Raw genomic sequence first — 54,643 nt, 5'->3', positions numbered from 1 at the left:
CTTCGCATCAATAATGGGCCTATTTTTAAAGCCCTGGCGAGGGAAGCTTTCGACGTCGCTCAGAAACTCTACCCAAAGGACTCGGCCAATGATTTGGCTAAGTACGTGATCACCAATATATCGCGCTCCCGGCTTTTTGTCCTTAATAGCACGCGAGATAGAAATGCCCTGACTGGTAGCGCCACAAAACCCAGTTCGCCCTTTACATTCTATGTGGGTGGAAACGTTGTTTCGCGGGGCGTGACATTTGACAATCTGCTGGCGATGTTCTTCACACGTGACGTTGCCCATAGGCTTCAGCAGGATACCTATATCCAGCGGGCAAGAATGTTCGGCGCCCGAAATAAATACCTCGAGCATTTTGAACTTTCCATCCCCCAAAATCTCTACAATGATTGGCAGCGTTGTTTCGTGTTCCACCGACTCTCGTTGAAGTCGATTGAGAATAAGTTGGAGGCGCCGGCGTGGGTCGGCGACAAGCGTATCGCGGTAGCAGCACCCTCTAGCATCGACCAAACCACAGTACAGGTCGACAAGGGCGAAATGTCTTTTGCTATGTTTGACTGGGATGTCGCGCTCGACTCAGTGGCCAGCACGGCGCCTCACTCGGTCGCGACGTTGACTGCCATTCAAAAGGTCGTTGGCGAAACTGCCCTGCCGACCTACCTGATCGAATATCTCGCCCGGTACAACGGCAAAGAAACTATGGTCGTTCATGAATCGATGCTTATCACGAGATATCAGCAGGACATCCTTGACAAGATCGAGCGCCGGCAGGGCTTTCTCGGCAACAATCAGTTGGAGCCCAAGCTTTTTCCGGATGGACAGCACCACGTGCGTATAATTCGAAATCCGAACAACAAGGCGCGTGTCTTTTTCAAGATCAAGGACTCTACCTTCACCCGTCATACGCCCTGACGATCTATGAAATTACTGATATCTCTGGATACAAACCCACCTTTTATTTCAACTGTGTCGCCAAGATAGCTTCGCGATTGCGAACGTCTGCTTTGAGAGCCTATCGAGGGTGTCGTGCTGCCTGACATGGAGCGCAAAGCTGCCACCACAAGACACAGTGCCCAGCTTGGTCTGAAATGGACCATCGACACTTGGCGCACCCGACAGGATTCGAACCTGTGACCTCTGCCTTCGGAGGGCAGCGCTCTATCCAGCTGAGCTACGGGTGCTTCCCGGTGATCCGGAAAACGAACCAGCCGGTGGAACCGGCAAGTCACGGCTTCTTAGCGGAAGCAGGCGCAGGCTTCAACGGGCAATTGGAGATTGGCGCAGCGACTTGGCTCGGTGCGCCCTGGCTACGGCCTATGAGGGTCCCGCTTCGCCCTTCGCAGGCTCAGGGCGTTCGTCATTCGGAAAGCCAAGCAATTGGCTTTCCGTCCGCTGCGCGGACCACTCCTCACCCCGCCTCACTCTTCACCGCCCGCCGCCCTCTTACCGCCCGTTTCGGCTTCTTCGCACCCGCCAGTTCGTGCATCGCATCCAGCTGCATCTGCTGCATTTCGGCCAGGCGGGTCCATTGGCGCGAGATGAGGTAGTCGAGCTTTTCGTGCAGATGGCGCACTTCCAGCTCGGCCTTGAGGTTGACGCGGTAGTCGTTGAAGGAGCGCAGGCGGTCCTTGGACTCCTGCCGCCGCTGGCTCATCATGATGATCGGCGCCTGGATGGCGGCGATGCAGGAGAGCAGCAGGTTGAGCAGGATGAAGGGGTAGGGGTCGAAGGCGGCGCTCATGCCGGCGATCAGGTTGATGCCGATCCAGACCAGCAGCACGCTGCCGAACGAGATCAGGAACCACCAGCTGCCGCCGAAGGAAGCCATGTTGTCGGAGACGCGGTCCGCGAACGTCCGGTGCTCCTCGAATTCCTCTTCCGAGTTTTCGGAAATGGTGTCTTGTCTCGCAATCGATTCGACCACCTGGCGGTCGAGCTCGGAGAATTCGCCGTGCTCCTGCTGGAGAAGCTCCTCCATGTAGCGCATGCGGTAGCGGCCGAGCTCGGCGCGGCTGATGCGGGCGCCGGCCGGCAGGTCGGGATGGTCCGACCGGATGCGGTCGGCGAGGCTCGGGCGCAGCGTGTCGATGCGCACCAGATCGCGCTTGCGGAATTTGCGGCCCGATATGGCCGACGGCTTTTTCTTCGGTTTGCCGCGTTGGGCGCCTGGGCCTGCGGGTTCGGAGTCCGGCACTTCGGGCGTCTCGAAGTGCTCGTCCGACACCGGATCGGCCTCAAGCTCACCGATGATCGGCGCCTCGAAATATTCGCCGCCACTGTCGTTCTGATTGTCGGCCGGTTGCTCGGGCGTTTTGGGGACGGTGCTCATGGTGGGCTCCTGATGCTGGGCGACGATAGACAGAGGTGGCGGCGCATAGCCAGCGCCGGGCACGGATTTCGCAGGCCGGACAAGTGGTTTTGATCGGAGAAGGCGATGCGGCTGCTGGCGGCTCGCCCTTCAGGGCGGGTGGAGACGTTTCGAAATTAGCCGAAGCCTCAACTACGTCATCCACGGGCGGAGCAGGAAGAACTTGCCCGATGTTTGCGCCAATCACCCCCTCTGTCCTGCCGGACATCTCCCCCGCAAGGAGGGAGATTGGCTGTCATCCCGGCTTTCGCCAATTTCCACCGTCACATGAGTGAGCGTAGCGCCGAAGCCGCTGATCTCCCCCCTTGCGGGGGTTGAGGAGCGGTCCGCGCAGCGGGCGGAAAGCCAATTGCTTGGCTTTCCGAGCGACGAACATCCGGCAGGACAGAGGGGGTGCTGTCCCGCCAACGTGCACAAGGTTCTGCACGGCGGCGGGCAACAAAAAACCCGCCTTGCGGGCGGGTCACGTTTCCAGTGGGTCAATTGGCGCGACTCAGCACCATACCCAAAATAGTAGCGTAGCTGCCCTCATCGAGTCAAGAAAAAATTCCTATACGCCACCGGGCGCCCCGGCGCGAATCGCGCCGCGGCCTACTACTGCTCGGCGAACATCAGCCTGGTCTTGGCGCCGTCCATGGTCGGCGACAGGCTCCGCTGGATCAGCGCTTCGACATGGTCGTTGCGCTGGCGGGCTGAGTCGGCGCCCATCACCACGACGATCAGATTGCGGCCGTCGGCATTGTAGGAGGTGACGATGTTGAAGCCCGAGGCCCTGATGTAGCCGGTCTTGATGCCGTCGACGCCGCGCACGCGGCCGAGCATGTCGTTGTGGCCGCGCACCAGCCGGCCGCGGAACATGAAGTCGCTTTCGGAGAAATAGTGGAACTGCTGGGGAAAGCGCTGACGCAGCGCCATGCCGAGCACCGCCATGTCGCGCGCGGTCGTCATCTGGCTGTCGTCGGGCAGGCCCGACGCATTGCGGAAGGTGGTGCTGGTCATGCCGAGCTGGCGCGCCCTGGATGTCATCGTGGCGGCGAACTGGACCTCCGAGCCGCCGAGATATTCGCCGACCGCCACGGCCACGTCGTTGGCGGATTTGACGACGATGGCGCGGATCGCCGAATCGACGTCGATACTCTCGCCGCGCCGGAAGCGCAGCTTGGTTGGCGGCTGCGAGGCGGCGTTGTCCGACACCGGGATCTGCGTCTGCTTGCTGACGCGGCCGGACTCCAGCGCCTCGAACAAAAGATACAGCGTCATCATCTTGGTCAGCGAGGCCGGGTAGCGCTGCGCCGTCGAGCTGACCTCGAACAGCTGCTTGCCGGTCCTGGCGTCGACGACGATGGCCGCATATTTCTGCGCTGGCGCCGGCACGGCCAGCACGCTGTCGGGCGGCGTCGTGGTCGAGCAGCCGGCCAGCAGCACCAGCAGGGCCAGTGCCGCAAAAACTCTCGGGATGAGCGGAAGGGTATTGGACAAGGGCTGGACTGTTCTGGGGTCGGCTGTTGCGGAGATGAGACGAAGCTAACGTAACGCAAGTGATGCGTCCATTTGGTTAATGTCTGACAGTCCCCGGATTGTCGAGCCTCGCAAGCTTGCCGGCCGCCCCGAAAACGCCGGTTTTCCCGTGTCTTTCCTTGCCAGGGCCGCGTTTCCCGTGGGAAGGGGCGTGGTATCTCAGGGCTTGGGGGCTTGGCATGACGAATATCGGGGCCGGGGGCGCTGCGCCCTCGCTTATCAGGGCATCGCTCAGCCGCACCGGCAAATGGGCCGGCAGCGTCGCCTTTATCGGGGGTGCGGTATCCGACATCCTCAATCCGCTGGCGCCGTTCGCCGCCTATATCGCGCTGATCGCCGCGGTGGCCGCAATTATCATCGCCATTGCCATCGTGCTCAGGCTGGTGCTGGCGGCCAGAGCACTGCCGGCCTTGATCTTCGCCACAACAGCGGCGGCCGTCGCTGGCGGCGTCTACGGCCTGCAGCAGCAGACCAACGCCCAGAACGGGGTGATCGCAAGCCTGGTGCCGGCCATTGCCGGGCTGCAGCAGTCGATAGGAATCGTGTCCGAAAAAGTGGCCAAGATCGAGCAGACCGTCACGCAGACGCAGAAGACGGTCGAACAGGTCAAGCAGTCGACCGCCACGGTGGCCAAGAAGACCGATGAGATCGCTAACGCCCAGCAGCAGCAGACGCAGCAGACGGCGGAAGTGCAAAAGACCACCGAAGAGGTGAAGAAGCAGACCGAGACGCTGGCCGCCGGCCAGGCGCAGCAGCAGGCCCAGACCGAGAAGCTGCAGGCGACGACGCAGCAAATCGCGGCCTCGATCGACACCATTGCCAAGGGCTTTGCCGCCTTGGCCGTACAAGGCGGGGCGATCGCCGAGCCGAAGCGGCCGGACGAGTTCTACCACAATGCCCGCGTATACGAGCTTTCCGGCGACATGCTCAATGCACGGCGCTCCTACCTCGCCTTTGCCGGTTTCGACGTCGACGCCATCGACCCCTACACGCGCTTTGCCACGCTGCTTCGGGTGCAGGACGGCAAGGCCGGCGCCCGCGAAGTGTTCGGCGCGCTTGCCGACAAGGGCAAGGCGCTGTCGATCAAGCTGGTGCATGTCCAGCAGTTCGACGACGCCCAGCGCGTCGACAAGCTCAACGCCTTCATATCAGCCAATCCAGATTTCGCGCCGGCCTATTTCCTGTTGGCGCAGGAGTTTTCCGAAGACCGGCTCGGCGCCCAGACGCTGGCCGACAAGCGCAACGAGGCCAAGGCGCTGACCAAGTTCACGTCCTACGAGAAGGATGGCGGGCTGCTCACATATTTCGTCGACCAGACGCAGCTGGCCGACTGGCTGGACCGCAGCCGCAGCCGGCTGGCAGCGCTTGCCGACGTGCTCGATCCCGCCCGCTTCGTGCCTTCGCTGACGCCGATGCGCTCCAACCAGGGCTGGTCGATGACCATCTCGCTGCCGGAGCCGGCGACCGCCATCTCGTGGCGCATGGGCGACAGCGGTCCGTTCACCGACACCGGTTTCCTGGCCATGAACGACCAGACCACCGGCAAGCCGATGGCCAATCCGAGCTTCGAGATGCCCGACAGCACCGTGGCCGGCATCATCGCGATCAAATATCTCGACATCAGGGGCCGCGAGACCGGCCCGTTCGACATCCGCTTCGACCCGGAGGCGGCACTCCAGCAGGGCAACAAGCAGATCCTCGACCAGTTCTGGACCTCGTGGATCGCCTTCGATGCCAGCGGCAATCACGGGCTGGTCTATTTCACCCAGATGCTGTCCTACCGCTGCGCCATCAAACAGGTGCACTACAGCCTGAACGGCGCGGCGCTCGACAAGGAGATCAAGATGCCGCGTTGCGACAAGAAGGACCCTTACGCCATCCCCTACGACTACCAGCCCTATTTCAAGGTCGCCGACAGCGTGAAATCGATGTCGGTGCAGGTCACCTACACCGACGGCACCAAGTCACCGGTGCGGGAATACAAGCGGCAGTAGCTGCGCTCACCCTCCCCCTTGTGGGGAGGGCTATCGCACGTGGAATTCTTGAGATGTCTGCCCGGCACGGACCCCCACCCCTAACCCCTCCCCACAAGGGGGAGGGAGACTTCCGTTGGCGCCGACCCAGGCTAGTCGCCTGTCTTTTCGGCGCCAAAGAAAGAACAATTCAGGCACGCGACAGCGTTCCCTCCCCCTTGTGGGGAGGGTTAGGGTGGGGGTCCTCTTCGAAAGAATCCATATGCGATGTGGGAGGGTGAGAACTGATGCAAAATGCCTGTCGCGGTGCTTGCGCAAGTGCCGCCGAACAGGCCAGTTTGCGCCTGCAGAATCGGTGAGAGCGCGATGACCATCCAGACCATCAAGGCCCGAGGAATTTCGGTTTCGCTCGACCTCACGGTCGGCCACATCGCCGACATGGTCGTCGAGGGTGGTGGGCGGCAGCTGAAGCCGCTGCACCGCGCGCCCTGGGTCGATGCGAATGAGACGCTGCCGGACAATTTGCCGGAAGGTACGGTTCGGCTGTCCGGCGATTTTCTCTGCGCGCCGTTTTCGCGCAGCGATGTCGAGGAAGCGCCGCTGCATGGCTGGCCGGCCAACAGCGCCTGGGACATCGCCGAAAGTGCCGCGACGGATGATGGCTGGCGCGCGGTCTACCGCCTGCGGCACAAGGTGATGGGTGCCAGCGTCGACAAGATCCTGACGCTGCGCGACGGCCATCCCTTCCTCTACCAGGAGCATGCGTTTTCCGGCGGCCATGGTGCCATCTCGGTCGCGCATCACCCGATGACGGCGATGACGGGCGGCGGCAGGCTGGCCTTTTCGCCGAAGCGGTTTGCGGCGACGCTGGACGACCCGCTGGAGCCGGATCCCGCGCGCGGCCGCTTCCTGCTGGCCTATCCGGCACGATCCGCCGATCTCAGCCAATTCCCCGCCGCCGGCGGCGGTACGCTCGACCTGACGGAATACCGCATGGACGACCGCCGCGAGGATTTCCTCACGCTGGTCGAGGCGGATCATGGCGGGCCGGGCTGGACCGCGCTTGCACGAGAGGCCGAAGACGATCTGGTGCTGGTGCTGAAGAACCCGGCCGAACTGCCGATCACCATGCTGTGGCTCAGTAATGGCGGGCGCGACTACGCGCCCTGGAGCGGTCGCCACCTGGGCGTGCTCGGCATCGAGGATGGCCGCGCCGCCGTCGGCCATGCCGCCTCGATCGGCGACAACTGGCTGAAGCGCGAAGGGGTCGCGACCGCCTTTGCACTGGGCGAAGGCCAAAGCGTGTCCTTTCGCCATGTCATCGGCGCCATTCCGCTGGCCGGCGGCGAGCCGCCACAGGCGATCACGACGGCGGATGGCCGCATACGACTGGTGACGGGTGGCGCGACGCGGGAGGTTCCCTTCGACAGCGATTTCCTGCGCATTGGCCAGCCTGCGCCCGCTTGATGGGATTGCGCGGCCGCAGGGTTTGAAATTTCCGTGAACTGCCGCCAAGATGTGGCCGAAATCATCATGCGGAACATGGTGGATTTGAAGCTCCTGCCAGAGAGGCTCTCATGTCCGAAATCGCCCATCTCGCCGCCACCATCTTCAAGCGTGCCGGCAAGGCAAACCGCTTCATCGTGGCCATTGCCGGGCCACCAGGCTCCGGCAAGTCGACGCTGTCGGCGCGGCTGCATGAACTGCTGCCCGAAGGTGCTTCGGAAGTCGTGCCGATGGATGGCTTCCACTATGACGACGCCGTGCTCGAGCGGCGCGGCTTGCGCACCCTAAAGGGTGCGCCGGAAACCTTTGACTTTGCCGGTTTCGAAACCTTGCTGAAGCGTATCCGGGCCGGCGAAGCCGATATCGCCATCCCGGTCTTCGACCGCAGCATGGAGCTGTCGCGCGCCGCCGCCTCGATCGTCGCCACGGAAACCAAGTTCATCCTGGTCGAGGGCAATTACCTGCTGCTCGACGAAGAGCCGTGGTCGCGGCTGGCGCCGCTGTTCGATTTCTCGATCTTCGTCGACGTGCCGCGCAACGAACTCGAGCGCCGCCTGATGGAGCGCTGGCACGGACATGGCCGCTCCGACGAAGATGCGCGCGCCTGGATCGCGTCCAACGACCTGCCCAACATCGAACGCGTGCTCGCGCGGCGCCGGGCTGCCGATCTGGTGATCGGCCTTTCCGCTTGATTCGACGGATTGCGCAAGGGGAACCTTAAGACTTTCAGGCCGTTATCCCGACACGGCAATTATGCCAAAAGAGGGATTCGGTCCAATGGCAATCAAGGCAAGAAAGCCCGCGCCCGCCAAGGGCAAGGCGACCCAATCCAAGGCCGGCGCCGGCCCGGCGATGACAGCCCGTTCGAAGGACGCCAAGCCGGCCTTCGGCAAGGCAGCGCCGAAGAAAGTGGTGCCGACCGCAGCGAAAGCCGCGCCGAAAGCCGCAAAGCCGAAGAAGCCCGCAAGCTCCAGCGACTCCGTGAGCGGCAGCGCGATGCGCACGGCCAAGGCGACGGCCAACGTCGCTGCCGGCGCGGTCATGGTCGCCGCCCGAGGTGCTGCGTCGCTCGCTGCTTCCGTCATGGGCAAAGGCGGTTCGAAAGCCAAAGCGAAGGCAAAATAGCCGCGCTTCGGAGGCTGGTTCGGCTATCCCTTGGCGGGGATGGTCAGGCCTTTCTGCACCGCCGGCCGCGCCAGGCCGCGCTCCAGCCATGGCGAGACATTGACGAAATCGTCAAAGCCGACGAGTTCGCGGGCTTCGTAGAAGCCGATCAGGTTGCGCACCCAGCCGAGCAGCGAGATGTCGGCGATGGTGTAGTCATTGCCCATGATCCACTTGCGCCCCTTCAGCCGGCCGTCGAGCACGCCGAGCAGTCGCTTTGACTCGTCACGATAGCGCTCCAGAGGGCGTTTGTCGGCGATCTCGCGACCGGCGAATTTGTGGAAGAAGCCGACCTGGCCGAACATCGGCCCGACCGAGGCCATCTGGAAGAACACCCACTGGATGGTCTCGTAGCGGCGCGCAGCATCGATGGGCATGAGCAGGCCGGTCTTTTCAGCGAGGTAGAGCAGGATGGCGCCGGATTCGAACAGGCCGATCGGCTTGCCGTCCGGACCGTTCGGATCGATGATCGCCGGTATCTTGCCGTTGGGGTTGAGCGACAGGAATTCCGGTGTCCAGCTTTCGTTCTGGCCGATGTTGACCCAATGCGGCTCGTAAGGCAGGCCGAGTTCCTCCAGGGCGATCGAAATCTTCACGCCGTTCGGCGTTGTCGCCGAATAGAGCTGGAGCTGATCCGGACGCTTGGCCGGCCAACGCGTTGCGATCGGAAAGGCGGACAGGTCGGCCATGGAAACTCCTGAATGAGGATTCGCGCCGAGCGGCGCGGTTTTGGCGGGTCGGCCAAGGATTAGACGCGGCGCACGGCACGATCAATGGCGTGCAAGGGTTTCGTTGCGCGCGAACAGTCAACGGAACGGCCTGCTTGGGGCAGATCGCGCGCCCGGCCTTTGCGTTCAGACGGCCTTGAAGGCCAGCACGGCATTGGTGCCGCCGAACGCGAAGCCGTTGCTGATCGCGGCGCGCACCTTGCGCTCGCGCGGCACATTCGGCGTGACGTCGAGGTCGCAATCGGGATCGGCCTCACGAAAATTGGCCGTCGGCGGCACGATGCCTTCGCGGATCGCCATCACGCAGGCGATCATCTCCAGCGCACCCGATGCGCCCAGGCAATGGGCGTGCATCGACTTGGTCGACGACACCGAAAGCTTGTAGGCATGGTCGCCGAAGACGCGCTTGATCGCTGCCGTCTCGATCTGGTCGTTGGCCTTGGTGCCGGTGCCATGGGCATTGAGGTAGTCGACATCCTCGGGATTGAAGCCGGCATCGGCCAGGCAGGCGCGCATGGCCGCCGTCGGCCCTTCGACGGTCGGAGCGACAATGTCGGAGGCGTCGGCGGAGAGGCCGGCGCCGGCGACCTCGGCAAGGATGGTGGCGCCGCGCGCCATGGCATGCTCATACGTCTCCAGGACCGCCATGCCGGCGCCCTCGCCGAGCGACAGTCCCTGGCGGTCGGCCGAGAATGGCCGGCAGGTGTCGGGCGCCAGCACGCGCAATGCTTCCCAGCCCTTCAGGATGCCCCAGACCAGCGGCGCATCGGTGCCGCCGGCGACCATCACGTCGGCGCGGCCAAGCCTGATCTGGTCGACGGCCGAGGCGATGGCGTGGTTGGATGAGGAGCAGGCCGAGGTGACACCGAAGACCGGGCCGCGCAGGCCCAGACTCATGCTGACGTGGCCGGAGGCCGCGCTTGGCATAACCTTTGGCACGGTGAAGATACCGGCGCGGTTCTTGCCCTCGACCAGGATGGCACGATAGCTCTCTTCGATCGCCTCCCAGCCGCAGACGCCGACGCCGACGACGGTGCCCATCCGATAGGTGGTGGCTTCATTCGAAGTCAGGCCGGCCTGCTGCATGGCTTCCCTGGCTGCGATCGTCGCCAGCAGGCTGAAGCGGTCCATCGACACGGTCTGCTTGCGGTCGATGCCGTGATCGGGAAGCGCCTTGATTTCGCAGCCGACCTTGACCTTCAAATCATGCAGTTGGGGACTTGTGATCTGGCCGATGGCCGAGCGGCCGGCGCGCATCTCGTTCCAGATCGCGGGCGCGCTGGTGCCGAGCCCGCAAATGCCGCCCATGCCGGTGATGACAACGCGCTGCCGCATTCAGTTCAGGCTTTTTTCGCGATCAGCGCGCGCACAGCTTCGACCATGTCGCCGACATTCTTCAGATTGCTCCAGGCGTCGACCGTGTTCATCTCGATCTCGATGCCATACTCTTCCTCAAGATCGAAGATAATCTCCGTCAGCTCGAGCGAATGGATGCCAAGCGAGGTCAATTCGGTGGTGGTGGTGATTTCTTCGCCGCCCGGCTCGGCATGAGCCTTGATCTTCGCGATGATATCCGTTGCCAGCTGGTCGGCCATTCGGTTCCTTCCCCACTATCTCGACGTTTCCCGACGCCAACTGAGCAGCGCCCCTTTTTCTCCTGGTATCAAGCCGCCGTCGTCGTTTAATACCCCCGCCAAGCGCAGCATGACCGTACCAAGGTGGTTCCCTCTATAGAAACCGAAACGTTGTCAAGCAACAAGCTATATCGAACTCCATATCGACAAAGCCGCCGGAGTGCTTAACGTGCAGGCATGGATATGGGCGAACATGGCGGGATTTCGACGCAGCGCGTTGCGGGCGTCGCGCGGCTTTCCTGCGCGCTCCGTGAGGGCCGCACGCGCCTGCGGCGCCTCTATCAGGACGGCGCCGCCAAGATAAGAATGCCGGCCGTCTCGGCCGATCCGCTCGAAGCGGTGCTGATCAACACCGCCGGCGGGATGACCGGCGGCGACCGTATCGCCTGGGACGTGGATGTCGGCGCGGCCGCTTCGGCATCGATCACCACGCAGGCCTGCGAGAAGATCTACCGGGCGGCATCCGACCGTGCCGAAGTGCGGGTCAATTTGTCGGTCGGGGAAAACGGCCGCATCGCCTGGCTGCCGCAGGAAACCATCGTCTTCGACCGGGCGGCCTTTGCCCGCACGCTCGACGTCGAGCTTGCCGTCGGCGCCGAGGCGCTGGTGCTGGAAGCCGCCGTCTTCGGTCGCCTGGCTATGGGCGAGCGCGCCACGCAGGGCAACTTCCATGACCGCTGGCGCGTGCGCCAGGATGGCGCCCTCATTCATGCCGAGGATTTCCGCATCGGACCCGATATCGCCGCCAGGCTCGACCGCCCGGCCGTTGCCGGCGGCGCGATCGCGGTGGCGACGCTGCTTCTGGTGTCGCCGCGCGCCGAGGCCCTGCTCGACCAGGTTCTGGAGATCGTCGGCGACCAAGGCAGCGCCAGCGCCTGGTGCGTGAAGAAATCTGGCAAGCTTCTTGCGAGGCTCTACGCCGGGGACGGCTACCGGCTGCGCCAGCGGCTGGTTCCACTCGTCGAATTGCTCAACGGAAGGGCGGGGCTGCCCAAATTATGGTCACTATAGGCCTGTCTCTACCAATCCAGGGAAACGCATGAACCTGACGCCGAGGGAAAAGGACAAGCTGCTGATCGCCATGGCGGCGATCGTGGCGCGCAAGCGGCTCGAACGCGGCGTCAAGCTCAACCATCCGGAAGCGATCGCGCTGATCACCGACTTCGTCGTCGAAGGCGCCCGCGACGGCCGTCCGGTCGCCGAACTGATGGAAGCCGGCGCTCATGTCGTCAGCCGCGCGCAAGTCATGGAAGGCATCGCCGAGATGATCCATGACGTGCAGGTCGAGGCGACTTTTCCCGACGGCACCAAGCTGGTGACCGTGCACGAACCGATCCGTTGAGGAGGACAGGATGCTGGAGCTGCGTCCCAACTGCGAATGCTGCGACAAGGACCTGCCGCCCGAGGCGACGGATGCGCTGATCTGCACCTTCGAGTGCACCTTTTGCGCCGGATGCGTGGAACAGGTGTTGGGCGGCATCTGCCCCAATTGCGGCGGCGGTTTTTCGGCGCGGCCGATCCGCCCGGCAGCGATGCTGAAGAAATACCCGGCGTCGAGTAAACGCGTTCTCAAGGCCGAAGGCTGCGGCCCCCGCAAGGCGGCGTAAACACCAGACCGAGCAAAACGAAAGGCAATAGAATGATCCCTGCCAAACGCCTCTCCCTGTCGGCGATCCTGCTGCTGGCCGCTGCCATGCCGGCCTATGCCCATGTCGGCATCGGCACGGCCTCCTCCTTCACGGCCGGCTTCATGCACCCGCTTTCCGGGCTCGATCACATGACGGTGATGATCGCGGTCGGACTGTGGGCAGCGATCAAGGGCGGCAAGGCGGTTCTTGCCTGGCCGGCGGCCTTTGTCGGTGTCATGCTGGTCGGCGGCGCGCTGGGCATTTTGCATATGCCGCTGCCCTTCGTCGAACCCGGCATACTGGCCTCAATCGTGGCGCTCGGGCTGCTGGTGGCGCTGGCGGTCGATCTGCCGGTCTCGGCCGGCGTCGCCATCATCGGCCTGTTCGCGCTGTTCCACGGCCACGCGCATGGCACCGAGGTGCCGGAGAATGCCGGCGGGCTTGAATACATGGCCGGCTTTGCCATCGCCACGCTGTTGCTGCATGCCACCGGCATCGCCGCCGGTCTCGGTCTCGGCATCCGGTTCCGCGGCTTGGCCCGTACTGCCGGTGCCGCCTGCGCGGCGATCGGCATCGGCCTCGCCTTCGGCATCGTGTGAGGGTGACCATGATCCCCGGTGAGATCATCACGGTGGACGGCGACATCGAGCTCAACAAGGGCCTGCCGACCGTCACCCTGAAAGTCGCCAACAGCGGCGACCGGCCGATCCAGGTCGGCAGCCACTACCATTTCTTCGAGACCAATGAGGGGCTGAAATTCGACCGCGAGCGTGCCAGGGGCATGCGTCTCGACATTGCCGCGGGCACGGCCATGCGTTTCGAGCCGGGCCAGGAGCGCGACGTCACGCTGGTGCCGCTCGGCGGCAAGCGCGAGGTCTACGGATTTCAGCAGAAGGTGATGGGCAAGCTGTGAGATCTCCCGGCGCGCTCAGCTCAGTTCGATGGCTTGGCCGCGGCGTAGATGACGATCTTTCCGGGATTGTCGAATTCGACGGCGAGGACATCCTGCGCCTGCACGCGCCGCGATTCGATGGCGTTGAACAGCAGCGCGTTGGCCTCGATCTCCTTGCGCAGCTCCGTGATGTCGTCTTGATGCTGCTTGACCTTGCTTTCGATCTCCGGCGGCGGGCCGCCTTCGCTGCGCGCGGCGTCGGTGAGGAACACGATGTCGACCTTGTCGAGCTTGGACGTCTTGCGCACCGTACCGATGTTTTCACGCGTGCGGTCGATCGCCGTGTTGACGCTGCGGGCTTCGGCGGTGGCCTTGGCCTCTTCCTGCTTGACCTGCGAGCCGACGATGCGGTTGACGGTCTCCGTGCTTTCCAGCCCTTGCGCTTTCAATCCGGCAACAGACCCTGCCGCCGCCAAGAACGCCGTGGCGGCGACTGCCTGCATTCTGGTCAAGAAAGAAGTGATCGCCATCGCTCGCTCCTGAGAGAAGTCGTTTCGGGGCGCGGGTTAGCGCGAAAAGAACAAAACGAATCCCGCCCGGCGAAGGTTCCTTTCCCGATGCGGCCGGCAGGCCGGATGCCGGCCCGCCGTGCCGTCTCGTCAGCTCGCCTTCTTGGTGATCAGGGTCAGTGCGCCATTGGGTTCCATGCTGGCGGCGACGACTTGCGCCGAACTGAGCCCCTTGGCTTCCAGCGCCGACTTCACCTTGGGCGTGGCGTCGATCGAGCTGCGCAGTTTCTTCAGGCCGTCATCGCCACGCTGGGCGATCACCTGGTTGACCTGCGTCTGGGTGTCCTTCGGCAACTCGGTGATGTCGACGATGTTGACGCTCTGGATCGTCGGCACCGCCGGCTGAGCCTGGGGCGTGGCTGGAGCAGGCGTTGCCGGCGCCGGAGCGGGCTGTGGCGCGGGTTGCTGCTGGGCACTGGCGGCGCCCGCCAGCATCAGGCTGGCAGCGGCGGCAAGAATTATTGTTTTGCGCATGGATTTTCCTTTCCATCGATTGGCAAACGGCCGGTCTGGGGTGACCCCCTAACCTCAACCGCCAAATGGGATCAGAAGGTGTCGCCCAGCGGGTCATTGCGTGACCATAGGATGGCAGCAGTGTGCAGCGGCGCTTCAATCCCACCGCATTTCGGCAAACCGCATTTCAGGAGCAATCGCTGATGGCCAGAATTACCCGCGCCGCCTATGCGCAGATGTATGGCCCGACGGTCGGCGACAGAGTGCGCCTTGCCGACACCGAACTGTTCATCGAGGTCGAGAAGGATCTCACCATCCATGGCGAAGAGGTGAAATTCGGCGGCGGCAAGGTGATCCGCGACGGCATGGGCCAGAGCCAGGTTTCCAGGGCGCAAGGCGCCGTCGATACCGTCATCACCAACGCGCTGGTGATCGATGCTAGCGCAGGCATCTTCAAGGCCGACGTCGGCCTCAGGGACGGGCGCATCACGGCCATCGGCAAGGCCGGCAATCCGGACACGCAGGATGGCGTCACCATCATCATTGGTCCCGGCACCGAGATCATCGCCGGCGAGGGCAAGATCCTGACCGCGGGCGGCTTCGATGCGCATATCCACTTCATCTGCCCGCAGCAGATCGAAGAGGCGCTGATGTCAGGCATCACCACTATGCTCGGCGGCGGCACCGGTCCGGCGCACGGCACGCTGGCCACCACCTGTACGCCGGGGCCATGGCACATGGCCCGCATGATCCAGTCCTTCGATGCCTTCCCGATGAACATCGGCCTGTCGGGCAAGGGCAATGCCTCGCTGCCCGCAGCCCTCGAGGAAATGGTGCTGGGCGGCGCCTGCTCGCTGAAGCTGCACGAGGACTGGGGCACGACGCCGGCGGCGATAGACTGCTGCCTGTCGGTCGCCGACGACTATGACGTGCAGGTGATGATCCACACCGACACGCTGAACGAATCCGGCTTTGTCGAGAACACCGTCGCGGCTATCAAGGGCCGCACCATCCACGCCTTCCACACCGAGGGCGCCGGCGGCGGCCACGCGCCCGACATCATCAAGGTCTGCGGCCTGCCCAACGTCATCCCGTCCTCGACCAACCCGACGCGGCCCTACACGGTCAACACGCTGGCCGAGCATCTCGACATGCTGATGGTCTGCCATCATTTGTCGCCGTCGATCCCCGAAGACATCGCCTTTGCCGAAAGCCGCATCCGCAAGGAAACCATCGCGGCGGAAGACATTTTGCACGACATCGGTGCCTTCTCGATCATCTCATCGGACAGCCAAGCCATGGGCCGCGTCGGCGAAGTGGCGATCCGTACCTGGCAGACCGCCGACAAGATGAAGCGCCAGCGCGGCTCGCTGCCGCAGGAGACCGGCAACAACGACAATTTCCGCGTCCGCCGCTACATCGCCAAATACACGATCAACCCGGCCATCGCGCATGGACTGTCGAAAGACATCGGCTCGATCGCGGCGGGCAAACGCGCCGACCTGGTGCTGTGGAACCCGGCCTTCTTCGGCGTCAAGCCGGACATGGTGCTGATCGGCGGCATGATCGCCGCCGCCCCGATGGGCGACCCCAACGCCTCGATCCCGACGCCGCAGCCGATGCACTACCGGCCCATGTTCGGCGCCTATGGCAAGGCAAGGACCAACTCGTCGGTGACCTTTGTTTCGAAAGCCGCGCTCGAATCAGGCCTGCACGGCAGGCTTGGCGTCGACAAGCAGTTCGTCGCCGTTGAAAACACCCGCGGCGGCATCGGCAAGCATTCGATGGTGCTCAACGACGCCACGCCGCATGTCGAAGTCGACCCGGAAACCTACGAGGTCCGTGCCGACGGTGAATTGCTCACCTGCGAACCGGCGACGGTGCTGCCGATGGCGCAGAGGTATTTTCTGTTTTGAAGCGGCGATTCGACCGGGCGAGCCTTATCCGTTGCAGCCCTTGGTGGGAGGCAGCAATATGCGGCCGACCACCAGTTGCATTGTGATCGAGCATGGCCACCGAAATCGCTTCCGCCCACGACATCTTCCCGCATATCCGCATCGTCATGGGCATGGTGATCGGGCTTGGCGTCGCCCGCCTGCTGTCGGGGGTGGCGCGGATCGTCCAGCATCCCGGCCAATACAAGCTCTATCCCGTGCATCTGGCCTGGGTCGTCTCGGTGCTCCTGATGCTGGTGCATTTCTGGTGGTGGGAGTTCGGCCTCTACGCCATCGAAACCTGGACCTTCGGCAAGTATCTGTTCATCATCTTCTACGCGATCACGCTGTTCCTGCTGTGCGCGCTTTTGTTTCCCGATTCGATGCTGGACTACACCAGCTACGAGGATTTCTTCTATTCGCGCCGGGCGTGGTTCTTCGGCCTGCTGGCGGCGACCTATATGCTCGACGTGGTCGACACGCTGCTGAAGGGGCCGGAGCATTTCGCCCGCTTCGGCAGCGAGTACCTGTTCCGCACGCCGGTCTTCGTCGCGCTTTGCATCATTGCGATCCTGGTGCGCGACCGCCGCTTCCATATCGCCTTCGTGACGGCGGCGCTCATCTATCAGATATCGTTCATCCTGCGGCTCTTCGACACCATCGTCTGAACGAACGCGATGGTCTAGCTTGTTGGGGAAAGGCAGGGTTCGACATGTACAAGGCCGTTGGATCGCGCGGATCCCGGGGCAGCCGCGTTCTCTGGATGCTCGAGGAGCTCGGGCAGCCTTATGAATTCGTCGAGGTCAGGCTGCGCTCACCGGAAGCCTATGCGCTCAACCCATCGGGCAAGGTGCCGATCCTCATCGATGGCGAACTGACGGTGACGGATTCGGCGGCGATTTGCGTCTATCTCGCCGACAAGCACGCGGACATGGGCATGAGCGCCAACCCAGGCCTAGCCGGTCGCGCCGAAATGGATTCCTGGATGCATTTTGCGCAGAGCGAGCTTGAAGCGCCGCTGTGGAACAAATTGCGCCATCGCTTCCTGCTGCCGAAGGACGTACGCGTCGATGTCGGTCCTGCGGCGGCTTACGATTTTGCCTCGGAGCTGAAGGCGCTGGAGCGGCGGCTGGGCGACAAACCGTTTGCGCTGGGCGCTCGGTTTTCCGCCGTCGACGTGCTGCTCGGCGACATGGGCGGCTGGGCGCGTGCCGGCCGGTTTGAGATCGAGTCCGAACGCGTCAACGCCTATTTCGACCGCGTGCTGGCGCGGCCTGCGCGTGTGCGGGCACAAGCAAATGGAGGATCCATGAAATGAAGCTCAACCTCAACACCGACTTCACCAAATTCCCGCGCGCCGTCTCCGTGCTGTCCGCCGGCAATGCCGGAACCACCCTACCGTCCGGCCGGGCCATTCTCGCCCATGACGAACGCCATCTGCGCCGCCGCGCCATCGAGCTTGCCGACGGCAGCAAGGTGCTGGTCGACCTGCCCGAGCCCGTCGCCTTGAACGATGGCGACCGTCTGGTGCTGGAGGATGGCGGCCATATCGAGATCATCGCGGCGCCGGAAGAGGTCTACGACATCCGCGCCCGCGACGGCGTGCATCTGGCCGAGCTCGCCTGGCACATCGGCAATCGCCATCTCGCGGCGAGCATCGAGGCCGGGCGCATCCTCATCCTGCGCGACCATGTCATCAAGGCGATGCTGGAGGGGCTGGGCGCCACCGTGACCGACGTGTCCGAACCGTTCAAACCGGTGCGCGGTGCCTATTCCGGCCATGATGGGCAAAGCCATGATCACGGCCATGCGCATGCGCACAGCCACGCGGAAGCGCACAGCCATTCTCATGGCGAAGCGCATTCCCATTCGCACAGTCATGCCGGCCATCGCCACGATCATGACTGACCAGCCTTCGAACATCGCCCTGCTGCGGCTGATGGCGTGGCTGTCGCCTGCCTTTCCGGTCGGCGGCTTTTCCTACAGCCATGGTCTCGAGCGCGCGGTGCATGACGGGCTGATTGCCGATGCCGACAGCCTCGCCTGCTGGCTGGAAACGCTGGTCGAGATGGGCTCCGGCTGGAACGATGCCGTGCTGTTCGCCGAGAGTTGGCGCCGCGCGCGCAACGCAGGCGATCTCGATGAAGTAGCGGCACTCGCGGAGGCGCTGGCCGGCTCGCGCGAACGCCACACCGAAACCATGCTGCAGGGTGCGGCCTTCCTCAAAGCGGCGGCGGCCTGGCCAAATCCAGTGCTGGAGCGCTTGCCGGCTGAATGCGCCTATTGCGTCGCCGTCGGCGCCATTGCCGGCGGCAACGGCATCGGGCTTCAGCACGCGCTGTCGGCCTTCCTGCAAACCTTCTTCTCCAACCTCGTGCAGGCAGCGATCCGGCTTGGCATCGTCGGCCAGAGCAAAGCCACAGCTCTGTTGGCCGGCTTCGAGCCACTGGCCCTGGCGACCGCGACCCGCGCCGCGCGCTCGACACTCGACGATCTCGGTGGCTGCGCCTTCGTTTCCGATGTCATGGCGATGAAGCACGAAACCCAGTATTCGCGATTGTTCCGTTCATGATCCTTCTCGCCTTCTCGCTTTCGACCGTTCTACTCCTGATTACCGCGCTGCACGCCTATTGGGGCCTTGGCGGCATCTGGCCGGGCCAGGATGCGGCCTCCTGCGCCCGCGCCGTCGTCGGCTTTCGCGGCGTCGATGAGATGCCGACGCCGTTCGCCAGTTTCGCCGTCGCCGCGTGCCTGTGCCTGGCGACGCTGTGGCCGCTTGCGCTCATAGGCGTCTTTGCCTCGCCCTTCCCCCAGGAGGGGCTCGCCGCCACCTCGCTGCTCATCGGTCTGGTGTTCCTGGGACGCGGCATAGCCGGCTTCACGCCGTGGTGGCGGCGGCTGACGCCGGAACAGCCTTTCGCGCGGCTCGATGTCCGCTATTATTCGCCGCTGTGCCTGTTGATCGGGCTCGGCTTTGCCATCCTCGCCATCACGGAGTTTCCGACATGACACAGACAAATGGTCCGCTGCGCGTCGGCATTGGCGGCCCGGTCGGTTCGGGCAAGACGACGCTGACCGAAAAACTGTGCAAGGCGCTGCGCGACGAGTTTTCCATCGCCGTCGTCACCAACGACATCTACACCAAGGAAGACGCCATGATGCTGGCGCGGCTGCAGGCGCTGCCCGAGGACCGCATCATGGGTGTCGAGACCGGCGGCTGCCCGCACACCGCCATCCGCGAGGACGCGTCGATCAATCTGCAGGCGATCGCGCAGATGAACAGGAAATTCCCGGATCTCGACATCGTCTTCATCGAATCCGGCGGCGACAACCTCGCCGCCACCTTCTCGCCCGATCTCGCCGACCTGACGCTCTATGTCATCTCGGTTTGCCAGGGCGAGGAGATCCCGCGCAAGGGCGGGCCGGCAATCACCCGCTCCGATTTCCTGGTGATCAACAAGAGCGACCTTGCTCCTTACGTGAACGTCAACCTCGATGTCATGGAGAGCGACGCCGGCCGCATGCGCGGCAAGCGGCCGTTCGGCTTCACCGACCTGTCGCGCGGCAAGGGGCTGCAGGAGGTGATCGATTTCATCATCGAGCATGGCGGCCTGCGAGCCGGCGCTGCCGCTGCCAGCACGGCGGCGTGAGACAGCTATCCCTGCACCAACCAAAACCGGTTGCGGGGATCGACTGGCCACGGCATTCTTGCCGAAACCGGAGGATTTTTCGATGAGCCTTGCCCGTCTGCAAAAGGAAACGCTGACCAACCTGCCCTACTATGAGGAGCGCGTCGATCTCGCCTGCGCCTTCCGCTGGACGGCGCGGCTCAACATGCACGAGGCTGTGGCCAATCATTTCTCGCTGGCCGTCAATGATGGCGGCACACAATTCCTGATGAACCCCAACCAGGTGCATTTCTCGCGCATCAAGGCGAGCGACCTTTTGATGATCGATGCCAACGATCCAGAAACGCTCTCCGGCCCCAATGCGCCCGACCCGACGGCGTGGGGGCTGCATGGCGCCATCCATCGCAATGTGCGTCACGCGCGCTGTGTCATGCATGTGCACTCGATCCACGCCACGGTGCTGGCATCGCTCGCTGACTCGACATTGCCGCCGATCGACCAGAATTCGGCGATGTTCTTCAATCGCCATGTCGTGGACGCGCACTATGGCGGGCTGGCCTTCGAGGAGGAGGGCGAGCGCTGCTCGCAGCTTCTCGTCGATCCCAAGGTCAAGGTGATGGTGATGGGCAATCACGGCGTGCTGGTCATCGGCGATACGGTCGCCGATGCCTTCAACCGCATGTTCTATTTCGAACGCGCCGCCGAGACCTACATCAAGGCGCTTTGGACCGGCCGCCCGCTGCGCACGCTGTCAGATGCGATCGCCGAAAAGGCCGCGAGCGAGATGGACGACTATCCCGGCCAGGCCGAACGCCATCTCAGCGAATTGAAGGCGATCCTCGACGAGCAGGAACCGGCCTACCGGAACTGATTGCCTTACAGGCCCAGTTCAGCCCGCAATTCCTCGGCGCTGTTGATGACGACGGCGCCGGGCGGGCCCTCCATCGGCTTTTCCGGCCAGAAGATCGTCTTCATGCCCGCCGCCAGTCCCGCCATGGCGCCCGGCCAGCTGTCGTCGATCGCCACGGCGTGCGCGGGGTCGACACCGGCCAGATACGCGGCGCGCAGGAACGGCTCGGCATGCGGCTTGCCTTCGCGCACGTCGTTGCGGCTGATCGTCTTCATGCCGGGGTAGATCAGGCCGACCATGCTCAGATTGGCGTCGACGATCATCCGGTCCGAATTCGAGACCACGGCCTGCTGGATGCCTCTTGCACGCAGCTCGTTGAATATCTCGATCGCGCCGGGGCGCGGCTTCAAGCTCTCCACCAGCGGCAGGTAGTGTTCGTATTTGCGCACGATCCAGTCGTCGAAAGGCAGGTCCAGGCCGAACTCGTCGCGCATCATCTCGTAGACCGGCCAGGCGGCAACGCCGAGCACGCGCTCATGCAGATCGTCCGGCGGGACAAGGCCGACATTGCGCATCGCCGCCATCAGGGCTGCTTCGTGCAGCGGTTCGCTGTCGACCAGCGTGCCGTCCATGTCCCAGAAAACCGCTTTCGGCATCATGTGAGGCTCCTTTTTGCCATCCCTTAAAGGGTTTGAGCCGGGAGATAAACCTTCGGAGCGCAAGAACCTGCCGCCTGCCGGGACCGCGGCCAAGTCTCTTTGGCGACAGAGACTTCGTGGGAGAAGAAAAACTGGGCCGTGCTTACGTCGATGAACAGCAAGCAATTGCTCCCGAGATTGACAATTGCGCAGTTGGCCGTTCCCTGCGAAAGTGGGGCATGGGCCGCTCTCACAACCGGCGGTCTCGGGAGGCAGGACTTTGAATAGCCGGCAGGATGGTGGCAGCAACAGGCTGGACGATGCGGCGCGCGCCGGCTGGCTTTATTATGTTGCCGGCAACACACAGGACCAGATCGCTTCGACGCTCGGCATTTCGCGGCAGACGGCGCAGCGGCTGGTATCGCTGGCGGTGTCGGAGGGCTTGATCAAGGTTCGCGTCGACCATCCGATCGCCAACTGCCTCGATCTGGCGGCACGGCTGAGATCGCGCTTTGCGCTCGATCTGGTCGAGGTGGTGCCGAGCGACCCCAATTCGTCCTCGACCACGATCGGCATCGCCGAGGCGGCTGCCGCCGAGATCGAGCGGCGGTTGCGGTCTCCGACCCCGATCGTCATGGCGATCGGCACCGGTCGCACGCTAAAGGCGGCGATCGAGCAGCTGCCGCCAATGGAATGCCCGCAGCACAAGGTGGTGTCGTTGACCGGCAACATCTCGCCGGACGGCTCGGCCGCCTTCTACAACGTCATCTTCACCATGGCCGACAGGGTCAAGGCGCGCTCCTTCCCGATGCCGCTGCCGGTCATCGCCTCGTCGCCGGAGGAGCGCGAGATGCTGCTCAACCAGCCGATGATCCAGCCGACGCTGGCGCTGGCGGCGGAAGCCGACGTCACCTTCATCGGCATCGGCGATCTCGGCCCCAAGGCGCCGCTCTACGAAGACGGCTTCATTTCGGAGAGCGAATTGAAGGCGCTGCAGAAGGCCGGCGGCATCGCGGAGATCGTCGGCTGGGTGTTCGATAGGGAGGGCCGCATGATCGAGGGCATCACCAACGACCGGGTGTCGTCGGCTTCGCTACCGTCACGCGAGAAATCGCTGGTCATCGCACTGGCCATGGGCGAACGAAAGCTGCCAGGCATCCTAGCGGCCGCGAACCGGCGGCTGATCAACGGCCTCATCACCGATGAACGGACCGCCGCCGCCCTGCTGGCTGGCATCTGACCGGACCCACAACCGGTTTGCGATAAGGCCAACCGCACTAGCCGTGCCGCCCGAAAGGGTCGTTGCCATCGAGAAACCCGAGATCGCGCTGCAGATGCGGCGACAGGTCCCTGATATCGAGATGTGCCCGTTTTTTGGTGGCGAACCAGCCGAATCCATCCGTCAGCCACGAAAACCAGCGGTGATCCGGTGCGGGAGTGCATTTTTGCTGCGCCATGGTCATGATCGTCAACCTTCGCTATCCTGGACCCGAATGACGGGTTGACTGGGAATGTCGGTCTTGCCGGCGGTCTTTGCCAATCGAACATCGATCATGATCCATAAGGAGGCCTTATGCCGGACCTCGGCTCGCGACAGGTTTCGCCACTCCCGCCGCTGCAGGCGATCCGGGTGTTCGACGCGGTGGCGCGGCATCTTTCCTTCACCAAGGCCGCCGGCGAACTCGCCATGACGCAAGCGGCGGTCAGCTATCAGATCAAGGTGCTGGAGGAGCGTGTCGGCGCGCCGCTGTTCCTACGCCGGCCGCGGCAGATCGTGTTAACCGAGGCCGGGCAGCGCCTGGCACCTGCGGTCAGCGAGGCCTTCGCCATCCTTGGCCAGGCCTATGCCGCGGTGCGTGGCGGGGCCGACGGCTTGCTGTGCGTCACGACGGTGCTGACATTCGCCTCGAACTGGCTCGCGCACCGGCTGGGGTCGTTCCAGATCGCCCATCCGTCGCTGGCGGTGCGGCTCGAAACGTCGAGCCGCCTGACCGACTTTGCCCGCGAGGATACCGATATTGCCATCCGCTCGGGCGGCGGCAAATGGCCGGGCCTGGAAGCGCACAAGCTGCTCGATGCCGACTTCACGCCGATGCTGAGCCCGAAACTCGCGGCGACCATCGGCGGCGTCAGGGAACCGGCCGACCTCTTGCGGCTGCCTATCCTCGATCCCGGCGACATCTGGTGGACGGAATGGTTCTCGGCTGCTGGCGTGCACTCGCACGATCTTGCCAAGCGGCCCGGCAGCAGCATGGGCGCGCAGGCCTATGAGGCCAATGCGGCGATCGCCGGTCATGGCGTCGCGATCCTGACCAGGGCGCTGTTCAAGGCGGAACTCGCGGACGGGCGCCTGATCCAACCTTTCGATCTGGTTGGCGACGACGGCCATGCCTATTGGCTGGTCTATCCCGAGGCGCGCCGCAACGTGCCGAAGATCCGTGCCTTCCGCGACTGGCTGCTGGCCGAGATCGCCTGCTGACCGGCAAGCTTCCGGGCTGCACCTGGTTCTCGCAGATGTATCCGCCGTTGCCTCACTGTATGCGGCCGGGACGATCCGCGCCCTGGCAATTTCGCTCGTCCCGGCCTGCGGTGTCGCCCAAGTGCTGCGCTGCAGCATCGAATCCGGCTTGACATAATTCACGCCAAGTGAGTAATTGCCCAAAGCCAAGGCAAATGCTCATCTTGGTTCAAGGGAGGAATTTGATGAAACTTCGCACGCTCACCCTGGGCTTGTTGACGGCCAGCACGCTTGCGTTCGCCGCACATGCCGAATCCATCACCATCGCCACCGTCAACAATGGCGATATGGTCCGCATGCAAAAGCTGACCGAGGACTTCACCAAGGCGAACCCCGACATCCAGCTCAACTGGGTTACGCTCGAAGAAAACGTGCTGCGCGAGCGCGTCACCACCGACATCGCCACCAAGGGCGGCCAGTACGACGTGATGACCATCGGCACCTATGAGGTTCCGATCTGGGCCAAGCAGAGCTGGCTGCTGCCGCTCGACAAGCTCGGCGACGACTACGACGCCAAGGATATCATCCCGGCCATCGCCGGCGGCCTTTCGGTCGACGGCAAGCTCTATGCCGCGCCCTTCTACGGCGAAAGCTCCTTCGTCATGTACCGCAAGGACCTGATCGAGAAGGCCGGACTGAAGATGCCCGACGCGCCCACCTGGGACTTCATCAGGCAGGCCGCCGACAAGATGACCGATCGCGCCAATGGCGTGAACGGCGTGTGCCTGCGCGGCAAGGCCGGCTGGGGCGAGAACATGGCTTTCCTGACCGCGATGTCGAACTCCTTCGGGGCGCGCTGGTTCGACGAGAACTGGAAGCCGCAGTTCGATCAGCCGGAATGGAAGAACACGCTGCAGTTCTATGTCGACCTGATGAAGGCCGACGGCCCCGAGGGTGCTTCCTCCAACGGCTTCAACGAAAACCTGGCGCTGTTCCAGCAGGGCAAATGCGGCATGTGGATCGACGCCACCGTCGCTGCGTCCTTCGTCTCCGATCCCAAGGCATCGCAGGTCGCTGACAAGGTTGGATATGCGCTGGCACCCGACAATGGCCTGGGCAAGCGCGGCAATTGGCTGTGGGCATGGTCGCTGGCGATCCCCGCCGGCACGCAGAAGGCCGATGCCGCCCAGAAATTCGTCACCTGGGCGACCAGCAAGCATTATGCGGAACTCGTCGCTTCGAAGGAAGGCTGGGCCAACGTTCCTCCGGGCACGCGCTCCTCGCTCTACGCCAATGCCGAATACCAGAAGGCGGCTCCGTTCGCCAAGATGACGCTGGACTCCATCAACGCCGCCGATCCGACGCATCCGACCGTCAAGCCGGTGCCCTATGTCGGCGTGCAGTTCGTCGCCATCCCTGAGTTCCAGGGTCTTGGCACCACTGTCGGCCAGCTCTTCTCGGCGGCTCTTGCCGGCCAGTCGAGTGTCGACGATGCCCTGAAGCAGGCCCAGGACGCTGCCACCGCGGCAATGACCGAAGGCGGATACATCAAGTAAGGCTCCTCCCGGTGCCGAATGCCGGTCGCCTCCTGACCGGCAACGGCCGCCCGAATTCCCAGTTCGGGCGGCCGCCTTTAACGCCTTTTGAAAATTCCGTCTGACCAGTGAAGGGTGACCGTCATGGCTACTCAGCAGACCCGTTCGCTTGCCCGTTTCATGATGGCGCCATCCGTGGTGCTGCTGTTCGTCTGGATGATTGTGCCGCTGGTCATCACCATCTGGTTCTCCTTCCAGCAGTACAACCCGCTCAATCCGATCCGCGACGGCTTCGTCGGCTTCTCGAACTACGCGCTGTTCTATTCCAACCCGGCCTTCCTGCAATCGATCCTCAACACGCTCACCTTGGTGGTCAGCGTGCTCCTGATCACGGTGATCGGCGGCATCCTTCTGGCGCTGCTGATCGACCAGCCGATGTGGGGCCAGGGCATCGTGCGCATTCTCGTCATCTCACCGTTCTTCGTCATGCCGCCGGTGGCCGCACTGGTCTGGAAGAACATGATCATGCACCCGCAATACGGGGTGTTCGCCGATATAGCCCGCTTCTTCGGGGCCCAGCCGATCGACTGGTTCGGGCAGCATCCGATGCTGGCGATCATCATCATCGTCGCCTGGCAATGGCTGCCTTTCGCGACGCTCATTCTCTTGACCGCGTTGCAGTCGCTCGACGGTGAGCAGAAGGAAGCCGCCGAGATGGACGGCGCCGGCTTCATCAGCCGCTTCATCTATCTGACGCTGCCGCACATGTCGCGCGCCATCACGGTCGTCATCCTGATCCAGACGATCTTCCTCCTCTCCGTCTATGCCGAGATCCTCGTCACCACCAATGGCGGCCCGGGATACGCCTCCACCAACCTGCCCTTCCTCGTCTACCAGAAGGCGTTGCTGGAGTTCAAAATCGGCCAGGCATCCGCCGGCGGCGTGATCGCCGTCATTCTCGCTAACATCGTTGCCTTCTTCGCCATGCGCGCGGTCGGCAAGAACCTGGACAAGTAAGGGAGGCTACGATGGCACGCTCAGTCACCACCCAGCACAAGACGATTGCGACAATTGCCGCCTGGATCGTCGCCCTGCTGATCTTCTTCCCGATCCTCTACACGATCATCACCTCGTTCAAGTCGGAGCAGGAAGCCATCCAGGGCTTCAGCATCATCCCGTCGGGAACGTTCGAGAGCTATGCCGAGGTTCAGGCGCAAAGCGGCTACTTCAAGTTCTTCTTCAACTCGGTTCTGCTCTCGGTCGGCTCGACCATCCTGGCCCTGCTGGTCGCCATACCGGCGGCATGGTCGATGGCCTTCTCGCCGACCAAGCGGACCAAGGACATCTTGATGTGGATGCTGTCCACCAAGATGATGCCCGCGGTCGCGGTGCTGTTCCCGATCTACTTGATCTTCCGCGATACCGGACTGCTCGACAGCCGCATCGGCCTGATGATCATGCTGATGCTGATCAACCTGCCGATCGTGGTGTGGATGCTCTACACTTACTTCCGCGAAATACCGGGCGAGATCCTGGAAGCGGCGCGCATGGACGGCGCCTCGCTGTGGAACGAGATCGTCTATGTGCTGACGCCGATGGCGGTGCCGGGCATCGCCTCGACGATGCTGCTCAACATCATCCTGGCCTGGAACGAGGCGTTCTGGACAATCCGGCTGACGACGACGGAAGCCGCACCGCTGACCGCCTTCATCAGCTCGTTCTCCAGCCCGCAAGGCCTGTTCTGGGCCAAGCTTTCGGCCGCCTCGACACTGGCCATCGCGCCGATCCTGATCATGGGCTGGTTCAGCCAGAAGCAGCTGGTGCGCGGCCTGACATTTGGTGCGGTCAAATAATTGGTGGTGCGGTGAAGTAACGGAATTGCCCGAAGCAATCGGCAGAAATAACCCCTCGGGGAGGAAATCATGGGAAACATCACGCTCAAGAACGTCTCCAAATCCTTCGGAGCGACGTCCATCATCCCCGGTCTCGACCTGGTGATCGAGAATGGCGAGTTCGTCGTCTTCGTCGGCCCGTCGGGTTGCGGCAAGTCAACGCTGCTGCGGCTGATCGCCGGGCTTGAGGATACCAGCGGCGGCTCCATCAACATCGACGGCCGCGACGTCACCGGCGAGGCACCGGCCAAGCGCAAGCTGGCCATGGTGTTCCAGTCCTATGCGCTCTATCCGCACATGACGGTGGCCAAGAACATCGGCTTCCCGCTGAAGATGGCCGGCGAGGACAAGGCGACGATCGACAGGAAGGTGGGAGACGCGGCGCGCGTGCTCAACTTGACCAACTATCTCGAACGCCGGCCCGGCCAGCTTTCCGGCGGCCAGCGCCAGCGCGTCGCCATCGGCCGCGCCATCGTGCGTCAGCCGACCGCCTTCCTGTTCGACGAACCGCTGTCCAACCTCGATGCGGCACTGCGCGGCACGATGCGGCTGGAGATCAGCGAGCTGCACCATCAGCTCAAGACGACCATGATCTACGTTACCCATGACCAGGTCGAAGCCATGACCATGGCCGACAAGATCGTCGTGCTGAACGCCGGCAACATCGAGCAGGTCGGCTCGCCGATGGAGCTCTACAAGACGCCGAAGAACCTGTTCGTCGCCGGCTTCATCGGCTCGCCGAAGATGAATCTGATAGAAGGCGCGCCGGCTGCCAAAAACGGCGCCAAGACCATCGGCATCCGTCCTGAGCACCTGGAGATCTCGACCACGGCGGGCGAATGGAAAGCCACTGTCGGCGTCGCCGAACATCTCGGCTCCGACACCTTCCTGCACGTCCAGTCCGATGGCGTCGGTCCGCTGACGGTGCGCGCCGACGGCGAACTCGCCGTCCGTCACGGCGACACCATCTATCTGACAGCGGACAAGGCCAAGCTGCACCGCTTCGGCGCCGACGGAAAGGCGATGTGAGCATGAGACTGGCCAGCAAATCCGCGCTGATCACGGGTTCGGCCCGCGGCATCGGCAGAGCCTTCGCCGAAGCCTATGCCGGCGAAGGCGCAACCGTCGCCATCGCCGACATCAATCTCGAGGCGGCGCAGAAGACAGCCGCCGAGATCGGCGGCAAGGCCTATGCGGTCAAGCTCGACGTCACCGACCTCGCCTCGATCGAAGCGGCGGTGAAAGCCGTCGAGACGAAGACCGGTGGCCTGGATATCCTGATCAACAACGCCGCCCTGTTCGACCTGGCGCCGATCGTCGAGATCACCAAGGCAAGCTACGACAAATTGTTTTCCGTCAATGTCGCCGGCACGCTGTTCATGCTGCAGGCTGCCGCCCGCTCGATGATCGCCGCTGGCCGGGGCGGCAGGATCATCAACATGGCGAGCCAGGCCGGACGCCGCGGCGAGGCGCTGGTCGGCGTCTACTGCGCCACCAAGGCCGCCGTCATCTCGCTGACCCAGTCGGCGGGGCTCGACCTCATCAAGCACCGCATCAACGTCAACGCGATTGCCCCTGGCGTGGTCGACGGCGAGCACTGGGATCACGTCGATTCGCTGTTCGCCAAATATGAAAACCGGCCGAGGGGCGAGAAGAAGAAACTGGTCGGCGAGGCGGTGCCCTATGGCCGCATGGGCACGGCGCAGGACCTTACCGGCATGGCGGTTTTTCTCGCCAGCGCCGACGCCGAATACGTCGTCGCCCAGACCTACAATGTCGACGGCGGCCAGTGGATGAGTTGAGGGCGGGGGACGGCCTCTGCTCCTCGTACCTCCGCGAGGAGCAGAGGCCGACATCAGCGGGCGCGTAGCAAGTGCCACCCCTTATCCTCTCCCCGACCGGGAGAGGAGCGTAACGAAGGCCGAAATCCGGCCAAAGGGTAAAACAGATGACCGTGAAACTCTCGTCCTCAAACCTCTCCAAGCTGCCCACTGAGGTCGCCGGTCCGAAGTATGACCGCGCAACATTGAAGGCCGGCATCGTGCATTTCGGCGTTGGCAATTTTCACCGCTCGCATCAGGCCGTCTATCTCGACGATTTGTTCAATGCGGGCATCGGCCATGACTGGGCGCTGATCGGCGCCGGCGTGTTCGACGGTGAAAAGATCGGTCGCGGCAAACTGGAAGAGCAGGATTGGCTGACCACCGTGGTCGAGCAGGACAGCGGCCATATGAGCGCACGCGTCACCGGCGCCATGATCGACTTCCTGATGCCCGGCGATGCGGCCGGCATCATCGAACAGCTGGCCGACCCGGCCATCAAGATCGTTTCGCTGACCATCACCGAAGGCGGCTATTTCATCGACCCGGCCTCCGGCGTGTTCAACCCGACCCATCCCGACATCGTCGCCGATGCGCAGCCCGGCGCGACGCCGAAGACGGTGTTCGGCATCATCCTTGCCGGGCTGGTGCGCCGCCGCGACGAGGGTACCGTGCCGTTCACGGTGATGTCGTGCGACAACATCCCCCACAACGGCCATGTCACCTCGGACGGGGTCATCGGCCTGGCCCGTTTGATCGACGAGGATCTGGCGAACTGGGCCAGCGAGCATGTCGCCTTTCCGAACGGCATGGTCGATCGCATCACGCCGGCGACCACCGATCGCGAACGCGGCATTCTCGCCAAGGATTTTGGCCTTGAGGACAACTGGCCGGTGTTCTGCGAGCCGTTCCGGCAGTGGGTGCTGGAGGACCATTTCACCGGCGGCCGGCCGCCACTGGAAAAGGTCGGCGTGCAGTTCGTCAAAGACGTTGCGCCCTACGAATTGATGAAGATCCGCATCCTCAATGGCGGCCACGCCACCATCGCTTATCCGGCCGGGCTGATGGACATCCATTTCGTCCATGAGGCGATGCAGGAGCCGCTGGTGAGCGGGTTTCTGGCCAAGCTCGAACGGGACGAAATCATCCCGACCGTGCCGCCGGTGCCGGACACGGTCCTGGAAGACTATTACCAGCTCATCGAGAGCCGCTTCTCCAATCCCAAGATCGGCGACACGGTGCGCCGGCTCTGCCTCGACGGCTCCAACCGCCAGCCGAAATTCATCATCCCGACCATCGCCGACCGGCTGAAGGCCGGGAAAAGCGTCGTCGGCCTGGCGCTGGAATCAGCGCTCTGGTGCCGCTATTGCTTCGGTACGACCGACAGCGGTGCCGTCATCGAGCCCAACGATCCGAGCTGGGACCGGCTGCAAGCGACGGCAAAGGCGGCAAAGGATGCTCCCGCCGCCTGGCTTGCCATGGAGGACATCTATGGCGATGTCGGCCGCGCAGCGGCGTTTGTCGAGGCCTTTGCCCATGCGCTCAACGTGCTGTGGGCGAATGGCGCGCGCGCGACGCTGACTCGCTACCTCGCCGGCAAGCTCTGAGAGCCATTCTCCATCATGACGCCTGAGCTGGTCATCTTCGACTGTGATGGCGTGCTGGTCGACAGCGAGGCGCTCTCCGTCTCGGCGCTGCTTGGCATGGTCAAACTTGCCGGCGGCAGCGTCAGTGAGGACGCCGCCTACGAGCATTTCCTCGGCAAGAGCATGAAAAGCGTGCGCGAGATCCTCGGCCGCGACTTCGGGCTCGATATCACCGACCTGCACCTGACCGAGATGCGCGTCGAATTGATGCGCAAATTCCGCGAGGAGCTGAAGCCGATCGCCGGCGTCAGGAAGATGCTGCCCAAGCTTGGGCTGCCGTACTGTGTCGCGTCCTCAGGCACGCTCGACCGCATCCGCTACGCGCTCGACGTCACCGGATTGCTTGGGCTGATGGAGCCGCATCTGTTCAGTGCCACCATGGTGGCCAAGGGAAAGCCGGCGCCGGATCTGTTCCTGCATGCCGCCGCCAGCATGCGGGCCCATCCGCGCAAATGCCTCGTCATCGAGGACAGCCCGGCCGGCATCGCTGCTGCGCGGGCGGCAGGGATGCGCGTGCTCGCCTTCACCGGCGGATCGCATGCCGGCAATCCCGCCTTGAAAGCGCGGCTTGCGTCGAGTGAACCGGACTTTATATTCGCTGACATGCTGCAATTGCCCGATCTGATTGCAGGCTTGGGAGCGAGAGACAGAGCATCTTGACGAAACAGTTCGTTTGCGCGGTCGATGTCGGCACCGGGAGCGCTCGCGCGGGCATTCTCGACACCAGTGGCACCTTGCTCGGCCGCGCCGAGCGGCCGATCGCCATGAACCAGCCGAAGCCCGATCACGCCGAGCATGATTCGCGCGATATCTGGTCGGCCGTCTGCACCGCCGTGCGCGCTGCCCGCGAAAAAGCCGGTGTCGAGCCTGAGGACATTGTCGGCATCTCCTTCGATGCCACCTGTTCGCTGGTGGTGCGCGACCGGCAAGGCAGCCAGCTCAGTGTCTCGGTCACGGGCGACAAGCGCTGGGACACCGTCGTCTGGCTCGACCACCGCGCCATCGCCGAGGCCGACGAATGCACGGCAAGCGGCCACGCCGTGCTGAATTACATCGGCGGCGTCATGTCGCCGGAAATGGCGACGCCGAAACTGATGTGGCTGAAGCGCAATTTGCCGGAGACGTGGAATGAAGCCGGCTATTTATTCGACCTGACCGATTTCCTGACCTGGCAAGCGACGGGTTCGCTGGCCCGCTCGCAATGCACGCTGACCGCCAAATGGACCTATCTGGCACATGAGGACACAGGCTGGCGGCGCGATTTCTTCGAACTCGTCGGCCTCGGCGATCTTTTCGAGCACGGCAACCTGCCGGAGAGGGCCAGCCCGGTCGGCACCGATATCGGGCGATTGACGGCGCAAGCGGCGGCCGAGCTTGGGCTGAGCGAGAAATGCCGGGTGGGCTCCGGCGTCATCGATGCCTATGCCGGCGCGCTTGGCGTGCTCGGCGGCTTTGCCGGCGACGAACAGGACATCGGCCGGCATTTGGCGCTGATCGCCGGCACGTCGAGCTGCGTCATGGCGATGTCACCGGATCCGCAGCCTTTCGCCGGCGTCTGGGGGCCGTATTACGGCGCGGCGCTGCCCAGGCTGTGGCTGTCGGAAGGCGGCCAGTCGGCGACCGGCGCCCTGCTCGACCACATCATCCGCTGGCACGGCGCCGGCGGCGAGCCGGATGCCGCCATGCATGCGAAGATCGCCAGGCGTGTCGCCGAGCTGCGCGCCACCGAGGGCGACAACCTCGCCGCAAGGCTGCATGTGCTGCCCGACTTTCACGGCAACCGCTCACCGCTCGCCGATCCGCATGCCGTCGGCGTCGTCAGCGGGCTGACGCTGGACTCCTCCTTCGACAGCCTGTGCAAGCTCTACTGGCGCACCGCCGTCGGCATCGCGCTCGGCGTGCGCCACGTGCTGGAGGCGCTGAACGAGAACGGCTATCTGATCGACACGCTGCACGTCACCGGCGGCCACACCAAGAACCCGCTGCTGATGGAACTCTACGCCGACGCCACCGGCTGCACGGTGATCGAGCCGCTGGCCGACGAGGCGGTGCTGCTCGGCACCGGCATGATCGCCGCCACCGCGGCCGGGCTGTTTCCCGACCTCAACGCGGCCTGTCTTGCCATGCAGCAGGGCGGCCGGACACGCCCGTCGAACCCGAAATCATCAGGGCGTTTCGAGCGCGACTACAAGGTTTTCCTCGAAATGCACCGCCAGCGGCGGATGCTGGACGCGATCCGCTAGAGCATCGTGGCCGGTCGCTGGCTCAATCCGTTCCCGTCCCTCCTCTCTTGCCTTCATGTCGCGTTTCGTCCAGAAGCTGACGCAAACGCCGCGAAACCGAAGGTTTTGCCGTTTGAAATGCGGCTTCCGGCTCTGGCCGATGTGCCGTAGCTGGAAAGAGCGGAACAATGTCTGCGATAGAAGCCGGCGCTCGCGCGCCGGAAAATCTTTGGCGTCAGGAAATCAGGGCGACGCTGGCGCTCGCTTGGCCGATGGTGCTGACCAATCTCGGCCAGACCGCGATGACGGCCACCGACGTCATGATGATGGGTCGTCTGGGTCCGGATACGCTGGCCAGCGGCGCGCTTGGCGCCAACCTCTATTTCATGCCGCTGATCTTCGGCCTCGGCCTGATGCTGGCGACCTCGCCGATGATCGCCACCGAGCTTGGCCGCCGCCGCTATTCGGTGCGCGACCTGCGCCGCACCGTGCGCCAGGGCCTGTGGCTGGCGATCCTGATCTCGATCCCGATCTGGCTCGTGCTTTGGCACGGCGAGGGCATTCTATTGGCCATGGGCCAGAACCCGGTTCTGGCGCATCAGGCCGGCATCTATCTGCGCTGGCTCGAATGGGCGGTGCTGCCCTTCTACTTCTATATCGTGCTGCGCTCGTTCATCTCGGCGCTGGAACGGCCGGGCTGGGCGCTGGTCATCGTCTTCGTCGCCGTCGCCTGCAACGTCTTCTTCAACTGGGTGTTCATGTTCGGCAATCTCGGCGTGCCGGCAATGGGCATTGCCGGGTCGGGCCTTGCCACCTCGCTGTCCTCAATGCTGATGTTCATCGGCATGGCTGCCGTGGTGATGCTGGAGAAGAAGTTCCGCCGCTACCGTCTGTTCGGACGTTTCTGGCGCGCCGACTGGCCGCGCTTCAAGGGCCTGTTGCGGCTCGGCCTGCCGATTGCCGGCATCCTCGCCTTCGAGGTGACGATCTTCAATGCGGCGGCCCTGCTGATGGGCCTGATCGACGCGGATTCGCTGGCCGCGCACGCGATCGCCATCCAGATCGCCTCGATCTCCTTCATGGTGCCGCTCGGCCTCAACCAGGCGGTGACGGTGCGCGTCGGCCTTGCGCACGGCGCCGGCAATCCGGAAGGCGTCTCGCGCGCCGGCTGGACCGCCTTTGTCATCGGCGTCTCGTTCATGGCGCTGATGGGGCTGGTGATGATCCTGTGGCCGCATCCGCTGATCAGCGCCTTCATCGATCTGGGCAATCCGGCCAATGCCAGGGTGATCGAACTTGCCGTGTCGTTCCTGGTCTTCGCGGCGCTGTTCCAGGTCTTCGACGGCGCCCAGGCGGTGGCCGCCGGCATGCTGCGCGGCCTGCATGACACCAAGGTGCCGATGATCTATGCCGCGATCGGCTATTGGGGCGTCGGCCTGCCGCTCGGCGTGCTGCTCGCCTTCCATTTCGGCCTGCATGGCGTCGGCATCTGGATCGGCCTGTCGACGGGGCTGGCCGTGGTGGCCGCGCTGCTGCTGGCGCGCTGGCTGCGGCGCGACCGGTTGGCGCCGCCGCTCGCGTTCGGGCATTGAAACAGAACGGCCGATGGCCCGGCGGCTGTTGTCCTGTGGGCGTTGGCTCATTGAACAACGCCTTCACAACTCCGCGATAGAGGCGGTCAGAATGTCGGCGGCGTGTTGACCCAGAGGATACGGACCGTGGTCGAACCGATATTGCGGTAGCCGTGGCCGAGTTCGGAGTTGAAATAAAACGCGTCGCCTGCCTCGAGCGCCACCACGTTCGTCTCGACCAGCAACTCGACGGAACCTTCGAGCACGTAGCCGAATTCCTGTCCCTTGTGGCTGATCAACTCGAGGCTGCCGCCGCCGGCCTCGATCACGTGGACATTGATCTGCAGCAGATATTCCGGACCGGATGGCACCAATTGCTCGAGCACGACATGGTTGCCCGAGCGCCGATGTCCCGTCTCCATGTGCGGACGCTCGTTTTGCCGCAACACGAACACTTCCGAGGCATTGTGCTGCAGCGTGCCGAACATAGCGTTCATGTTGATGCCCAGCGCCTGCACCAGCCGGTGCAGAGCCGCCATCGAGGGCGTCGCGCGGTCGTTTTCGATCTTCGAGAGATAACCCTCTGTCAGCCCGATGCGGGCGCCGAGCTCTTCCAGGCTGAGGCCAAGCACCTGTCTGGCATGGCGCAGCTTGACGCCGATCCTCGGGGTTCCGTTTCTGTCGCGCATGTCAGGTCCGCGTCTTCATCCAGTCCGCCAGCTTCGCCAACAGAAAATCGACTTCCGCCTCGGTGTTATAATGGGCCAGCCCGATGCGGACGACGCCGTTGCGGTCCGCAAGCCCCAGCCGCTTGATTGGCTCCAAACCGTAATTGTGGCCATGCCAGAGATAGATGCCTTCCTTTGCCATCGCCTTGGCGATATCGGCGGGATCGGTTCCGTCAACGGTGATCGACACGGTAGGCACCCGGCGCCCCAGCGCCGCCACATCGGTTATACCCTGGATGACGACGCCATCAATTCTGGACAGCCCGGCAATCAGCCGTGCTGTCAGGACACGTTCATAACGGTCGGCGACTTCAATGCCGGCGACGATGCGCTCGCGCCGCGTCGCCTGCGGGTGGACGTTGCCGAAGGACTGTCCGAGCCAGGCATAGTGCTCGACGGCGCCAAGCACCCCGGCAAGCGCCTCGCGGCTTGTCGTCCCCGTCTCGAATTTTCCAGGTGGCGTGTCCGAAGCCGCGCGCACCTTGTAGGCGGTCAGCGCCTGCAGCAGATCGAACCGGCCCCACAACACCCCGTGATGCGGTCCGAAAAATTTGTAGGCCGAGCAAACCAGGAAATCACAGCCGATCTCCTGGACGTCGATCACTCCATGCGGCGCGAACTGCACCGCGTCGATATAGCTCAGCGCCCCGACCGCGCGTGCGCGCTGCGCGATCCGCTTCACGTCGTTGATCGTGCCGGTAACGTTGCTGGCATAGCCGACGGCGACCAGCTTGACCTCCTCGTCGATAGTGGCCTCCAGCGTCGACAGGTCGAGTTCGAACGTTTTTGGATCGAGGTCGATCCAGCGTACTTCAAGCCCGCGATCCTCCGCCAGCATCAGCCAGGGTGCGACGTTGGCGTCGTGATCCAAGCGCGTCAACACGATGGCGTCGCCGGCTTTCAGATCGCGGCCGATGGCGCGCGAGACGGCGAAAGTCAGCGTCGTCATGTTCTGGCCGAACACCACCTCACGCCGGTCCGCGGCATTGAAGAAATCGGCCATCGCCTGATGCGCGTCGTCGACCATCGCCTGGGCCGCGAGTGAGGTTTCGAAATAGCCACCAAGATTGGCGTTGGTCTCGATCATGGCACGCGTCATGCGCTCGATCGAACGGCTCGCCATCTGGGTTCCCGCGGGATTGTCGAAGAAAATCCGCTTCTTCGGCTCGGCACCTCTCGCCATCGCCGGAAAAGCATCGCGGACTGTGTCTATATCCATGTCTGAATTCCGTGTGTCTGGTGATCGTTGTGTGGCGGCCCCTAGACGCCGCCAGCTGCGGTTTCACGCGTTCAGCCGGCCGCTTCATGGATGGCGACAGCGCGAGCCGGGAAGCCGGATCCGGCCTTTGGCTTTGGCCAGCTTGCCATTATCAACGCGCCGGCGTCAGGCACCTTGTCGAGATTGGCCAGGAGCTCGATCTGCCAGCAGTCGCGGGACAGCACATAGTATTCCAGGCTTGCGTCACCCGCGGAAGTGGCGCGGCCGGGATCGGTGTCCATGCCCTCGTGCCCGATGGCAGCGACACCGCGGCGTTCCAAAAGTTCCTCCAGCACCGGCTTCGACCAGCCCGGCGCATGCGAGATACCGTCGGCCGACTTGTTCTGAAACGCCACGGGGTCTGGCCAGCGCGGCCACCACCCGGTGCGAAGCGCGACAAAACACTTTTCCGGGATACGGCCGTTCCGTGTCTCCCAGGCGGAAATGTCGTCGAGCGTCGGCGTCGCGTCGGGATCGGCGGCGACCCTGTCGCTGATGTCGAGGATGACCAACGGCAGAAGCATCTCCGCCACCGACAGTTGGTCGATCGAGCGGCCGCCGTCGATGAAGTGCACCGGCGGATCGACATGGGTGCCCCACTGTCCGACGAAGGCGTAGTGGTGGACCTGGAAGGCGTCGCCCTTCGAAAAATCGAGCAACGCACGGCGCTCCTCGTCCGGGAAGGCCGGGAAGTGCGGCTGGCCCGGATGAAACGCATGCGTCAGGTCGGTGAAGGTCGCGGCGGAGAGCCGCGACCTGTAGATGTCCCAAAGGGAACCCGGAGTGGACAAGATCACGGCTCCGCGACGAAGGTCGGTGCCGCTTCACTTGCAAGGACAAGCTTGCCGTCCTTGACACCGATGACCGAGACCGATTTGTCCGGCACCGAAATGCCCGGGCGGTAGGTGATCGTTCCGGTCACGCCGTCGAGCCCGGACGTAGCGGCCAGCGCGTCACGGATCTTGGCCGGATCCGGCGCACCGGCACGCTTGATCGCGTCGGTCATCAGCTTGACCGAATCGTAGCCGAGCGCAGCGAACGCGTTCTCCGGGGCATTGCCGGCCGACTTGGTGTAGGCGTCGATGAAGGCCTGCACCTTCGGGGTGGCGCCCTCACCGATATAGGCATGGGTGGTGAAGTAGGTGTCCTTGGCCGCGTCGCCGCCGACCTGGATCAGCAAGGGCGTGTCGTAACCGTCGCCGCCGACCACCGGCAGGTTGATGCCGGCCTGGCGCATCTGCTTCAAGATCAGGCCGATTTCCTCGGCATTCGACGAGGCATAGACGAAGTCGGGCTGCGGTGACAGCGCCTTCAGTTTGGCGATCTGCGCGGTAAAGGTCTTGTCGCCGATCTTGTAGGTGTCGCGCTCCAAGATCTTGCCCCCGCCATGCTCGTAGGCGGTGACGAAGTAGTCCGACAGCAGCGTTGTGTATTCGGTGCCGATGTCGGTCAGCAGGTAGGCGGTCTTGCCGTTCAGCTTGTTCAGCGCAAATTCCGCGCCAACCGCAGCCTGAACGTTGTCGCCGAAGGCGGCGAGGAAGATCTCGTTGCCGAGCTGGCTCGGCAATTTCGGCGAGGTCGCGCCGGGCGTGATGAACGGGATCTGCGCCTTCTGGACCTGCGGTCCGATGGCCAGCACCGAATCGGAATCGGCGAAGCCGATGATGCCGACGACCTTGTCGCTGTCGATCAACTGGCTGGCGACGGTCGAGATCGTCGTCGAATCGCTCTTGGAGTCGTAGATCACCAGTTCTATCTGTTGGCCGAGCACGCCGCCGGCGGCGTTGATTTCGCTTGCCGCCAGCTTGGCGCCATTCAGCATCGGACCGTCGAGCGAGGCCTGAATGCCGGTCAGGTTTGCCGGATAGCCGATCTTGATCGTGTCGGCAGCAAGTGCCGTGCTGGCCGAGGCAAGCGCGAAGAATGCGCCCAGTCCTAGGCCGATGGTGTCGCGTCGAGTGAGTTTGATCATCGTTTTCGTTCCTCTGTCTGGTTCACCGTTGCCGATCTTTGGGTTAATCCGAACGTAAGTTCCCGGTCCCCCATGATCCCCTTCGGCCGGAAGATCATGACTAGAATGAAGATGAAGCCAAGCACGATCTGGCTGGCGCCAAACAGGGCCGGCACCGCGAAATCGCCGATCGTGAAGCCGCGTTCGACCGAGCGCAGGACCTCCGACAACAGCGAAACGCAGATGACGCCAACCACCGCGCCGGTCAGGGAGCCCATGCCGCCTAGCACCAGCATTGTGATCAGGCTCATGGTCAGCGCGAAGTAGAAGGTGTTCGGCGAAAACGAGCCGAGATAATGTGCGTAGAGCGACCCGCCGACGCCTGAGAAGAACGCGCCGATGACGAAGGCGATCAGTCTGGTCCGCAACACGCCGATGCCGACAGCGCTGGCCGCGATTGTGTCGTCGCGCACCGCCTTCATGGCGCGCCCGAAAGGCGAATAGACCAGGCGCGCCAGAACGAACACCGTGATGGCGAGCCAACCCATCACCCAGGGCAACGTCGTCTCCAGCGGCACACCGGTGAAAGTGCGGGCGCCTCGGGTGAAATCCGACGCATTGATCAGCACCACGTTGACGATAATCAAGAATCCCATCGTCGCCACCGAAACGAAATAGCCCGACAGGCGCATCAAGGGATAACCGACGACCACGGCAAGCAGCGCCGTCAGAAGACCTGCCACCAGCGTCGCCGGCAGGAAGGGGAGGCTGAAAGCATGCAGAAACGCCGGCAGATGCGGCAGCAGTGCCATCTTCTGCTGTACGGGAATCGACAGTATCCCCGATATATACGCGCCGGCGCCGATGAAGCCGACATGACCGAGCGAAAACACGCCCGTAAAACCGTTGCTCAGCGACAGCGCCAGCACCAGGATTGCATTCAGCGCGATCAGCAGGATAATCCGGACGAAATAGTCGCTCAGCACGTGCGGTGCACCGAAAGCGACAGCTGCTCCCGCCACCAGGGCGACGAGGACGAGGAGTGTGATCCGCGCTTCCCGGCTCACAGCTTTATCTCCCGGTTTGGCTGGAGCAGCCCGCCCGGGCGCACCAGGAGAAAGGCGATCAGCACGGCGAAGACGATTGCGTCGCGATAGGACGAGACGCTGCTCGGCAGGAATGCGACGATGAATATCTCCAGCGCGCCCAATATGTAGCCGCCCACCAGGGCGCCCGCGATCGACCCGAAGCCGCCGATGATCGCCGCCACGAAAGCCTTCAGGAGCGGCGTGAAGCCCATCTGCGGCTGCACCACGCCGGCCTGTGCCGCCCACAAAATGCCGGCAAGGCCGGCATAGGCGGATGCGACGATGAAGGCGACGATGATCAGCCGGTTGACGTTCAGACCGACAAGGTGTGCCGCCGACATGTCCTCGGCTGCGGCGCGCATGCCGAGCCCGGTCGTGGTGCGCGTGATGAACCAGCCGAGGAGCAGCAGCGACACGAAGGTCAGCGCGATGGTCAGGAGATTGATGCTGGTGAAGGTGATGGCGCCGTTCGACATTTCCCAGGAGGTGTTGAGAATATCGGGGAGTGGAAAATTGCGCGGCGAGGAGGTGAACACCAGGATGCCGACGTTCTCGATGATGTAGGTGACGGCGAGGCTGGTGAGCAGTCGCGCAACGTCGGGCGCGTCGCGGATCGGACGATAGGCGATGCGTTCGATGAGGAGGCCCGCGACGGCCGCCGCGGCGATGCCGCAGATCACGGCGACAGGGAACGGAACGCCGATCCCCGCCAGCAGAGCTACCCCGAATGCGCCTACCATCATGACGTCGCCATGCGCGAAATTGGTGAGCTTGAGGACGCCGAAGACGATCGACAGGCCGACCGCCACCAGCGCGTAGAGGCTGCCGAGGCTCACCGCGTTGACGATCTGCTGCAGGATATAGTCCAGCTGGGTCATATTGCCGCCCCGAGATATGCCTGGGCCACGCGTTCGCTGTCGCGCAGTTCCGCGGACCGGCCCGACAGCGCCACCTGACCCGTGCGCAGCACATAGGCGCGGTCGGCGAGGTCCAGCGCGAGCGTGATGTTCTGTTCCACCAGCAGCATCGTCATGCCCTGGCGCTTCAGTTCGGCAAGCGCGCTGAAGATGTGGCGCACCAGCAGCGGCGCAACGCCGAGCGAAGGCTCGTCGAGCAGCAGCAGGCGCGGCGCCGCCATCAGCGCGCGCGCCAGAGCAAGCTGCTGCTGTTCGCCGCCCGACAGCGTGCCGGCCAGTTGCTTCAGCCGCTGCTTGAGAATCGGGAACAGCATGAACATGCGCTCGCTATCTCTGACGACGGCCTCCTTGTCGGTGCGGGTGCAGGCGCCGAGCCGCAGATTGTCGGCCACCGTCAGGCCGCCGAACAGGCGCCTGCCCTCCGGGCTCTGCGCGATGCCCAGAGTTACGATACGCGACGGAGCGATACCTCCGATCGGCTTGCCATCGAAGATGATCTTGCCGCCGCGCGGCCGCGACAGGCCGGAAATGGTGCGCAAGGTCGTGCTCTTGCCGGCGCCGTTGGCCCCCACCAACGCCACCACCTCGCCGGTATGGACGTCGAGCGAAATGCCCTTCAACGCACGCACCGCGCCGAAATTGACCTCGAGGTTCTCGACGCTGAGCAGAACGGGGCTAGGCGTGGCCAAGATACGCCTCCCGCACTTTCGGGTGTTCGCGTACCTGCTCCGGTGTTCCGACGCAGATCACCTCGCCGGTCGCCAGCACCTGGATGCGTTCGCACAGCGCCATGATCAGGTCCATGTCGTGCTCGACAACGACCACCGTTACGCCGTAGCGGTCACGGATCGTCCGAATCAGCGCCGCCAGCACCTTGGTCTCGTTGGAATCAAGCCCGGCTGCGGGCTCATCGAGCAGCAGCAGCTGCGGGCTGGTCGCCAACGCACGCGCAATCTCCAGCCGCCGCTGATCGCCGTAGGGAAGATCCGCGGCGACCCTGCCGGCCTGATCTGTCAGGCCCATGAGGTCGAGGAGTTCGTCGGCCTGCTGCCGCGTCGCGGCCACCCGCTCGCGATAGCGCCGACCGCGCAGCACGGTATCGGCGGGCCCGACAGGATGGCGCAGCTGCGCCGCCGTCAGCACGTTCTGTGCGACACTGAGGCTGCCGAATAGGCGAGAACCCTGGAAGGTGCGGGCGATGCCCATCGCGACGATCTGCGATGTGCGCAGGCCGACGATCGAACGGCCCTCCATCTCGATGCTACCGGAATTCGGCTGGGAGAAGCCGGTGATCAGGTTGAAAAGCGTGCTCTTGCCCGAGCCATTCGGCCCGATTACCCCAACGATTTCACCTTCGTGCAGCTCGATGGAATGATCCCGCAGGGCAACCAGCCCTCGAAAGGCTTTTGTCAGCCCAACCGTCTTCAACAGCACTCGACTCGACTGTCTATCCACGCGCCGGTTTGCCCCTGTCCGCCCTCGCCGCCCCGTTCGGCCCGGTCAAGCATCAAATGGACAATTCGAACGGCAAGATGTCAAGGCCTATTCCTAGCAGGAAAGCTATATGCCTGCCTCGGCTCGACCGTTGCCGCGACAGCACCGGCATCGATGCAGCGCTGCGCTCCCGCACTGGGTTTCCTGGCTTGCAGTCCAGCGCCGGCGCTCGCTTCCCGACCCTCCGCGCATACTGCGCAGGCGGAAGGCACGCGACGAAAAAGATCAGCGCGACCGGCCCTTAAACCTTGGCCGTCCTCGGACCGCGCTTCAGCTAGCTTGTTATCTGTTCGGCGACAGCTTCTTCGAGGCCGGCTGCGGCCTGGGCGGCGAGACCGCGCGCCGCCGCCTGTGAATCGTAAAACTCCTCGAGCGCATGAACCCTGCCCCACCGTAGCGTGAACACGTGGAGACCATGGTTGACGTAGGACGTATCGCCGTTGAGCAGGGTTGCGGTGCCATCCCACTGGGCAAACACGGTGGTATGCCACGGCCAGCCCTTCACCCAGACGTGGTTGACCGTGAGATGGAGAGTGGGCAGAACACGGCCGAGGCGCTCGAACCACCGGCGCAGGGCTTGCTTGTCGTGGCGCTCCCCACCAAGCGCGTGGGCGCCACCAACCCGGTGATGGACATGCGGCGCGATGGCCTTCACCGCCGCGTCCCAGCGATGGTTGTTGACGTCGTCGAAGCTCTGCCGGATCGATTTCTCGACAAAATAGCTGTAAAGCATGTGACCTCTCCAGGCTCATTGGGATGGCGTGATCGGACGCGAGAGCCCCGGCCAGCATCGCGCGGCCGCGGCCTGCGCGCCAGGTCAGGGCGTTGTCGCATCGGCTCGCAGGGATGTGCCGGTCCCGGTCGAGACCGTCACTTCCTTACCGGACCTTGAGAACGCGTAGAGCGAGCCCGGGTGGCCCGGTATGGAAAACGCCACGGCGTCACTGTTGGCGAGGCCCATGACGAACCGCAGCGGATCACCCCCGGTCTTCGGTGCGAAAGTGGCGGTGACCTCAAGCAGGTCGCCGCGCGGAACGTAGTAGGCCACCATGTCCAGGTGTCCCTGGTGCAGGCTGCCACCTTCGATCGGGCGTCCGATGGTGGCTTCCTCGGCGAGAGCCGGGGTTGCAAGAAACAGCGCCGCCAGGAGCGAGGCGCTCAGGGTTTTGCGGATCATCTCATTTGTCCTTTTTTAGATTGCGTTCACCCTCTATATAGGGTATAGATTACGAATGCAATCTAAAAAAGGAGATGACGATGCGTGTGAGTCGCACTCAGGCCGCGGAAAACCGCGAGACCGTGATCAATGTGGCAAGCCGGCTTTTTCGGGAGCGCGGCTTTGACGGCATCGGCCTCAAGGATCTGATGAAGGGTGCCGGGCTGACCCAGGGTGCCTTTTACAAGCAATTCGAGTCGAAGGACGATCTGGCGGCGCTGGCGTCCAGGCGGGCGATGGAAAGCGCCACCCACAAATGGTCGGCCGCGACCGCAGCACATCCTGGGAACCCGCTCGACGGGGTGATCTCATTCTACCTCAGCATGGACCATCGCAGGGAAAAGATGGACGGCTGCCCGGTCGTTGCGCTCGGTTCGGATGCAGCCAGGCAGGGTGCCGAGGTGAAGGCGTCATTCGAAGACGGCATCAAGGCGTACCTTGAGATGCTCGGCGGTTGGGTTGGCGAGGGCGACAGCGAAAAGAGCGGAAAAAAGGCAATGGCCGTTCTCTCGACGATGGTCGGCGCGGTCGTGCTCTCGCGGGTCGTCAACGATCCCGACCTTGCGCGGGCTTTTCTGGATGCGGCGGCCGATCAGGTTCGCGAAGCAGTCGCCACTTGAACGGCGCGAGCAGCGCCGCCGGCACACCAAGGACAGGAGAGCAGATGCAACGGATTGTCGTCACGGGCATGGGAGCGGTCACGCCCCTGGCCGCCAATGTCGAAGCGTCCTGGTCACGCCTGCTTGCCGGCCGGTCCGGCGTTCGCAGGCTTCCGGACGATGTGGTGGGAGAGCTGCCGGTTAAGATTGGCGGCGTGGTTCCCTCCCTGGGCGAAGATCCGGAGGCTGGTTTCGATGCCGATGCCGTCCTGTCCGCGAAGGATCAGCGCAAGGTGGACCGGTTCATTCTGTTTGCGTTGGCGGCGGCGGAAGAGGCGCTTGCGCAGGCGCAATGGAAGCCTGCCCTGGAAACGGAGCGCCTGCGCACGGCCACGATCATCGCTTCAGGAGTCGGCGGGTTCCCCGCCATCACCGAGGCGGTGCGCACGGTGGACCTGCGTGGCGCCCGCCGCCTGTCTCCCTTTACGGTGCCGTCCTTCCTGGTGAACCTCGCGGCGGGCCACATCTCGATCCGTCATGGTTTCAAAGGTCCACTCGGCGCACCGGTGACGGCATGCGCGGCGGGCATCCAGGCGATCGGCGACGCCGCCCGCCTGATCCGCGCCAACGAAGCCGACATCGCCGTGTGCGGCGGAACGGAAGCGTGCATCAACACCGTCAGTCTCGGCGGGTTCGCCGCGGCTCGCTCTCTTTCAACCGGCTTTAATTGGGCGCCGGCTCAAGCCTCGCGCCCTTTCGACACATCGCGGGACGGCTTCGTCATGGGCGAAGGGGCCGGCGTGCTGGTCATCGAGGCGTTGGACCACGCGTTGGCGCGCGGCGCAAAGCCGCTGGCTGAGTTCGTCGGCTACGGCACGACCGCGGATGCCCACCACGTCACCTCCGGGCCGGAGGACGGCGACGGCGCGCGCCGGGCCATGCAGATCGCGATTGCCCAGGCAGGGATTTCGCCACGCGAGGTTCGTCATCTCAATGCGCATGCGACCTCCACGTCAGTCGGCGACCTGGGTGAGATCGAAGCGATCAAGAGCGTGTTCGGGCGCGATTTCGCGATAGCTGTCAGTGCGACGAAATCGGCGACCGGACATTTGCTCGGAGCGGCCGGCGGGCTTGGTGCGATCTTCGCAATCCTGGCGCTCAGGGATCAGGTCGCTCCGCCAACCCTCAACCTGGGCGAGGCCGATCCGGCCGGCGACGGAATCGACTTCGTCGCAAACGCGCCCCGGCCGATGGAGATGGAGTACGCGATCTCCAATGGCTTCGGCTTTGGCGGCGTGAATGCCAGCGCCCTGTTCAGACGCTGGAACTAACCTGTGGCCAGACGCGAGCGCCAGACGCAGTCATGACCAACGCCCTTTGCCCCGGCCCCTCATGCTTTTCCCAATCCAATCCAACGCAAAGAAGGATATGATTTCCATGAACAAGACCAATCCTGGCGTCGCCCTGGTGACAGGGGCATCTTCCGGCATCGGGCGCGCTACCGCCGACGCCTTGCTGGGCGCCGGCTTTCGCGTCTTCGGAACCAGCCGTCGCACGGCCTCCCAGCAATCCGCCGGCGTGACCATGCTGACCTGCGACGTGACCGACGACGCGTCCGTTGCGACAATGGTCGATGACGTTCTGGCCAAGGCCGGACGCATCGACCTGCTTGTCAACAATGCCGGTATGGGCCTGTTTGGCGGCGCGGAGGAGTCCTCGACCGCCCAGGCCAAGGCGCTGTTCGACGTGAACGTCTTCGGCGTCTTGCGCGTGACCAACGCGGTGCTGCCGGCAATGCGAAGCCAAGGGAAGGGCAGAATCGTGAATTTGAGTTCGGTGCAGGGGTTCATCCCCGCTCCCTATTTCGCGCTTTACTCAGCGACCAAACATGCCATCGAGGGGTATTCCGAGTCGCTCGATCACGAATTGCGCCCGTTCGGCATCCGCGTTTCGCTGGTGGAGCCCGCCTATACCCGAACGGCATTCGAGGACAATCTTGCCGCCCCCGACCGGTCGCTCGAAATCTACGACTCCGCGCGCGCCGGGATGACTGTATCCGTGCGGAAATCGATGGAGAAAGGCGATGCGCCCGAAGTGGTCGCCAACACCGTTTTGGCCGCGGCGACAGATCCCGCGCCGAAGAAGCGCTATGCGGCGGGAAAAATGGCGCGCCAGGTCAGTTTCCTGCGCCGTTTCGTCCCCGCGTCCGCATTCGACAAGAGCCTGCGCAAGCAGCTTGGGCTGCCGGCCTGAAATCGAGCGCTAACCGCAAGGACATCTGCCTTGGCGCGTCAGCGGGCAGCCGCCTGTTTCTCGAGCCTGCGGGCGTATTGCGTCAGCGGAAAGCACATGACGAAGAAGATCAGAGCCACCAGCCCGTAGACCTTGAACGGTTCGAAGGTCGCATTGTTGATGGCATTGGAGGTCCGCACCAGTTCCTCGAAGCCGATGATCGAGGTCAGCGCGGTCGATTTGATCAGCTGAACCAGGAAGCCGACGGTGGGTGCGCGGGTGATCGAAAAGGCCTGCGGCAGGATGATCAGCCTCAGCTCCTGCAGATAGTGCAGGCCAAGGCTGGCGCCGGCGTCCCATTGGCCGAGGGGTAGCGCCGCGACGCCCGAGCGCCAGATCTCGGCGAGATAGGCGCTGGCGAAGAAGGTGAGGCCGAGCGCCGCCGCCGTCCACGGTTCGATGCGCAGGCCGAGCATCGGCAGGCCGAAGAACATCAGGAACAGCTGCATCAAGAGCGGCGTTCCCTGGAACAGGGCGATGTAGCCGGAAGCAACACGCCTGCTCCACTTGTTCTTGGCGATCCTGAAGAACAGCACGACCAGGCCGACGATGCCGCCGCCGATGAAGGCGGCCAGCGATAGCAGCACCGTCCAGCGGGCGGCGAGCAGCAGGTTGCGTACGATGTCCCAGAAGGTGAACTCGATCATGACACGCCGGCTCCGAGCGCACGGCGTCCGCCTGACACCAGCAGCCGGCGCAAGGCCATCGACAGAGCGAGATAGACCAGCGTCACGACGAAATAGGTCTCGAAAGAGCGGAAGGTGCGCGCCTGCAGCATATCGGCCTCGTAGGTCAGTTCACGCACGGCGATCTGCGACACCACGGCCGACTCCAGCATCATGATGACGATCTGGCTGGTGAGCGCGGGATAGATGATCTTGAGTGCCTGCGGCAGCACGATCTTGACGAACACCTGGCGTGGCCGCAGCCCAAGTGCGAGCGCTGCTTCCGTCTGTCCGCCGGGCACGGCGTCAAGCCCGGCGCCGACGATCTCGATCGTGTAGGCCGCCATGTTGAGCGTCATCGCCAGCATGGCGGCCAGGATCGGATCGAGCCGGATGCCCAGGCTGGGCAGGCCGAAGAAGATGAAGAACAGCTGCACCAGGAACGGCGTGTTGCGCATCACCTCGACATAACAGGCGATTGCCCGCTTGAGCAGAACCGGGCCGTTTCGTCGCCCCGCGGCACCCAGGATGCTGAGGGCCGTTCCCACCAGCGTGGTCACGGCGATCAACAGAATCGTCGTGAGCGCACCGTGCGCGATGTCGCCGACAGCACCTGGAAGCCAGGCAAAGGCCACGGAAACTCAATCCTTGAGGTTTTCGGGATTGAGCGGCGTCTTCAGCCAGGTTTTCGAGCTTTCGTCCAGCTTGCCGTCGGCCAGCATCTTGGCGATGGCATCGTTGACGGCCTTCTTCAGGCCGTCCTCATTCTTGTTGAGGCCGATATGCGAAGGCGAGGTCAGAAGCTGGAACTTCTGCTCGGGCTTCAGCGCGTCCTGCTTGGCCAGCACCTGCGCGCCGACATCGTTGCCGACGACCATCAACTGCGTCTGGCCGGAGATGAAGGCCTGGATCACGGAATTGTAGTTGTCGAAGCGCTTGATGTCGGCCGACGCCGGTGCTGCCTCGGTGAGCGAGGTGTCCTCGAGCGTGCCACGATTGACGGCGATCGACTTGTCGGCGAGGTCTTCCTTGCCCTTGACCGCAAGTGCCGCCGGACCGATCACGGCGATGTAGTAGGGCGCATAGGCAGCGGCGAAATCGATGACCTGTTCGCGTTCCTTCGAGTAGCCGACGCTCATCAGGATGTCTACGCGCTTGTCGTTCAGATACGGGATGCGGTTCTGGCCGGTGACGGCGATGGGGTTGAGCTTCACCTTGAGCGTATCGGCAATGTATTGCGCGACATCCATGTCATAGCCCTTGAGGCTCATATCGGCGCTGGCCGAGGAGAAGGGCGGAAAGTCGGCGAAGACGCCTACATTGATGGTGCCGGCCTTGGTGATGTCCGCCAGCGCATCGGCGCTTGCGGCTTGTGTGGCGAGGCCGAAGCCGGCCGTGCCGAGCATCAGCACGGCGGCGATGGAGGCAAATGTCTTTCGGATTGTCATTGTCATTCCCCTGTCTGGAAGCTTTGTTTGTTGGGAGTCGACCGCCGGCTCCAGCGCGGCGGCCGCCTTTGCTTTCTGAACGTCAGGCTCCCTTGCCCGTGATTGCCGGGCTGAACACCATAAGGCTCAATATCTCGAACAGCACCTGTGCGGCGGCATGCGCCGTGTTGGTGGTGGCGTCGTATTGCGGCGCCACTTCGACAACGTCGCCGCCGACGATGTTGAGCCCCTTCAGGCCGCGCAGCAGTTCGAGCACTTCGCGCGTCGTCAGGCCGCCGACTTCCGGCGTGCCGGTGCCGGGCGCGAAGGCCGGATCGACGCTGTCGATGTCGAAGGAGACATAGGTCGGCCCGTCGCCGACTATTCTGCGCGCCTTCTCGATGATGTCCGGAATGCCGAGACCGGTCACCTCCTCGGCATGCACCACGGTCATGCCGGACTCGTAGGTGAACTCCCACAGATATTCGGCCGAGCCGCGGATGCCGATCTGGATCGTGCGCGTCGGGTCGAGCACGCCGTCAAGCACCGCGTTGCGGAACGGGCCGCCATGGTGGAACTTGGTCATGTCGAACAGGCCACTGGTGTCGCAGTGGGCGTCGATATGGATCAACCCGACCGGAGCTTTCTTGCCGACGGCCTTCAGGATCGGATGGCTGATCGAATGGTCGCCGCCGATCGAAAGCGGGATGACGCCGGCATCGACGATCTGGTTGGTGCGGCGCTCGATATCCTCATGGCTGATCTCCAGCCGGTAGCGGCTGCGGAACGGCGTGTCGCCGATATCGGCCACCCGAAGTTCATGCGTCGGCGCGCATTCCAGCACGTGATTGTAGGGACCGATGCGCTCGATGGCGCGCAGCGCCCTTGGCCCGAAGCGGGAGCCTGGCCGGTTGGTGACGCCGAGATCCATCGGCACGCCGATCATGGCCACCTGCAAATCGCCGAAATCCGGATTGTCGGCCGATATTTCGCGGTAGGGCGCGGCGAGGAAGGTCGGGATGCCGGAATAGGGCGCCAGCCGCGTGCCGCTCTTGGAAAAGATCTTGTCGGCGACCTTGCGGAATTTCGGGTCGAACATCTCGCCGCCATGGCTTTCACCATATTTGCGACGCAACGCGTCGAGCTTGCCGCGATCGTATCCCATGTCCGCTCCTCCTGGGCTGATACAGTGCCGACGCGGGTGACGCCTGCGAACCGACCGTCATCCGGCCGGGCCGCTGTCCCGCTGGCTGCCTGCAGATTTCACGTCTTGATGCTGTTCCAGGCCAGTGTCTGGCAGCGGCATTGAAAAATCAATTGATATTGTTAGGGTGCTTTCTGTGAGAAAATCTCACAATAAAGTTGATACCCATGACCAAACGCCTGCCACCGCTTAATCCGCTGCGCGCCTTCGAGGCAACGGCCCGGCATGGCTCGCTGACCAAGGCGGCCAATGAGCTGAATGTCACGCATGGCGCCGTCAGCCATCAGATCAAGGCGCTTGAGCAGTCGCTCAGTGTCAAGCTGTTCGAGCGGGCCGGCCAGCGGGTCAAACTGACACCGCATGGCGCGGAGCTTCTGCCGGCAGTGTCGACCGCCTTCGACGGCATCGCAGCCGCCACCCAGCGCATGACAAGGCCGGCGAGCAGCGGCACACTTTCGGTCTCCTGCGTGCCGGCGCTTCTGTTGTTGTGGATGACACCGCGGCTCGGCAGTTTCATGGCGCAATATCCCGACATAAGGCTGACGCTTATTCCTTCCAACGATCCCAAGGATTTGCGGGCGCCCACCATCGATGTCTGCGTGCATTATGGCGACGGCAGCTGGACCGATTGCTGGATGCGCAAATGGTCGGGCCTCGAACTGTTTCCCGTGGTCAGCCCGACCTTGATCAACAACCGCCCGATCCGCAGCGTCAGGGACCTTGCCGACCATGTCTTCCTGCATGGCGACGACGGTCGCGAATGGCACACCTGGCTGGCGGCGGCCGATGCGCTGGACCTGGAGCGGGGTCGCCGCCATCACCTCGGCGATGCGCGTATGGCGACCGAGGCGGCGGTGCACGGCCATGGCGTGGCGTTGGGCGACTCCGTGACGGCAAGCGCGCTGCTGGCCAGGGGCATGCTGGTCGCGCCGTTCAGCCTGTCGGTGCCGGCGGTCGACGATTTCTATGTCGTCTGCCGCAACGAGATGCGGACGACGCCGATCGTGCAGGTGTTCATCGACTGGCTGTTCGCCGAGAAGGCCGGGGATGACGGGCGCGCCGACGCCCCGGTGGCCGGCCGCATCGTCAGCCGCCGCAAGCGTCCGGCGCTCAGGGTGATGGGCGGCAAATCCGCAAGCTGATGCCAGGCTGCGCGCCGCCGCGTGCAGGCAGCTCTTTTTGTCGGGCCAGCCTGAAAGCGGGCAGCGTTCTGGCCGATTCGATGCTATGAGGCCTGTCGCGATTGTGGATGGCAGGCAGCGAAGGCGGTGTTGAGACATGGCTAAGACCGATATTGCGCGGCGGGTCTACAACCACACCTGGAAGCTCGATCCGATCGTGCGCAGCCTGCTCGACACGGATTTCTACAAGCTTCTGATGCTGCAGATGATCTGGGGCATGTACCCCAAGGTCGACACCACCTTCTCGCTGATCAACCGCTCGACCTCGGTGCGCCTTGCCGATGAGATCGACGAGGGCGAACTGCGCGAACAGCTCGACCATGCCCGCACCTTGCGCTTCTCCAAGAAGGAGATGATCTGGCTCGGCGGTAACAATTTCTACGGCCGCAAGCAGATCTTCGAGCCGGAATTCCTCGCCTGGCTGGAAGGCTTCCGGCTGCCCGAATATGAGCTGTCGAAGCGCGACGGGCAGTATGAGCTGACCTTCAGCGGGCCGTGGATGTACACCACGCTGTGGGAAATCCCGGCGCTCGCCATCATCAATGAACTTCGATCGCGCGCGGCGATGCGGGCGTTCGGGCCTTTCGCGCTCGACGTGCTCTATGCCCGCGCCAAGTCCAAGATGTGGGCCAAGACCGAGCGGCTGAAGGCGCTGCCCGGCATCCGCATCTCGGACTTCGGCACGCGCCGGCGCCATTCCTTCCTGTGGCAGCGCTGGTGCGTCGAGGCGCTGAAGGAAGGCATCGGCGAAGCGTTCACCGGCACCTCCAACGTGCTTCTGGCCATGGACAACGACCTCGAAGCGCTCGGCACCAACGCACATGAGCTGCCGATGGTGTTCGCCGCGCTTGCCGACTCGGAAAAAGAGCTGAGGCAGTCGCCCTACAAGGTGCTGCAGGACTGGCAGCGTTACTATGGCGGCAATCTGCTGATCGTGCTGCCCGACGCTTTCGGCACCGCGTCGTTCCTGCGCGACGCGCCGGACTGGGTGGCCGACTGGACGGGCTTTCGCCCCGACAGCGCGCCACCGATCGAAGGCGGCGAAAAAATCCTGTCCTGGTGGCGCGACAAGGGCAAGGATCCCCGCCAGAAACTGCTGATCTTCTCCGACGGGCTCGAGGTCGAAACCATCGAGGAGACCTACCGCCATTTCAAGGGCAAGGTGCGCATGTCCTTCGGCTGGGGCACCAATCTGACCAATGATTTCGAAGGCTGCGCGCCAACGGAAACCAACAGGCTGGACGCGATATCGTTGGTCTGCAAGGTCACAGAGGCCAATGGCAAGCCGGCGGTCAAGCTTTCCGACAATCCGGCCAAGGCGACGGGTGATGTGAAAGAGATCGAGCGGTATCTCAGGATCTTTGGCGAGAAGGACCGCGTGGAGCAACTGGTCAAGGTGTGAGCGGTGATGGACGACCTTGCATCGCCGGCAAAGATGGAATCTCGGATAGCTTGAGTTCCCGCCCACCCCCCTCTGTCCTGCCGGACATCTCCCCCGCAAGGGGGGAGATTGGCCGCTTCAACCGGTCCGCCTTTTTCTCCGATGTTGAAAATTGGCGAAAGCCTGGGCGACATCCGATCTCCCCCCTTGCGGGGGAGATGCCCGGCAGGGCAGAGGGGGGTGTGAAGGATCGCGGCGGCGAAGGTTGTCGCCTCTTAAAGACAAGCTTCATCTGCTTATTTGCATCCCTCCCCACCCCCGCCTTCGCCCACGCCTCCGACCGTGGCCACGTCCTGCTCCTGCCGACCGGCTACTATCTGGTCGGCGGGGCTTTCGCCGTGGCCGTCAGCTTCCCCGTCCTGGCGCTGCTACCTGCGGATTCACTTGACCGTTTCTGGCGCCGGCGCCTGCCGCTGTTCACCTTCGGCGACGGCGCCCGCGCCGTCATCGGCCTGATATCCTTTGCCGGCTTTGCAATCCTCATCGCCGCCGGCCTTTTCGGCAGCCGCGACCCGCTTTCCAATCCTCTGCCACTGGTAATCTGGACGCTGCTATGGGCCGGCGTCACCCTGCTGCAGGGCATCTTCGGCGATCTCTGGTCATGGCTCAATCCCTGGCATGGACCGTGGCGCCTTGCCTCGCGCCTGTCGGGTGGAAACGATGAAGGGAGATGGCCCCTCCCGCGATGGACCGGCTGCTGGCCAGCTGTAATCTTGTTCTTCGCCTTTGCCTGGTTCGAACTCATCGATCCGGCGCCCGACGATCCGGCACGGCTGGCTTTTGCCGCCGGCCTCTACTGGCTGCTCTCGTTCCTGGCCATGCTGGCATTCGGCTATCGCGCCTGGAGCCGCAGCGGCGAATTCCTGGCGGTTTTCTTTTCGATGCTGGCGCGCTTCGCCATCGTCGAGCGCAGCGAACACGGCCGGTTGGCACTCTGCTGGCCGGGCGCCAAGCTGCTTACCGCCGAGCCGTTGCCGATCAGCGGCATCGCCTTCCTGCTGCTGGCCCTGTCGTCGGTGTCCTTCGACGGCCTGTCGAAGACCTTCTTCTGGCTCGGCCTGTTCGTTATCAATCCGCTCGAATTTCCCGGCCGCACCGCGGTCATCGGCAGCGGCACTTTCGGGCTCGTCCTGACATTCGTGCTGCTGGCGGCGGTGTTCCTGCTCGCCGTCTGGCTTGGCCAGCGTCTCGCCGGCAGCGTCCACACTCTCGGCAAGGCGGCTGGCCTGCTGGTGTGGTCGATCGTGCCGATCGCGCTCGCCTATCATGTCGCGCATTATCTGACGGCGCTGCTTGTCGACGGCCAATATACGCTTGCGGCACTTTCCGACCCGTTCGCGATGGGCTGGAACTTGTTCGGCACCGCCGACATGCAGATCGAGGCCGGCATCGTTGCCGGGGCGGACTCGGCGTGGTGGCTGTGGAATGTCCAGGCCTGCGCCATCATCCTTGGCCATGTGCTCGCCGTCCTCGTCGCCCACGGCTTCGCCTGGCGCCTGCATCCGCAGCCCTCCCGCGCGGCACTCAGCCAGTTCCCGCTTACCTTGCTGATGATCGCCTATACGGTGTTCGGCCTCTGGTTGCTTGCCACGCCGACGGTTGGATGAGAAAAGAGCGGCCTCGATATCGTTGGGGAAGCTCGCTTGCCACATCGAGGCTTTGATGATTTAGTTTGTACACATGCAATTTTTTGCGTCCTCTAAGCGAGGATGCCGAAGCCGCCTTATCGTTGGTCAAAACTGAAAACAGGGGAACGAACATGGCTGACAAGAACGGATTTTTCGACCTCTCCAAGACTGGCCTCACCCGCCGCACGGCGCTGAAGGGCCTGGCCGCGGGCGCCGGCCTCGCCGTCGCGCCGGGCTTCGTCCGCTATTCCCAGGCGCAGAGTTCCGCGCCGGTCAAGATCGGCTTCCAGTCGCACCGCACCGGCATCGGCGCCGCCTACGGCCGCTGGTATGAGAAGACGACGGCTGCCGCGGTGAAGGCGATCAACGCCGCCGGCGGCATCAATGGCCGCCAGGTCGAGGTGATCATCGAGGATGACGGCACCGACCCCGGCCGTGGCGCCGAGGTGGTCGGCAAGTTCGCCACCCAGCACAAGACCGACATCGTCTTCGGCACGCTGTTCTCGCATGTCGTCATCGGCTCGGCGCCCGCCGCCGGCGAAAACAAGATGCCCTATTTCGTCGTCAGCGAAGGCCATCACGTCGCCTCGACAAAGCTGAACCGCTATGTCTTCCAGCCCGGCATCACCGACGTGAAGAGCCAGATCCAGTCGATGGCGCCGTGGATCGCGGCCAATGTCGGCAAGAAGGTGACGCAGATCTTCCCCGATTTCGCCTTCGGCTACGACCATCGCGACTACCTGCCGCCGGCACTGAAGGCGCAAGGCGCCGAGGTCATCGCGCAGATCGCCATTCCGCCGACGGAATCGTCCTTCACCAAATACTTCCCGCAGATCCCGGCCGAGACCGAGGTGATCTACCACGTCATGGTCGGCCCGGCCGTGCTCACCTTCGTCAAGGAGCTCGGGGAGTTCTACGGC

59 protein-coding genes and 1 tRNA gene (2 of these 60 running past the window's edge) are annotated in these 54,643 nt (G+C 63.7%); 36 read left to right on the top strand and 24 right to left on the bottom strand.

Translation table 11 applies throughout. The features are described from left to right. Positions 1-918, top strand: the 3' portion of a protein-coding gene (locus NKJ00_RS05495) for a Z1 domain-containing protein (protein ID WP_352629052.1). The gene continues 918 nt to the left of window position 1, outside the view; 918 of the gene's 1,836 nt are visible here — the last part of the coding sequence; its start codon lies off the left edge, out of view; the stop codon is at positions 916-918. Between the two features lie 192 nt (positions 919-1,110). Here NKJ00_RS05495 and NKJ00_RS05490 read toward each other — a convergent pair. The 3 genes from NKJ00_RS05490 to NKJ00_RS05480 form a co-directional block, all read right to left on the bottom strand. After that, positions 1,111-1,187 (bottom strand) — tRNA-Arg (locus NKJ00_RS05490). A gap of 227 nt (positions 1,188-1,414) precedes the next feature. After that, on the bottom strand, positions 1,415-2,335 hold the full coding sequence (locus tag NKJ00_RS05485; protein WP_352629050.1) for a DUF1003 domain-containing protein: 921 nt from the start codon (positions 2,333-2,335) through the stop codon (positions 1,415-1,417). 633 nt (positions 2,336-2,968) lie between these two features. Continuing rightward, positions 2,969-3,853 carry a D-alanyl-D-alanine carboxypeptidase family protein gene (locus NKJ00_RS05480; RefSeq protein WP_352629048.1) on the bottom strand — a complete coding sequence of 295 codons (885 nt, stop codon included), beginning with the start codon at positions 3,851-3,853 and terminating at the stop codon, positions 2,969-2,971. A 218-nt stretch (positions 3,854-4,071) separates the two neighbouring features. On the opposite strand from NKJ00_RS05480, the gene NKJ00_RS05475 reads away from it, so the two are divergent. The 4 genes from NKJ00_RS05475 to NKJ00_RS05460 all read left to right on the top strand — a co-directional run bounded on the left by NKJ00_RS05475 (position 4,072) and on the right by NKJ00_RS05460 (position 8,496). Next, on the top strand, positions 4,072-5,886 hold the full coding sequence (locus tag NKJ00_RS05475; protein WP_352629046.1) for a methyl-accepting chemotaxis protein: 1,815 nt from the start codon (positions 4,072-4,074) through the stop codon (positions 5,884-5,886). 345 nt (positions 5,887-6,231) lie between these two features. Then, on the top strand, positions 6,232-7,332 hold the full coding sequence (locus NKJ00_RS05470) for a hypothetical protein (protein ID WP_352610987.1): 1,101 nt from the start codon (positions 6,232-6,234) through the stop codon (positions 7,330-7,332). Between the two features lie 110 nt (positions 7,333-7,442). Beyond that, positions 7,443-8,063, top strand: coding sequence for a nucleoside triphosphate hydrolase (locus tag NKJ00_RS05465; protein WP_352610986.1), 621 nt, complete (start codon positions 7,443-7,445; stop codon positions 8,061-8,063). Between the two features lie 85 nt (positions 8,064-8,148). Next, complete coding sequence (locus tag NKJ00_RS05460) at positions 8,149-8,496, top strand: hypothetical protein (RefSeq protein WP_352553299.1); 348 nt, start codon at positions 8,149-8,151, stop codon at positions 8,494-8,496. Between the two features lie 23 nt (positions 8,497-8,519). Here NKJ00_RS05460 and NKJ00_RS05455 read toward each other — a convergent pair whose 3' ends face one another. The 3 genes from NKJ00_RS05455 to NKJ00_RS05445 all read right to left on the bottom strand — a co-directional run bounded on the left by NKJ00_RS05455 (position 8,520) and on the right by NKJ00_RS05445 (position 10,858). Then, on the bottom strand, positions 8,520-9,224 hold the full coding sequence (locus NKJ00_RS05455) for a glutathione S-transferase family protein (protein WP_352553086.1): 705 nt from the start codon (positions 9,222-9,224) through the stop codon (positions 8,520-8,522). Between the two features lie 165 nt (positions 9,225-9,389). After that, on the bottom strand, positions 9,390-10,598 hold the full coding sequence (locus NKJ00_RS05450; protein ID WP_128304230.1) for a beta-ketoacyl-[acyl-carrier-protein] synthase family protein: 1,209 nt from the start codon (positions 10,596-10,598) through the stop codon (positions 9,390-9,392). Positions 10,599-10,603: 5 nt separating this feature from the next. Next, the gene (locus NKJ00_RS05445; RefSeq protein ID WP_013528393.1) at positions 10,604-10,858 is read right to left on the bottom strand and encodes an acyl carrier protein; all 255 of its coding nucleotides are present in this window, start codon (positions 10,856-10,858) and stop codon (positions 10,604-10,606) included. A gap of 216 nt (positions 10,859-11,074) precedes the next feature. Here NKJ00_RS05445 and NKJ00_RS05440 point away from each other — a divergent pair, with 216 nt between their 5' ends. The 5 genes from NKJ00_RS05440 to NKJ00_RS05420 are packed head-to-tail and all read left to right on the top strand — an operon-like array spanning position 11,075 to position 13,438. After that, positions 11,075-11,908, top strand: coding sequence for an urease accessory protein UreD (locus tag NKJ00_RS05440; protein WP_502897880.1), 834 nt, complete (start codon positions 11,075-11,077; stop codon positions 11,906-11,908). Positions 11,909-11,936: 28 nt separating this feature from the next. Continuing rightward, positions 11,937-12,239 carry an urease subunit gamma gene (locus tag NKJ00_RS05435; RefSeq protein ID WP_015314510.1) on the top strand — a complete coding sequence of 101 codons (303 nt, stop codon included), beginning with the start codon at positions 11,937-11,939 and terminating at the stop codon, positions 12,237-12,239. A 10-nt stretch (positions 12,240-12,249) separates the two neighbouring features. After that, entirely contained in the window at positions 12,250-12,504 is a 255-nt protein-coding gene (locus NKJ00_RS05430; protein ID WP_027161066.1) for a DUF1272 domain-containing protein, read from the top strand. A gap of 32 nt (positions 12,505-12,536) precedes the next feature. Further along, the gene (locus tag NKJ00_RS05425; RefSeq protein ID WP_128304229.1) at positions 12,537-13,124 is read left to right on the top strand and encodes a HupE/UreJ family protein; all 588 of its coding nucleotides are present in this window, start codon (positions 12,537-12,539) and stop codon (positions 13,122-13,124) included. A gap of 8 nt (positions 13,125-13,132) precedes the next feature. Continuing rightward, positions 13,133-13,438, top strand: coding sequence for an urease subunit beta (locus NKJ00_RS05420; protein WP_352440554.1), 306 nt, complete (start codon positions 13,133-13,135; stop codon positions 13,436-13,438). A 20-nt stretch (positions 13,439-13,458) separates the two neighbouring features. Here NKJ00_RS05420 and NKJ00_RS05415 read toward each other — a convergent pair whose 3' ends face one another. Both NKJ00_RS05415 and NKJ00_RS05410 read right to left on the bottom strand, forming a co-directional pair. Further along, positions 13,459-13,947 carry a hypothetical protein gene (locus NKJ00_RS05415; protein WP_352610984.1) on the bottom strand — a complete coding sequence of 163 codons (489 nt, stop codon included), beginning with the start codon at positions 13,945-13,947 and terminating at the stop codon, positions 13,459-13,461. Positions 13,948-14,076: 129 nt separating this feature from the next. Continuing rightward, positions 14,077-14,460 (bottom strand): hypothetical protein, encoded by a 384-nt coding sequence (locus tag NKJ00_RS05410; RefSeq protein ID WP_127289442.1) that lies wholly within the window; start codon positions 14,458-14,460, stop codon positions 14,077-14,079. A gap of 182 nt (positions 14,461-14,642) precedes the next feature. Here NKJ00_RS05410 and ureC point away from each other — a divergent pair, with 182 nt between their 5' ends. The 8 genes from ureC to NKJ00_RS05370 all read left to right on the top strand — a co-directional run bounded on the left by ureC (position 14,643) and on the right by NKJ00_RS05370 (position 20,873). Beyond that, complete coding sequence (ureC, locus tag NKJ00_RS05405) at positions 14,643-16,355, top strand: urease subunit alpha (RefSeq protein WP_502896737.1); 1,713 nt, start codon at positions 14,643-14,645, stop codon at positions 16,353-16,355. A gap of 92 nt (positions 16,356-16,447) precedes the next feature. Continuing rightward, positions 16,448-17,041: a hypothetical protein gene (locus NKJ00_RS05400; RefSeq protein WP_023810694.1), complete on the top strand. Its 594-nt coding sequence runs from the start codon at positions 16,448-16,450 to the stop codon at positions 17,039-17,041. Between the two features lie 44 nt (positions 17,042-17,085). Next, the gene (locus NKJ00_RS05395; protein ID WP_352629042.1) at positions 17,086-17,691 is read left to right on the top strand and encodes a glutathione S-transferase family protein; all 606 of its coding nucleotides are present in this window, start codon (positions 17,086-17,088) and stop codon (positions 17,689-17,691) included. Further along, positions 17,688-18,281, top strand: coding sequence for an urease accessory protein UreE (ureE, locus tag NKJ00_RS05390; protein WP_023810696.1), 594 nt, complete (start codon positions 17,688-17,690; stop codon positions 18,279-18,281). The genes NKJ00_RS05395 and ureE overlap by 4 nt, the downstream gene beginning before the upstream one ends. Then, positions 18,274-18,945, top strand: a complete 672-nt coding sequence (locus NKJ00_RS05385; RefSeq protein WP_352629040.1) for an urease accessory protein UreF — start codon at positions 18,274-18,276, stop codon at positions 18,943-18,945. Before ureE ends, NKJ00_RS05385 begins: the two co-directional genes overlap by 8 nt. Further along, the gene (locus tag NKJ00_RS05380) at positions 18,942-19,382 is read left to right on the top strand and encodes a DUF3995 domain-containing protein (protein ID WP_023810698.1); all 441 of its coding nucleotides are present in this window, start codon (positions 18,942-18,944) and stop codon (positions 19,380-19,382) included. The genes NKJ00_RS05385 and NKJ00_RS05380 overlap by 4 nt, the downstream gene beginning before the upstream one ends. Continuing rightward, a complete protein-coding gene (gene ureG, locus NKJ00_RS05375) occupies positions 19,379-20,023 on the top strand; it encodes an urease accessory protein UreG (RefSeq protein ID WP_013528407.1) in 645 nt (214 codons plus the stop codon). The genes NKJ00_RS05380 and ureG overlap by 4 nt, the downstream gene beginning before the upstream one ends. Before the next feature lie 82 nt (positions 20,024-20,105). After that, entirely contained in the window at positions 20,106-20,873 is a 768-nt protein-coding gene (locus tag NKJ00_RS05370) for a class II aldolase and adducin N-terminal domain-containing protein (RefSeq protein ID WP_292338211.1), read from the top strand. A gap of 5 nt (positions 20,874-20,878) precedes the next feature. On the opposite strand, the gene NKJ00_RS05365 is transcribed toward NKJ00_RS05370, so the two are convergent. Next, the gene (locus NKJ00_RS05365; protein WP_352629038.1) at positions 20,879-21,511 is read right to left on the bottom strand and encodes an HAD family hydrolase; all 633 of its coding nucleotides are present in this window, start codon (positions 21,509-21,511) and stop codon (positions 20,879-20,881) included. Positions 21,512-21,770: 259 nt separating this feature from the next. Between NKJ00_RS05365 and NKJ00_RS05360 the strand changes: the two genes are divergently transcribed. Then, positions 21,771-22,730 (top strand): sugar-binding transcriptional regulator, encoded by a 960-nt coding sequence (locus NKJ00_RS05360; protein WP_023810701.1) that lies wholly within the window; start codon positions 21,771-21,773, stop codon positions 22,728-22,730. 37 nt (positions 22,731-22,767) lie between these two features. Here NKJ00_RS05360 and NKJ00_RS05355 read toward each other — a convergent pair whose 3' ends face one another. Further along, positions 22,768-22,953 carry a hypothetical protein gene (locus tag NKJ00_RS05355; protein ID WP_023810702.1) on the bottom strand — a complete coding sequence of 62 codons (186 nt, stop codon included), beginning with the start codon at positions 22,951-22,953 and terminating at the stop codon, positions 22,768-22,770. Between the two features lie 110 nt (positions 22,954-23,063). Here NKJ00_RS05355 and gcvA (NKJ00_RS05350) point away from each other — a divergent pair, with 110 nt between their 5' ends. The 10 genes from gcvA (NKJ00_RS05350) (at position 23,064) to NKJ00_RS05305 (ending at position 34,655) form a co-directional block, all read left to right on the top strand. Next, positions 23,064-23,969: a transcriptional regulator GcvA gene (gene gcvA / locus NKJ00_RS05350; RefSeq protein ID WP_023810703.1), complete on the top strand. Its 906-nt coding sequence runs from the start codon at positions 23,064-23,066 to the stop codon at positions 23,967-23,969. 224 nt (positions 23,970-24,193) lie between these two features. Then, the gene (locus NKJ00_RS05345) at positions 24,194-25,504 is read left to right on the top strand and encodes an ABC transporter substrate-binding protein (protein WP_352553100.1); all 1,311 of its coding nucleotides are present in this window, start codon (positions 24,194-24,196) and stop codon (positions 25,502-25,504) included. A 123-nt stretch (positions 25,505-25,627) separates the two neighbouring features. Then, positions 25,628-26,500 (top strand): carbohydrate ABC transporter permease, encoded by an 873-nt coding sequence (locus NKJ00_RS05340; protein ID WP_013528414.1) that lies wholly within the window; start codon positions 25,628-25,630, stop codon positions 26,498-26,500. 11 nt (positions 26,501-26,511) lie between these two features. Beyond that, on the top strand, positions 26,512-27,336 hold the full coding sequence (locus tag NKJ00_RS05335) for a carbohydrate ABC transporter permease (protein ID WP_352553102.1): 825 nt from the start codon (positions 26,512-26,514) through the stop codon (positions 27,334-27,336). Between the two features lie 69 nt (positions 27,337-27,405). Then, positions 27,406-28,404: an ABC transporter ATP-binding protein gene (locus NKJ00_RS05330; protein ID WP_352553104.1), complete on the top strand. Its 999-nt coding sequence runs from the start codon at positions 27,406-27,408 to the stop codon at positions 28,402-28,404. Between the two features lie 2 nt (positions 28,405-28,406). Further along, a complete protein-coding gene (locus NKJ00_RS05325) occupies positions 28,407-29,177 on the top strand; it encodes an L-iditol 2-dehydrogenase (protein WP_352629035.1) in 771 nt (256 codons plus the stop codon). A 146-nt stretch (positions 29,178-29,323) separates the two neighbouring features. Next, positions 29,324-30,802, top strand: a complete 1,479-nt coding sequence (locus NKJ00_RS05320; RefSeq protein ID WP_352553106.1) for a mannitol dehydrogenase family protein — start codon at positions 29,324-29,326, stop codon at positions 30,800-30,802. Positions 30,803-30,817: 15 nt separating this feature from the next. Continuing rightward, a complete protein-coding gene (locus tag NKJ00_RS05315; RefSeq protein ID WP_023810708.1) occupies positions 30,818-31,501 on the top strand; it encodes an HAD family hydrolase in 684 nt (227 codons plus the stop codon). Next, complete coding sequence (locus NKJ00_RS05310; protein WP_352629033.1) at positions 31,498-33,084, top strand: FGGY-family carbohydrate kinase; 1,587 nt, start codon at positions 31,498-31,500, stop codon at positions 33,082-33,084. Before NKJ00_RS05315 ends, NKJ00_RS05310 begins: the two co-directional genes overlap by 4 nt. 167 nt (positions 33,085-33,251) lie before the next feature. Then, positions 33,252-34,655 (top strand): MATE family efflux transporter, encoded by a 1,404-nt coding sequence (locus tag NKJ00_RS05305; RefSeq protein ID WP_352629031.1) that lies wholly within the window; start codon positions 33,252-33,254, stop codon positions 34,653-34,655. 86 nt (positions 34,656-34,741) lie between these two features. On the opposite strand, the gene NKJ00_RS05300 is transcribed toward NKJ00_RS05305, so the two are convergent. The 10 genes from NKJ00_RS05300 to NKJ00_RS05255 all read right to left on the bottom strand — a co-directional run bounded on the left by NKJ00_RS05300 (position 34,742) and on the right by NKJ00_RS05255 (position 43,247). Next, positions 34,742-35,323 (bottom strand): cupin domain-containing protein, encoded by a 582-nt coding sequence (locus tag NKJ00_RS05300; protein ID WP_023810712.1) that lies wholly within the window; start codon positions 35,321-35,323, stop codon positions 34,742-34,744. Position 35,324: 1 nt separating this feature from the next. After that, positions 35,325-36,581 carry a cysteine desulfurase-like protein gene (locus tag NKJ00_RS05295; RefSeq protein WP_352629029.1) on the bottom strand — a complete coding sequence of 419 codons (1,257 nt, stop codon included), beginning with the start codon at positions 36,579-36,581 and terminating at the stop codon, positions 35,325-35,327. A 71-nt stretch (positions 36,582-36,652) separates the two neighbouring features. Further along, positions 36,653-37,417 carry a cyclase family protein gene (locus tag NKJ00_RS05290; RefSeq protein ID WP_352610980.1) on the bottom strand — a complete coding sequence of 255 codons (765 nt, stop codon included), beginning with the start codon at positions 37,415-37,417 and terminating at the stop codon, positions 36,653-36,655. Beyond that, complete coding sequence (locus tag NKJ00_RS05285) at positions 37,414-38,592, bottom strand: ABC transporter substrate-binding protein (protein WP_023810715.1); 1,179 nt, start codon at positions 38,590-38,592, stop codon at positions 37,414-37,416. The genes NKJ00_RS05290 and NKJ00_RS05285 overlap by 4 nt, the downstream gene beginning before the upstream one ends. After that, positions 38,589-39,638, bottom strand: coding sequence for a branched-chain amino acid ABC transporter permease (locus NKJ00_RS05280; RefSeq protein WP_023810716.1), 1,050 nt, complete (start codon positions 39,636-39,638; stop codon positions 38,589-38,591). Before NKJ00_RS05280 ends, NKJ00_RS05285 begins: the two co-directional genes overlap by 4 nt. Next, entirely contained in the window at positions 39,635-40,537 is a 903-nt protein-coding gene (locus NKJ00_RS05275) for a branched-chain amino acid ABC transporter permease (RefSeq protein WP_352610979.1), read from the bottom strand. The genes NKJ00_RS05280 and NKJ00_RS05275 overlap by 4 nt, the downstream gene beginning before the upstream one ends. Beyond that, positions 40,534-41,265, bottom strand: coding sequence for an ABC transporter ATP-binding protein (locus tag NKJ00_RS05270; RefSeq protein ID WP_352610978.1), 732 nt, complete (start codon positions 41,263-41,265; stop codon positions 40,534-40,536). The genes NKJ00_RS05275 and NKJ00_RS05270 overlap by 4 nt, the downstream gene beginning before the upstream one ends. Further along, on the bottom strand, positions 41,252-42,010 hold the full coding sequence (locus tag NKJ00_RS05265) for an ABC transporter ATP-binding protein (protein WP_245486190.1): 759 nt from the start codon (positions 42,008-42,010) through the stop codon (positions 41,252-41,254). Before NKJ00_RS05265 ends, NKJ00_RS05270 begins: the two co-directional genes overlap by 14 nt. A 334-nt stretch (positions 42,011-42,344) precedes the next feature. After that, the gene (locus NKJ00_RS05260) at positions 42,345-42,803 is read right to left on the bottom strand and encodes a nuclear transport factor 2 family protein (RefSeq protein ID WP_128304215.1); all 459 of its coding nucleotides are present in this window, start codon (positions 42,801-42,803) and stop codon (positions 42,345-42,347) included. Between the two features lie 84 nt (positions 42,804-42,887). Continuing rightward, on the bottom strand, positions 42,888-43,247 hold the full coding sequence (locus tag NKJ00_RS05255; protein WP_023810720.1) for a hypothetical protein: 360 nt from the start codon (positions 43,245-43,247) through the stop codon (positions 42,888-42,890). 80 nt (positions 43,248-43,327) lie between these two features. Between NKJ00_RS05255 and NKJ00_RS05250 the strand changes: the two genes are divergently transcribed. The 3 genes from NKJ00_RS05250 (at position 43,328) to NKJ00_RS05240 (ending at position 46,138) form a co-directional block, all read left to right on the top strand. Next, positions 43,328-43,906, top strand: coding sequence for a TetR/AcrR family transcriptional regulator (locus NKJ00_RS05250; RefSeq protein ID WP_127297537.1), 579 nt, complete (start codon positions 43,328-43,330; stop codon positions 43,904-43,906). Positions 43,907-43,950: 44 nt separating this feature from the next. Then, entirely contained in the window at positions 43,951-45,216 is a 1,266-nt protein-coding gene (gene fabF, locus NKJ00_RS05245) for a beta-ketoacyl-ACP synthase II (protein ID WP_128304214.1), read from the top strand. 106 nt (positions 45,217-45,322) lie between these two features. Beyond that, complete coding sequence (locus NKJ00_RS05240) at positions 45,323-46,138, top strand: oxidoreductase (protein WP_128304236.1); 816 nt, start codon at positions 45,323-45,325, stop codon at positions 46,136-46,138. Positions 46,139-46,176: 38 nt separating this feature from the next. Here the strand turns inward: NKJ00_RS05240 and NKJ00_RS05235 are convergent, their stop codons facing one another. From NKJ00_RS05235 to speB, 4 genes are all read right to left on the bottom strand, one after another. After that, positions 46,177-46,824 (bottom strand): amino acid ABC transporter permease, encoded by a 648-nt coding sequence (locus NKJ00_RS05235; RefSeq protein ID WP_128304213.1) that lies wholly within the window; start codon positions 46,822-46,824, stop codon positions 46,177-46,179. After that, positions 46,821-47,477 carry an amino acid ABC transporter permease gene (locus NKJ00_RS05230; RefSeq protein WP_128304212.1) on the bottom strand — a complete coding sequence of 219 codons (657 nt, stop codon included), beginning with the start codon at positions 47,475-47,477 and terminating at the stop codon, positions 46,821-46,823. Before NKJ00_RS05230 ends, NKJ00_RS05235 begins: the two co-directional genes overlap by 4 nt. Positions 47,478-47,483: 6 nt before the next feature. After that, positions 47,484-48,290 (bottom strand): transporter substrate-binding domain-containing protein, encoded by an 807-nt coding sequence (locus NKJ00_RS05225; RefSeq protein ID WP_128304211.1) that lies wholly within the window; start codon positions 48,288-48,290, stop codon positions 47,484-47,486. An 82-nt stretch (positions 48,291-48,372) separates the two neighbouring features. Continuing rightward, the gene (gene speB, locus NKJ00_RS05220; protein ID WP_352629027.1) at positions 48,373-49,434 is read right to left on the bottom strand and encodes an agmatinase; all 1,062 of its coding nucleotides are present in this window, start codon (positions 49,432-49,434) and stop codon (positions 48,373-48,375) included. A 206-nt stretch (positions 49,435-49,640) separates the two neighbouring features. On the opposite strand from speB, the gene gcvA (NKJ00_RS05215) reads away from it, so the two are divergent. The 4 genes from gcvA (NKJ00_RS05215) to NKJ00_RS05200 form a co-directional block, all read left to right on the top strand. Further along, positions 49,641-50,615 (top strand): transcriptional regulator GcvA, encoded by a 975-nt coding sequence (gene gcvA, locus NKJ00_RS05215; protein WP_352629025.1) that lies wholly within the window; start codon positions 49,641-49,643, stop codon positions 50,613-50,615. Between the two features lie 136 nt (positions 50,616-50,751). Beyond that, positions 50,752-52,056, top strand: a complete 1,305-nt coding sequence (pncB, locus tag NKJ00_RS05210; RefSeq protein ID WP_352610974.1) for a nicotinate phosphoribosyltransferase — start codon at positions 50,752-50,754, stop codon at positions 52,054-52,056. Between the two features lie 197 nt (positions 52,057-52,253). Next, positions 52,254-53,702 (top strand): hypothetical protein, encoded by a 1,449-nt coding sequence (locus NKJ00_RS05205; protein ID WP_352629023.1) that lies wholly within the window; start codon positions 52,254-52,256, stop codon positions 53,700-53,702. A gap of 152 nt (positions 53,703-53,854) precedes the next feature. Continuing rightward, a protein-coding gene (locus tag NKJ00_RS05200; RefSeq protein ID WP_352610972.1) for an ABC transporter substrate-binding protein crosses the window boundary here: on the top strand, positions 53,855-54,643 show its 5' portion. 516 nt of this gene lie beyond the right edge of the window; 789 of the gene's 1,305 nt are visible here — the first part of the coding sequence; the start codon lies at positions 53,855-53,857; the stop codon falls past the right edge of the window.

The organism is Mesorhizobium sp. M0227, from assembly GCF_040321855.1.
Lineage (GTDB): Bacteria > Pseudomonadota > Alphaproteobacteria > Rhizobiales > Rhizobiaceae > Mesorhizobium.
This window is presented reverse-complemented; position numbering and strand designations above follow the sequence as displayed.

Excerpts from the sequence above, each read along its gene's own strand:
- NKJ00_RS05465 (WP_352610986.1), top strand. The coding sequence starts at position 7,443 with ATGTCCGAAATCGCCCATCTCGCCGCCACCATCTTCAAGCGTGCCGGC.
- ureG (WP_013528407.1), top strand. The coding sequence starts at position 19,379 with ATGACACAGACAAATGGTCCGCTGCGCGTCGGCATTGGCGGCCCGGTC.
- NKJ00_RS05235 (WP_128304213.1), bottom strand. The coding sequence starts at position 46,824 with ATGATCGAGTTCACCTTCTGGGACATCGTACGCAACCTGCTGCTCGCC.
- NKJ00_RS05470 (WP_352610987.1), top strand. The coding sequence starts at position 6,232 with ATGACCATCCAGACCATCAAGGCCCGAGGAATTTCGGTTTCGCTCGAC.
- NKJ00_RS05450 (WP_128304230.1), bottom strand. The coding sequence starts at position 10,598 with ATGCGGCAGCGCGTTGTCATCACCGGCATGGGCGGCATTTGCGGGCTC.
- NKJ00_RS05435 (WP_015314510.1), top strand. The coding sequence starts at position 11,937 with ATGAACCTGACGCCGAGGGAAAAGGACAAGCTGCTGATCGCCATGGCG.
- gcvA (WP_023810703.1), top strand. The coding sequence starts at position 23,064 with ATGCCGGACCTCGGCTCGCGACAGGTTTCGCCACTCCCGCCGCTGCAG.
- NKJ00_RS05440 (WP_502897880.1), top strand. The coding sequence starts at position 11,075 with ATGGATATGGGCGAACATGGCGGGATTTCGACGCAGCGCGTTGCGGGC.
- NKJ00_RS05365 (WP_352629038.1), bottom strand. The coding sequence starts at position 21,511 with ATGATGCCGAAAGCGGTTTTCTGGGACATGGACGGCACGCTGGTCGAC.
- NKJ00_RS05370 (WP_292338211.1), top strand. The coding sequence starts at position 20,106 with ATGAGCCTTGCCCGTCTGCAAAAGGAAACGCTGACCAACCTGCCCTAC.
- NKJ00_RS05340 (WP_013528414.1), top strand. The coding sequence starts at position 25,628 with ATGGCTACTCAGCAGACCCGTTCGCTTGCCCGTTTCATGATGGCGCCA.
- NKJ00_RS05475 (WP_352629046.1), top strand. The coding sequence starts at position 4,072 with ATGACGAATATCGGGGCCGGGGGCGCTGCGCCCTCGCTTATCAGGGCA.
- NKJ00_RS05320 (WP_352553106.1), top strand. The coding sequence starts at position 29,324 with ATGACCGTGAAACTCTCGTCCTCAAACCTCTCCAAGCTGCCCACTGAG.
- gcvA (WP_352629025.1), top strand. The coding sequence starts at position 49,641 with ATGACCAAACGCCTGCCACCGCTTAATCCGCTGCGCGCCTTCGAGGCA.
- NKJ00_RS05395 (WP_352629042.1), top strand. The coding sequence starts at position 17,086 with ATGTACAAGGCCGTTGGATCGCGCGGATCCCGGGGCAGCCGCGTTCTC.
- NKJ00_RS05255 (WP_023810720.1), bottom strand. The coding sequence starts at position 43,247 with ATGATCCGCAAAACCCTGAGCGCCTCGCTCCTGGCGGCGCTGTTTCTT.
- ureE (WP_023810696.1), top strand. The coding sequence starts at position 17,688 with ATGAAGCTCAACCTCAACACCGACTTCACCAAATTCCCGCGCGCCGTC.
- NKJ00_RS05250 (WP_127297537.1), top strand. The coding sequence starts at position 43,328 with ATGCGTGTGAGTCGCACTCAGGCCGCGGAAAACCGCGAGACCGTGATC.
- NKJ00_RS05380 (WP_023810698.1), top strand. The coding sequence starts at position 18,942 with ATGATCCTTCTCGCCTTCTCGCTTTCGACCGTTCTACTCCTGATTACC.
- NKJ00_RS05330 (WP_352553104.1), top strand. The coding sequence starts at position 27,406 with ATGGGAAACATCACGCTCAAGAACGTCTCCAAATCCTTCGGAGCGACG.
- NKJ00_RS05445 (WP_013528393.1), bottom strand. The coding sequence starts at position 10,858 with ATGGCCGACCAGCTGGCAACGGATATCATCGCGAAGATCAAGGCTCAT.
- NKJ00_RS05430 (WP_027161066.1), top strand. The coding sequence starts at position 12,250 with ATGCTGGAGCTGCGTCCCAACTGCGAATGCTGCGACAAGGACCTGCCG.
- NKJ00_RS05420 (WP_352440554.1), top strand. The coding sequence starts at position 13,133 with ATGATCCCCGGTGAGATCATCACGGTGGACGGCGACATCGAGCTCAAC.
- NKJ00_RS05400 (WP_023810694.1), top strand. The coding sequence starts at position 16,448 with ATGGCCACCGAAATCGCTTCCGCCCACGACATCTTCCCGCATATCCGC.
- NKJ00_RS05260 (WP_128304215.1), bottom strand. The coding sequence starts at position 42,803 with ATGCTTTACAGCTATTTTGTCGAGAAATCGATCCGGCAGAGCTTCGAC.
- NKJ00_RS05300 (WP_023810712.1), bottom strand. The coding sequence starts at position 35,323 with ATGCGCGACAGAAACGGAACCCCGAGGATCGGCGTCAAGCTGCGCCAT.
- NKJ00_RS05345 (WP_352553100.1), top strand. The coding sequence starts at position 24,194 with ATGAAACTTCGCACGCTCACCCTGGGCTTGTTGACGGCCAGCACGCTT.
- NKJ00_RS05240 (WP_128304236.1), top strand. The coding sequence starts at position 45,323 with ATGAACAAGACCAATCCTGGCGTCGCCCTGGTGACAGGGGCATCTTCC.
- NKJ00_RS05460 (WP_352553299.1), top strand. The coding sequence starts at position 8,149 with ATGGCAATCAAGGCAAGAAAGCCCGCGCCCGCCAAGGGCAAGGCGACC.
- NKJ00_RS05415 (WP_352610984.1), bottom strand. The coding sequence starts at position 13,947 with ATGGCGATCACTTCTTTCTTGACCAGAATGCAGGCAGTCGCCGCCACG.
- speB (WP_352629027.1), bottom strand. The coding sequence starts at position 49,434 with ATGGGATACGATCGCGGCAAGCTCGACGCGTTGCGTCGCAAATATGGT.
- NKJ00_RS05325 (WP_352629035.1), top strand. The coding sequence starts at position 28,407 with ATGAGACTGGCCAGCAAATCCGCGCTGATCACGGGTTCGGCCCGCGGC.
- NKJ00_RS05335 (WP_352553102.1), top strand. The coding sequence starts at position 26,512 with ATGGCACGCTCAGTCACCACCCAGCACAAGACGATTGCGACAATTGCC.
- NKJ00_RS05295 (WP_352629029.1), bottom strand. The coding sequence starts at position 36,581 with ATGGATATAGACACAGTCCGCGATGCTTTTCCGGCGATGGCGAGAGGT.
- ureC (WP_502896737.1), top strand. The coding sequence starts at position 14,643 with ATGGCCAGAATTACCCGCGCCGCCTATGCGCAGATGTATGGCCCGACG.
- NKJ00_RS05315 (WP_023810708.1), top strand. The coding sequence starts at position 30,818 with ATGACGCCTGAGCTGGTCATCTTCGACTGTGATGGCGTGCTGGTCGAC.
- NKJ00_RS05410 (WP_127289442.1), bottom strand. The coding sequence starts at position 14,460 with ATGCGCAAAACAATAATTCTTGCCGCCGCTGCCAGCCTGATGCTGGCG.
- NKJ00_RS05285 (WP_023810715.1), bottom strand. The coding sequence starts at position 38,592 with ATGATCAAACTCACTCGACGCGACACCATCGGCCTAGGACTGGGCGCA.
- NKJ00_RS05225 (WP_128304211.1), bottom strand. The coding sequence starts at position 48,290 with ATGACAATCCGAAAGACATTTGCCTCCATCGCCGCCGTGCTGATGCTC.
- NKJ00_RS05275 (WP_352610979.1), bottom strand. The coding sequence starts at position 40,537 with ATGACCCAGCTGGACTATATCCTGCAGCAGATCGTCAACGCGGTGAGC.
- NKJ00_RS05355 (WP_023810702.1), bottom strand. The coding sequence starts at position 22,953 with ATGACCATGGCGCAGCAAAAATGCACTCCCGCACCGGATCACCGCTGG.
- fabF (WP_128304214.1), top strand. The coding sequence starts at position 43,951 with ATGCAACGGATTGTCGTCACGGGCATGGGAGCGGTCACGCCCCTGGCC.
- pncB (WP_352610974.1), top strand. The coding sequence starts at position 50,752 with ATGGCTAAGACCGATATTGCGCGGCGGGTCTACAACCACACCTGGAAG.
- NKJ00_RS05425 (WP_128304229.1), top strand. The coding sequence starts at position 12,537 with ATGATCCCTGCCAAACGCCTCTCCCTGTCGGCGATCCTGCTGCTGGCC.
- NKJ00_RS05385 (WP_352629040.1), top strand. The coding sequence starts at position 18,274 with ATGACTGACCAGCCTTCGAACATCGCCCTGCTGCGGCTGATGGCGTGG.
- NKJ00_RS05205 (WP_352629023.1), top strand. The coding sequence starts at position 52,254 with ATGCCCGGCAGGGCAGAGGGGGGTGTGAAGGATCGCGGCGGCGAAGGT.
- NKJ00_RS05305 (WP_352629031.1), top strand. The coding sequence starts at position 33,252 with ATGTCTGCGATAGAAGCCGGCGCTCGCGCGCCGGAAAATCTTTGGCGT.
- NKJ00_RS05455 (WP_352553086.1), bottom strand. The coding sequence starts at position 9,224 with ATGGCCGACCTGTCCGCCTTTCCGATCGCAACGCGTTGGCCGGCCAAG.
- NKJ00_RS05485 (WP_352629050.1), bottom strand. The coding sequence starts at position 2,335 with ATGAGCACCGTCCCCAAAACGCCCGAGCAACCGGCCGACAATCAGAAC.